The 54,500-nt window shown below is 40.3% G+C and carries 76 protein-coding genes and 2 pseudogenes (2 of these 78 running past the window's edge); 66 read left to right on the top strand and 12 right to left on the bottom strand.

Annotated features, from left to right (window positions below; all coding sequences use genetic code 11):
* From ACUUHJ_RS21380 to ACUUHJ_RS21270, 23 genes are all read left to right on the top strand, one after another.
* A protein-coding gene (locus ACUUHJ_RS21380; RefSeq protein ID WP_472299860.1) for a phage baseplate protein crosses the window boundary here: on the top strand, positions 1-2 show a 2-nt sliver of it. It extends 574 nt beyond the left edge of the window; just 2 of its 576 coding nucleotides fall inside the window; its start codon lies beyond the left edge, outside the window; only part of the stop codon is in view: it crosses the left edge, with 2 bases visible at positions 1-2.
* A gap of 3 nt (positions 3-5) precedes the next feature.
* Positions 6-347 carry a phage baseplate plug family protein gene (locus ACUUHJ_RS21375; protein WP_376897135.1) on the top strand — a complete coding sequence of 114 codons (342 nt, stop codon included), beginning with the start codon at positions 6-8 and terminating at the stop codon, positions 345-347.
* A 112-nt stretch (positions 348-459) separates the two neighbouring features.
* Complete coding sequence (locus ACUUHJ_RS21370) at positions 460-1,125, top strand: hypothetical protein (RefSeq protein WP_472299859.1); 666 nt, start codon at positions 460-462, stop codon at positions 1,123-1,125.
* A complete protein-coding gene (locus tag ACUUHJ_RS21365; RefSeq protein ID WP_472299858.1) occupies positions 1,085-2,674 on the top strand; it encodes a phage protein in 1,590 nt (529 codons plus the stop codon). Before ACUUHJ_RS21370 ends, ACUUHJ_RS21365 begins: the two co-directional genes overlap by 41 nt.
* A gap of 1 nt (position 2,675) precedes the next feature.
* On the top strand, positions 2,676-3,284 hold the full coding sequence (locus ACUUHJ_RS21360) for a Gp138 family membrane-puncturing spike protein (RefSeq protein ID WP_472299857.1): 609 nt from the start codon (positions 2,676-2,678) through the stop codon (positions 3,282-3,284).
* Complete coding sequence (locus ACUUHJ_RS21355; protein ID WP_472299856.1) at positions 3,281-3,628, top strand: contractile injection system sheath initiator; 348 nt, start codon at positions 3,281-3,283, stop codon at positions 3,626-3,628. Before ACUUHJ_RS21360 ends, ACUUHJ_RS21355 begins: the two co-directional genes overlap by 4 nt.
* 16 nt (positions 3,629-3,644) lie before the next feature.
* Entirely contained in the window at positions 3,645-4,820 is a 1,176-nt protein-coding gene (locus tag ACUUHJ_RS21350; protein WP_472299855.1) for a baseplate J/gp47 family protein, read from the top strand.
* A 13-nt stretch (positions 4,821-4,833) separates the two neighbouring features.
* Positions 4,834-5,406, top strand: a complete 573-nt coding sequence (locus ACUUHJ_RS21345) for a baseplate wedge 1 family protein (protein WP_472299854.1) — start codon at positions 4,834-4,836, stop codon at positions 5,404-5,406.
* 18 nt (positions 5,407-5,424) lie between these two features.
* The gene (locus tag ACUUHJ_RS21340; protein WP_472299853.1) at positions 5,425-6,090 is read left to right on the top strand and encodes a hypothetical protein; all 666 of its coding nucleotides are present in this window, start codon (positions 5,425-5,427) and stop codon (positions 6,088-6,090) included.
* A 73-nt stretch (positions 6,091-6,163) separates the two neighbouring features.
* A complete protein-coding gene (locus ACUUHJ_RS21335) occupies positions 6,164-7,855 on the top strand; it encodes a glycine rich domain-containing protein (RefSeq protein ID WP_472299852.1) in 1,692 nt (563 codons plus the stop codon).
* Positions 7,852-8,046 (top strand): hypothetical protein, encoded by a 195-nt coding sequence (locus tag ACUUHJ_RS21330; RefSeq protein ID WP_472299851.1) that lies wholly within the window; start codon positions 7,852-7,854, stop codon positions 8,044-8,046. Before ACUUHJ_RS21335 ends, ACUUHJ_RS21330 begins: the two co-directional genes overlap by 4 nt.
* Positions 8,046-8,162 carry a CD1375 family protein gene (locus ACUUHJ_RS21325; RefSeq protein ID WP_472299850.1) on the top strand — a complete coding sequence of 39 codons (117 nt, stop codon included), beginning with the start codon at positions 8,046-8,048 and terminating at the stop codon, positions 8,160-8,162. The genes ACUUHJ_RS21330 and ACUUHJ_RS21325 overlap by 1 nt, the downstream gene beginning before the upstream one ends.
* Before the next feature lie 40 nt (positions 8,163-8,202).
* Positions 8,203-8,340, top strand: coding sequence for a CD1375 family protein (locus ACUUHJ_RS21320; RefSeq protein ID WP_376897121.1), 138 nt, complete (start codon positions 8,203-8,205; stop codon positions 8,338-8,340).
* A 95-nt stretch (positions 8,341-8,435) separates the two neighbouring features.
* Positions 8,436-8,894 carry a phage holin family protein gene (locus ACUUHJ_RS21315; protein WP_472299849.1) on the top strand — a complete coding sequence of 153 codons (459 nt, stop codon included), beginning with the start codon at positions 8,436-8,438 and terminating at the stop codon, positions 8,892-8,894.
* 2 nt (positions 8,895-8,896) lie between these two features.
* Positions 8,897-9,655, top strand: coding sequence for a peptidoglycan DD-metalloendopeptidase family protein (locus tag ACUUHJ_RS21310; protein WP_472299848.1), 759 nt, complete (start codon positions 8,897-8,899; stop codon positions 9,653-9,655).
* Positions 9,652-9,804 (top strand): hypothetical protein, encoded by a 153-nt coding sequence (locus tag ACUUHJ_RS21305; protein ID WP_472299847.1) that lies wholly within the window; start codon positions 9,652-9,654, stop codon positions 9,802-9,804. Before ACUUHJ_RS21310 ends, ACUUHJ_RS21305 begins: the two co-directional genes overlap by 4 nt.
* A 334-nt stretch (positions 9,805-10,138) precedes the next feature.
* Positions 10,139-10,558: a DUF6941 family protein gene (locus ACUUHJ_RS21300; RefSeq protein WP_472299846.1), complete on the top strand. Its 420-nt coding sequence runs from the start codon at positions 10,139-10,141 to the stop codon at positions 10,556-10,558.
* The gene (locus ACUUHJ_RS21295) at positions 10,555-11,112 is read left to right on the top strand and encodes a hypothetical protein (RefSeq protein ID WP_472299845.1); all 558 of its coding nucleotides are present in this window, start codon (positions 10,555-10,557) and stop codon (positions 11,110-11,112) included. Before ACUUHJ_RS21300 ends, ACUUHJ_RS21295 begins: the two co-directional genes overlap by 4 nt.
* Before the next feature lie 9 nt (positions 11,113-11,121).
* On the top strand, positions 11,122-11,685 hold the full coding sequence (locus tag ACUUHJ_RS21290) for a hypothetical protein (protein WP_472299844.1): 564 nt from the start codon (positions 11,122-11,124) through the stop codon (positions 11,683-11,685).
* Between the two features lie 435 nt (positions 11,686-12,120).
* The gene (locus ACUUHJ_RS21285) at positions 12,121-12,384 is read left to right on the top strand and encodes a hypothetical protein (protein ID WP_472299843.1); all 264 of its coding nucleotides are present in this window, start codon (positions 12,121-12,123) and stop codon (positions 12,382-12,384) included.
* Between the two features lie 75 nt (positions 12,385-12,459).
* Complete coding sequence (locus ACUUHJ_RS21280; protein WP_472299842.1) at positions 12,460-12,702, top strand: hypothetical protein; 243 nt, start codon at positions 12,460-12,462, stop codon at positions 12,700-12,702.
* Positions 12,703-12,716: 14 nt separating this feature from the next.
* Complete coding sequence (locus ACUUHJ_RS21275) at positions 12,717-13,028, top strand: YolD-like family protein (protein WP_472299841.1); 312 nt, start codon at positions 12,717-12,719, stop codon at positions 13,026-13,028.
* A gap of 10 nt (positions 13,029-13,038) precedes the next feature.
* Positions 13,039-13,284, top strand: coding sequence for a YolD-like family protein (locus ACUUHJ_RS21270; protein WP_472299840.1), 246 nt, complete (start codon positions 13,039-13,041; stop codon positions 13,282-13,284).
* A gap of 44 nt (positions 13,285-13,328) precedes the next feature.
* Here ACUUHJ_RS21270 and ACUUHJ_RS21265 read toward each other — a convergent pair whose 3' ends face one another.
* Genes ACUUHJ_RS21265 through ACUUHJ_RS21255 form a run of 3 tightly spaced genes read right to left on the bottom strand, consistent with a single transcriptional unit; the run spans position 13,329 to position 15,630 of the window.
* The gene (locus ACUUHJ_RS21265) at positions 13,329-13,751 is read right to left on the bottom strand and encodes a hypothetical protein (RefSeq protein WP_376897104.1); all 423 of its coding nucleotides are present in this window, start codon (positions 13,749-13,751) and stop codon (positions 13,329-13,331) included.
* A 12-nt stretch (positions 13,752-13,763) separates the two neighbouring features.
* A complete protein-coding gene (locus ACUUHJ_RS21260) occupies positions 13,764-14,372 on the bottom strand; it encodes a replication-relaxation family protein (RefSeq protein ID WP_472301226.1) in 609 nt (202 codons plus the stop codon).
* A complete protein-coding gene (locus ACUUHJ_RS21255) occupies positions 14,293-15,630 on the bottom strand; it encodes an FtsK/SpoIIIE domain-containing protein (RefSeq protein ID WP_472299839.1) in 1,338 nt (445 codons plus the stop codon). Before ACUUHJ_RS21255 ends, ACUUHJ_RS21260 begins: the two co-directional genes overlap by 80 nt.
* A gap of 287 nt (positions 15,631-15,917) precedes the next feature.
* On the opposite strand from ACUUHJ_RS21255, the gene ACUUHJ_RS21250 reads away from it, so the two are divergent.
* On the top strand, positions 15,918-16,145 hold the full coding sequence (locus ACUUHJ_RS21250; protein WP_472299838.1) for a transcriptional regulator: 228 nt from the start codon (positions 15,918-15,920) through the stop codon (positions 16,143-16,145).
* 32 nt (positions 16,146-16,177) lie between these two features.
* On the opposite strand, the gene ACUUHJ_RS21245 is transcribed toward ACUUHJ_RS21250, so the two are convergent.
* Entirely contained in the window at positions 16,178-16,690 is a 513-nt protein-coding gene (locus tag ACUUHJ_RS21245) for a hypothetical protein (protein WP_472299837.1), read from the bottom strand.
* A 131-nt stretch (positions 16,691-16,821) separates the two neighbouring features.
* Between ACUUHJ_RS21245 and ACUUHJ_RS21240 the strand changes: the two genes are divergently transcribed.
* From ACUUHJ_RS21240 to ACUUHJ_RS21230, 3 genes are all read left to right on the top strand, one after another.
* Positions 16,822-17,055, top strand: a complete 234-nt coding sequence (locus ACUUHJ_RS21240; protein ID WP_472299836.1) for a helix-turn-helix domain-containing protein — start codon at positions 16,822-16,824, stop codon at positions 17,053-17,055.
* A gap of 19 nt (positions 17,056-17,074) precedes the next feature.
* A complete protein-coding gene (locus tag ACUUHJ_RS21235) occupies positions 17,075-18,421 on the top strand; it encodes a tetratricopeptide repeat protein (protein ID WP_472299835.1) in 1,347 nt (448 codons plus the stop codon).
* 794 nt (positions 18,422-19,215) lie between these two features.
* Positions 19,216-19,392, top strand: coding sequence for an excisionase family DNA-binding protein (locus ACUUHJ_RS21230; protein ID WP_472299834.1), 177 nt, complete (start codon positions 19,216-19,218; stop codon positions 19,390-19,392).
* A gap of 328 nt (positions 19,393-19,720) precedes the next feature.
* Here the strand turns inward: ACUUHJ_RS21230 and ACUUHJ_RS21225 are convergent, their stop codons facing one another.
* The 3 genes from ACUUHJ_RS21225 to ACUUHJ_RS21215 form a co-directional block, all read right to left on the bottom strand.
* Complete coding sequence (locus tag ACUUHJ_RS21225) at positions 19,721-20,863, bottom strand: site-specific integrase (RefSeq protein WP_472299833.1); 1,143 nt, start codon at positions 20,861-20,863, stop codon at positions 19,721-19,723.
* 137 nt (positions 20,864-21,000) lie between these two features.
* Positions 21,001-21,726, bottom strand: a complete 726-nt coding sequence (locus ACUUHJ_RS21220) for a hypothetical protein (RefSeq protein WP_472299832.1) — start codon at positions 21,724-21,726, stop codon at positions 21,001-21,003.
* A 226-nt stretch (positions 21,727-21,952) separates the two neighbouring features.
* Positions 21,953-22,951, bottom strand: a complete 999-nt coding sequence (locus tag ACUUHJ_RS21215; protein WP_472299831.1) for a helix-turn-helix domain-containing protein — start codon at positions 22,949-22,951, stop codon at positions 21,953-21,955.
* A gap of 149 nt (positions 22,952-23,100) precedes the next feature.
* On the opposite strand from ACUUHJ_RS21215, the gene ACUUHJ_RS21210 reads away from it, so the two are divergent.
* From ACUUHJ_RS21210 to ACUUHJ_RS21145, 14 genes are all read left to right on the top strand, one after another.
* Positions 23,101-23,331, top strand: a complete 231-nt coding sequence (locus ACUUHJ_RS21210) for a helix-turn-helix domain-containing protein (protein WP_137027965.1) — start codon at positions 23,101-23,103, stop codon at positions 23,329-23,331.
* Between the two features lie 161 nt (positions 23,332-23,492).
* Positions 23,493-23,747: a hypothetical protein gene (locus ACUUHJ_RS21205; protein ID WP_162309029.1), complete on the top strand. Its 255-nt coding sequence runs from the start codon at positions 23,493-23,495 to the stop codon at positions 23,745-23,747.
* Positions 23,748-24,041: 294 nt separating this feature from the next.
* A complete protein-coding gene (locus tag ACUUHJ_RS21200; protein ID WP_472299830.1) occupies positions 24,042-24,476 on the top strand; it encodes a hypothetical protein in 435 nt (144 codons plus the stop codon).
* Positions 24,477-24,595: 119 nt separating this feature from the next.
* On the top strand, positions 24,596-24,955 hold the full coding sequence (locus ACUUHJ_RS21195) for a helix-turn-helix domain-containing protein (RefSeq protein ID WP_472299829.1): 360 nt from the start codon (positions 24,596-24,598) through the stop codon (positions 24,953-24,955).
* 269 nt (positions 24,956-25,224) lie between these two features.
* On the top strand, positions 25,225-26,121 hold the full coding sequence (locus tag ACUUHJ_RS21190) for a hypothetical protein (protein ID WP_472299828.1): 897 nt from the start codon (positions 25,225-25,227) through the stop codon (positions 26,119-26,121).
* Positions 26,122-26,136: 15 nt separating this feature from the next.
* Entirely contained in the window at positions 26,137-26,541 is a 405-nt protein-coding gene (locus tag ACUUHJ_RS21185; RefSeq protein ID WP_376900031.1) for an ArpU family phage packaging/lysis transcriptional regulator, read from the top strand.
* A complete protein-coding gene (locus ACUUHJ_RS21180) occupies positions 26,528-26,908 on the top strand; it encodes a hypothetical protein (protein WP_472299827.1) in 381 nt (126 codons plus the stop codon). Before ACUUHJ_RS21185 ends, ACUUHJ_RS21180 begins: the two co-directional genes overlap by 14 nt.
* A gap of 23 nt (positions 26,909-26,931) precedes the next feature.
* Positions 26,932-27,411, top strand: coding sequence for a hypothetical protein (locus ACUUHJ_RS21175; protein ID WP_472299826.1), 480 nt, complete (start codon positions 26,932-26,934; stop codon positions 27,409-27,411).
* Complete coding sequence (locus ACUUHJ_RS21170) at positions 27,408-27,650, top strand: hypothetical protein (protein WP_376900033.1); 243 nt, start codon at positions 27,408-27,410, stop codon at positions 27,648-27,650. Before ACUUHJ_RS21175 ends, ACUUHJ_RS21170 begins: the two co-directional genes overlap by 4 nt.
* Positions 27,628-27,795 carry a hypothetical protein gene (locus tag ACUUHJ_RS21165; protein ID WP_376900034.1) on the top strand — a complete coding sequence of 56 codons (168 nt, stop codon included), beginning with the start codon at positions 27,628-27,630 and terminating at the stop codon, positions 27,793-27,795. Before ACUUHJ_RS21170 ends, ACUUHJ_RS21165 begins: the two co-directional genes overlap by 23 nt.
* Positions 27,796-27,900: 105 nt before the next feature.
* Positions 27,901-28,572, top strand: a complete 672-nt coding sequence (locus ACUUHJ_RS21160; RefSeq protein WP_472299825.1) for a hypothetical protein — start codon at positions 27,901-27,903, stop codon at positions 28,570-28,572.
* Positions 28,569-28,769 carry a hypothetical protein gene (locus tag ACUUHJ_RS21155; protein WP_472299824.1) on the top strand — a complete coding sequence of 67 codons (201 nt, stop codon included), beginning with the start codon at positions 28,569-28,571 and terminating at the stop codon, positions 28,767-28,769. Before ACUUHJ_RS21160 ends, ACUUHJ_RS21155 begins: the two co-directional genes overlap by 4 nt.
* A 669-nt stretch (positions 28,770-29,438) precedes the next feature.
* Positions 29,439-30,083 carry a hypothetical protein gene (locus ACUUHJ_RS21150; protein ID WP_472299823.1) on the top strand — a complete coding sequence of 215 codons (645 nt, stop codon included), beginning with the start codon at positions 29,439-29,441 and terminating at the stop codon, positions 30,081-30,083.
* Between the two features lie 243 nt (positions 30,084-30,326).
* Entirely contained in the window at positions 30,327-30,917 is a 591-nt protein-coding gene (locus ACUUHJ_RS21145) for an NYN domain-containing protein (RefSeq protein ID WP_472299822.1), read from the top strand.
* A 50-nt stretch (positions 30,918-30,967) separates the two neighbouring features.
* Here the strand turns inward: ACUUHJ_RS21145 and ACUUHJ_RS21140 are convergent, their stop codons facing one another.
* Positions 30,968-31,126: a hypothetical protein gene (locus ACUUHJ_RS21140; RefSeq protein WP_472299821.1), complete on the bottom strand. Its 159-nt coding sequence runs from the start codon at positions 31,124-31,126 to the stop codon at positions 30,968-30,970.
* A gap of 108 nt (positions 31,127-31,234) precedes the next feature.
* Between ACUUHJ_RS21140 and ACUUHJ_RS21135 the strand changes: the two genes are divergently transcribed.
* The 12 genes from ACUUHJ_RS21135 (at position 31,235) to ACUUHJ_RS21080 (ending at position 44,034) form a co-directional block, all read left to right on the top strand.
* Positions 31,235-31,786, top strand: coding sequence for a hypothetical protein (locus ACUUHJ_RS21135; protein WP_472299820.1), 552 nt, complete (start codon positions 31,235-31,237; stop codon positions 31,784-31,786).
* A gap of 277 nt (positions 31,787-32,063) precedes the next feature.
* Positions 32,064-33,566 carry an IS21 family transposase gene (gene istA / locus ACUUHJ_RS21130; RefSeq protein ID WP_472298126.1) on the top strand — a complete coding sequence of 501 codons (1,503 nt, stop codon included), beginning with the start codon at positions 32,064-32,066 and terminating at the stop codon, positions 33,564-33,566.
* Positions 33,563-34,282, top strand: coding sequence for an IS21-like element helper ATPase IstB (istB, locus tag ACUUHJ_RS21125; RefSeq protein WP_092272886.1), 720 nt, complete (start codon positions 33,563-33,565; stop codon positions 34,280-34,282). The genes istA (ACUUHJ_RS21130) and istB (ACUUHJ_RS21125) overlap by 4 nt, the downstream gene beginning before the upstream one ends.
* A gap of 229 nt (positions 34,283-34,511) precedes the next feature.
* Complete coding sequence (locus ACUUHJ_RS21120; protein WP_472299819.1) at positions 34,512-35,084, top strand: hypothetical protein; 573 nt, start codon at positions 34,512-34,514, stop codon at positions 35,082-35,084.
* 1,366 nt (positions 35,085-36,450) lie between these two features.
* Positions 36,451-36,915 (top strand): NUDIX hydrolase, encoded by a 465-nt coding sequence (locus ACUUHJ_RS21115; RefSeq protein WP_472299818.1) that lies wholly within the window; start codon positions 36,451-36,453, stop codon positions 36,913-36,915.
* Positions 36,916-37,013: 98 nt separating this feature from the next.
* Entirely contained in the window at positions 37,014-37,367 is a 354-nt protein-coding gene (locus tag ACUUHJ_RS21110) for a hypothetical protein (protein ID WP_472299817.1), read from the top strand.
* On the top strand, positions 37,364-38,710 hold the full coding sequence (locus ACUUHJ_RS21105; protein ID WP_472299816.1) for a nucleoside 2-deoxyribosyltransferase: 1,347 nt from the start codon (positions 37,364-37,366) through the stop codon (positions 38,708-38,710). The genes ACUUHJ_RS21110 and ACUUHJ_RS21105 overlap by 4 nt, the downstream gene beginning before the upstream one ends.
* Positions 38,697-39,317 carry a 7-cyano-7-deazaguanine synthase gene (locus tag ACUUHJ_RS21100; protein ID WP_472299815.1) on the top strand — a complete coding sequence of 207 codons (621 nt, stop codon included), beginning with the start codon at positions 38,697-38,699 and terminating at the stop codon, positions 39,315-39,317. Before ACUUHJ_RS21105 ends, ACUUHJ_RS21100 begins: the two co-directional genes overlap by 14 nt.
* A 392-nt stretch (positions 39,318-39,709) precedes the next feature.
* Complete coding sequence (locus ACUUHJ_RS21095; RefSeq protein WP_472299814.1) at positions 39,710-40,417, top strand: hypothetical protein; 708 nt, start codon at positions 39,710-39,712, stop codon at positions 40,415-40,417.
* 748 nt (positions 40,418-41,165) lie between these two features.
* A complete protein-coding gene (locus ACUUHJ_RS21090; protein ID WP_472299813.1) occupies positions 41,166-41,603 on the top strand; it encodes a hypothetical protein in 438 nt (145 codons plus the stop codon).
* A gap of 69 nt (positions 41,604-41,672) precedes the next feature.
* Positions 41,673-42,062, top strand: a complete 390-nt coding sequence (locus ACUUHJ_RS21085; protein ID WP_341870806.1) for a helix-turn-helix domain-containing protein — start codon at positions 41,673-41,675, stop codon at positions 42,060-42,062.
* Between the two features lie 829 nt (positions 42,063-42,891).
* Entirely contained in the window at positions 42,892-44,034 is a 1,143-nt protein-coding gene (locus ACUUHJ_RS21080) for a PepSY-associated TM helix domain-containing protein (protein WP_472299812.1), read from the top strand.
* A gap of 165 nt (positions 44,035-44,199) precedes the next feature.
* Here ACUUHJ_RS21080 and ACUUHJ_RS21075 read toward each other — a convergent pair.
* Positions 44,200-44,460, bottom strand: a pseudogene (locus ACUUHJ_RS21075) (tyrosine-type recombinase/integrase); the annotation flags it as partial.
* Between the two features lie 260 nt (positions 44,461-44,720).
* On the opposite strand from ACUUHJ_RS21075, the gene ACUUHJ_RS21070 reads away from it, so the two are divergent.
* Entirely contained in the window at positions 44,721-45,935 is a 1,215-nt protein-coding gene (locus tag ACUUHJ_RS21070; RefSeq protein ID WP_289673754.1) for an IS256 family transposase, read from the top strand.
* A gap of 237 nt (positions 45,936-46,172) precedes the next feature.
* On the opposite strand, the gene ACUUHJ_RS21065 is transcribed toward ACUUHJ_RS21070, so the two are convergent.
* The 3 genes and pseudogenes from ACUUHJ_RS21065 to ACUUHJ_RS21055 all read right to left on the bottom strand — a co-directional run bounded on the left by ACUUHJ_RS21065 (position 46,173) and on the right by ACUUHJ_RS21055 (position 46,624).
* On the bottom strand, positions 46,173-46,370 hold the full coding sequence (locus ACUUHJ_RS21065) for a hypothetical protein (RefSeq protein WP_289673765.1): 198 nt from the start codon (positions 46,368-46,370) through the stop codon (positions 46,173-46,175).
* A 48-nt stretch (positions 46,371-46,418) separates the two neighbouring features.
* Positions 46,419-46,487, bottom strand: a pseudogene (locus ACUUHJ_RS21060) (hypothetical protein); the annotation flags it as partial.
* Entirely contained in the window at positions 46,478-46,624 is a 147-nt protein-coding gene (locus ACUUHJ_RS21055; protein ID WP_289673764.1) for an Arm DNA-binding domain-containing protein, read from the bottom strand. The pseudogene ACUUHJ_RS21060 and the gene ACUUHJ_RS21055, both read right to left, overlap by 10 nt.
* 526 nt (positions 46,625-47,150) lie before the next feature.
* On the opposite strand from ACUUHJ_RS21055, the gene ACUUHJ_RS21050 reads away from it, so the two are divergent.
* The 12 genes from ACUUHJ_RS21050 to istB (ACUUHJ_RS20995) all read left to right on the top strand — a co-directional run.
* The gene (locus ACUUHJ_RS21050) at positions 47,151-47,396 is read left to right on the top strand and encodes a hypothetical protein (protein ID WP_472299811.1); all 246 of its coding nucleotides are present in this window, start codon (positions 47,151-47,153) and stop codon (positions 47,394-47,396) included.
* A 31-nt stretch (positions 47,397-47,427) separates the two neighbouring features.
* Positions 47,428-48,042, top strand: coding sequence for a BUD32 family EKC/KEOPS complex subunit (locus ACUUHJ_RS21045; protein WP_289673763.1), 615 nt, complete (start codon positions 47,428-47,430; stop codon positions 48,040-48,042).
* A gap of 57 nt (positions 48,043-48,099) precedes the next feature.
* The gene (locus ACUUHJ_RS21040) at positions 48,100-48,327 is read left to right on the top strand and encodes a hypothetical protein (protein ID WP_289673762.1); all 228 of its coding nucleotides are present in this window, start codon (positions 48,100-48,102) and stop codon (positions 48,325-48,327) included.
* Positions 48,328-48,634: 307 nt separating this feature from the next.
* Positions 48,635-48,868 carry a hypothetical protein gene (locus tag ACUUHJ_RS21035; protein ID WP_472299810.1) on the top strand — a complete coding sequence of 78 codons (234 nt, stop codon included), beginning with the start codon at positions 48,635-48,637 and terminating at the stop codon, positions 48,866-48,868.
* A gap of 31 nt (positions 48,869-48,899) precedes the next feature.
* Entirely contained in the window at positions 48,900-49,322 is a 423-nt protein-coding gene (locus ACUUHJ_RS21030) for an HD domain-containing protein (protein ID WP_472299809.1), read from the top strand.
* A 156-nt stretch (positions 49,323-49,478) separates the two neighbouring features.
* Positions 49,479-49,760, top strand: a complete 282-nt coding sequence (locus tag ACUUHJ_RS21025) for a hypothetical protein (protein WP_472299808.1) — start codon at positions 49,479-49,481, stop codon at positions 49,758-49,760.
* Between the two features lie 34 nt (positions 49,761-49,794).
* Complete coding sequence (locus ACUUHJ_RS21020) at positions 49,795-49,998, top strand: hypothetical protein (RefSeq protein ID WP_472299807.1); 204 nt, start codon at positions 49,795-49,797, stop codon at positions 49,996-49,998.
* A gap of 619 nt (positions 49,999-50,617) precedes the next feature.
* Positions 50,618-51,019: a hypothetical protein gene (locus ACUUHJ_RS21015; protein WP_289673758.1), complete on the top strand. Its 402-nt coding sequence runs from the start codon at positions 50,618-50,620 to the stop codon at positions 51,017-51,019.
* A 327-nt stretch (positions 51,020-51,346) separates the two neighbouring features.
* Positions 51,347-51,757, top strand: coding sequence for a DUF1877 family protein (locus ACUUHJ_RS21010; RefSeq protein ID WP_289673757.1), 411 nt, complete (start codon positions 51,347-51,349; stop codon positions 51,755-51,757).
* 72 nt (positions 51,758-51,829) lie between these two features.
* Positions 51,830-52,165, top strand: coding sequence for a hypothetical protein (locus ACUUHJ_RS21005; RefSeq protein WP_289673756.1), 336 nt, complete (start codon positions 51,830-51,832; stop codon positions 52,163-52,165).
* A 153-nt stretch (positions 52,166-52,318) separates the two neighbouring features.
* On the top strand, positions 52,319-53,827 hold the full coding sequence (gene istA / locus ACUUHJ_RS21000) for an IS21 family transposase (RefSeq protein ID WP_472298428.1): 1,509 nt from the start codon (positions 52,319-52,321) through the stop codon (positions 53,825-53,827).
* Positions 53,824-54,500, top strand: partial view of an IS21-like element helper ATPase IstB gene (istB, locus tag ACUUHJ_RS20995; protein WP_087349016.1) — the 5' portion only. The gene runs 67 nt beyond the window's last position; the window shows 677 of its 744 coding nt (coding positions 1-677); it begins with the start codon at positions 53,824-53,826; its stop codon lies beyond the right edge, outside the window. The genes istA (ACUUHJ_RS21000) and istB (ACUUHJ_RS20995) overlap by 4 nt, the downstream gene beginning before the upstream one ends.

Genomic DNA, 54,500 nt, shown 5'->3' with positions numbered 1-54,500 from the left:
GAGTAATGTCTACATCCATTTTGCCAATTACACCCAGCACGAACCAAACATTCACTTGCACATTGCCGGTTGACAATAAGAATATTACGTTGGACTTCTCACTAACATACAATGCTCCAGGTGGATATTGGTTTATGTCTATCACTGATCATGGTAGTGGAGAATTGCTAATTGATGCACTACCTATCGTGACTGGTGATTATCCATCAGCTAACCTGTTGAATCAATATAGTTATCTGGGGATTGGTAGCGCGATTCTTATCTCTGTTACGGGCGATAATTCTATGCCGACATTTGAATCTCTTGGAAAAGATCATTTGTTGGTGTGGAGCAACAATATAACTTAATAATTTTTTGGAATTCTACAAATTTCGACAAATCCGAACAAGAGAAATATGCTAGCATACAGGTATCGATAAAGTGCCGGGGTAATAATTTGGAAGGGTGGGTGTTTTCAAATTGGTAAAGAAATTTTATCTTAGTACAATTGCCGTCTTGGTTATTTGTGTTTCGATTATAGCGATTCCTGTGCATGCTGCTATAAGCGGACCGATGTCAGATCAAGCTCAGGCCGATATTTTGAGAAATGTAAAAAACTTGAATCAGCTTGTTGATTATGCGGACAGAAAGGGATATGCCAAAATAAGCAACATGCAAGATTTTCGTTATTTTTTTGAGTATAATAAGCCGTTGATTATGGAGTACAAACCATCTGCGATTGACTACGGATTTACTATTAGTCAATTTGCAGAAGTTAATAGAGATATCGAAGATTATGGGAATGTTGAACTGCGCGCGGCTCATGGGCGAAAAGAAATGCAATTTTGGGGAGTACCTGTAATCGTTAGTAATATAAGTGATAATCCTGTCAATATTTCGAAAGAGAACTTTATGTTAGTACCTAGAAAAATACCAGAAGGTCAAGAACTTTACACGATCGGCATAGATGCGGATGCGTTTTCGGTTCCAGGAAGCCCCGTTTATCTTCCAGAGCTAAAGCTTGATCCATATAAGGAGATAAGTTTGATTGTATATTTTTATACACCTGTTACCTCCCAGGCCGAAAACATGAGCTTACGAATATATGATGGAAAAGACCATGTGGATATCCATATTACAAAATAGTTTTATTTCAAAGACGCTCCTTTTAGGGGCGTTTTTCTTTTCGTCAAGTCTTGGGGGTGGTTATGTGGGAGATATCCGGAACATCGCTATATATGAAGCTCAAGTACAAGGTGTTGACCTTCCAATTGTTCTAGCTACACTGGAGGCCGAGACCAATTTTACCAACAAAACAGGGGACAACGGAAACGCATTAGGTCCTGGTCAAGTATGGCCAAAATGGCACACCGAATCATTCAAAGCAATCGCATCTCGAATGCATTTAACGTGGCCATCTACTTTACAACAACAAACAGCATTAGTTTTGAGTAATGACCAATTTGCTACAGCGGTAGCTGTAAAAGTTATTGGACGGGCTTGGAAAGCATCTAAACAGAATTTCCGTGAGTTTTCTCTTCAATATGTTGGTCCAAAGATACCAGATCGAGATTATCAGCGAAGATTAAACATTTACCTAAAGTATGTGAATGGAGAAGCTGCAAACGCTGCTAAGTCCGCCTATACTCCTGGGATGAATGTGGGTGCGGATACGATCGGGCAGACAGGAAACGCCCAAGCGGGCTTAGGTCCCATCAACGATGCATTCATTCCAGCGTCAAATTATGGTGTGGTTGCAAACAGTCAGAGGAATGGGAATGTTTTATACGGACGTCGTTATCGTGTGCTTGTTGCTAATTCAAAAGGAACCGCTCTGGACGTCTCTGAACTTAGATGCACCTTTGAAGTTTACAAAACGATGTTTCAACCTCAGTTTTCTAATGTGACAATCTACAACTTAAATGTTGAAACCGAGAATCAACTCATCAACGAAGGGGACACAATCTATATTGAATCCGGATATGAAGGAGAACAATATGGGTTGATTTTTATGGGGGATGTTGTTCAGGCCATTCGAGGCAAAGAGGATGGTGTGACATATAAACTGACGCTTAATTCTCTCGATAGCGACAGAGCATTGAATCTCGGGCCGTTTGTTGCTTTTTCTACAGCTAAGGGGTTAACGGCAAGGGATATTATAGAAAATGTAGCAAGTAAAGCAAAAATACCTATGCAGCTTGGGACTATCTCGGAAGGATTGTCCGAGGCTAAATTGACGCGAGGTAAAGTGTTTTTCGGTAAATCGCCAGACTATCTACAACAAGTAGCGAAATCTAATGCTGCAACATTTTATACAGATGACGGCAAGGTGAACATCATCAAGGCGACTGACTATCCTAAGAACGAGATTGTTGATTTATCCCCCGAATCTGGACTGATTGGAACCCCGATGCAAAGTGATTACGGCGTTACTTTCAAATGCTTGCTAAATCCGCGTTTGAGATTGAATTCGCTGGTTCGTATCAATAATCAATTGATTCAAGCCCACACTTTTCAATTTGGGCAAATTCCTCGATCGCTTGATACAGCAGGTATTTACCGAATAGTGGAACTTCATCACAGTGGAGATACACGAGGTGACAACTGGTACACAGAGTGTACAACCGTCTCGCAAGCTGGCGGGTTTATTCCGGGTTTGCTTGTATCGCCAAATGGAGATCCGTGGAGGAGTTAATATGCCAGTACCAATAAATGAACGTCTCAAAAACAATGAGATGGAGTTTTACAATGTGTTAATGGATCGTGTCTTTAATCAACTACGCGTTAGTGTTCCGGGAACCATCCAAGAGTTTGATCCAGTTACTCAAACAGCCACTGTTCAAGTTGCTCTGCGTGAGCGTGTACGACAAGAAAGCCTCGAATATCAATGGATTGAGTTGCCGCCGCTGTTAGATGTTCCTGTCGTTTTTCCGCGGGGCGGTGGATATACATTGACTTTCCCAATCAAACAAGGTGATGAGTGCTTAATTGTCTTTTCGGACATGTGCATTGATGCTTGGTTTTCCAATGGTGGCGTACAAAATCAGATTGAGCAGCGCCGCCATGATCTTTCAGACGCAATCGCCATTCCTGGATTATGGAGCCAACCAAGGAAATTGGAGCAATATTCAACAAAGCATGTTGAATTGCGAAATGATAAACGCACAAAGTTCATTCGGATCACTGATGAAGAAGAGGATGCAATTGATATTGTCGCTCCAGTGATCCGCATAAACGGTAAAAACATCACGAATCAAACCGACTATACCAACTGGATAAATGGAGGGGGTCAAGTTGACCAATGAGATATCGACCACTTGAAAATGGCGATTACACAATGGGCAAGCCATGGTTGATTGATGCCGCAGCAGTCGGACAAGCGATAAAAACCAGACTTTTGCTGTTGCAAGGGGAATGGTGGGGACAACAAGACGATGGACTACCACTCTTTCAAAATATCTTAGGCACCCGTGGAGATCAGAGGGAATTGCAGCAAGTAGATTTGTTGGTTCAAGAAAGAATCCTAGGGACACCAAATGTCGCAAATATTGTAGAGTTTCAAAGTTCATACGCAAACCGGACCTATTCATTTCGAGGGGAAGCTGAAACAACATTTGGTGTGACAATCCCAATAGGTTATACATTCTGACGAAAGGAGGATAAACATGGCTTACTTCGCCCCTTATATAGACGAGAGTGGTTACCATATGCCGACATATCAGGATATTCGAGATGATTTGATTGCCCAAGCAAAACAAATTTTTGGACAAGACATTTATCTTGGAAACGATAGCCAAGATTATCAGTTGATTTCTGTATTTGCGAATAAAATTTATGATAGTCACCTTGCTGCACAAGCTGCCTATAACAGTCGAGGTCCATCTACTGCCGTAGGAACAGGATTGGATGTAGTCGTTGGTATAAATGGTATCAAGCGCACTGGACAAACTGCATCAACGGCACCAGTAGTTTTAAGCGGCACTCCTGGCACTGTCATTACACAAGGGATAGCAAGAGATGAAAACGGGATGAAGTGGAATCTTCTATCACCGGTTACTATCGGGTCGAATGGCACTATATCTACCGTTGCAACATGCCAAACGTTGGGGGCTATTTATGCACCTGCATATACGATCAAGTATATCGAAACCCCAACTTTAGGATGGACGAGTATTACAAATCCGATTGATTCAACACCGGGAACCGATGTGGAAAGTGACCCTAAATTGCGAACGAAACAAGCGGTAAGCACTGCAAATCCGAGTCGTGCTGTTCTGGAAGGTATTAAAGGGGCTATAGCGAACGTAGGTGGCGTTACACGGTTTGAAGTATACGAAAACGATACAGGGCAGACCAATGCAATGGGGCATCCAGAGCACTCTATCACAGCTGTTGTAGAAGGTGGAACTGACCAAGATATCGCACAGGCTATCGCTACACGTAAAACTCCTGGTGGCTATACAAACGGAACGACAGAGGTAGACGTAACGGATCGCTATGATCAAATTACACCAATACGATTTTATCGACCTACCTATGTGGATATTGATGTTGTCGTTAATGTCAAGAAACTGCCAGGTTATACAAACCAAACAACGGAAGACATGAAAAGCTATATTGCTGATTACATCAATAGTTTATTCCTCGGCAATAACTTGACCCTATCCAGCTTATGGGGTGCTGCATTACAGGCAAACCGAATTCCGACAAGTCCGTACTTTTCGATTACTGGCTTAACTGCAGCTAAATCCGGACAGCCGCAAGGAACAGCAGACATCGTGTTGCTATTTAACGAGGCTGCAAGAGGATCGGCAACAAACGTAACTGTAAACGTCACATAAGGAAGGTGATTACGTGGCGATTCAACCATATTTAGACCTAATTACTTCAGAACATTACAACCGCCCAAAATTCATGTCATGGCTATCAGCGCTCCTGCAAAAAGCTGATGACGCAGAAACGATTTCCAATATTATCCCGAGTGCTTTTGATGTTGAAAATGCAGTCGGTGTACAACTGGATACACTCGGTGAGTTAATCGGCAGGACAAGGTTCCTGCCTTTTCAATTGGCTGACGGATCATCACCTGTCCTAGATGATCACAATTACCGAATTGCTCTTAAAGCAAAAATTGCACAAAACCAATGGGATGGTACTGTTCCAGAGATTTATGACATGTGGGACAGTCTTTTTCCAGACGCACAATTGATGATTACCGACAATCAGGATATGACCATGAAAGGCACGATACGTGGCGATCTTGGCTTGCAGAGTGTGGAACTAATCACAGTCGGTTACATCATTCCAAAACCATCTACAGTGCGGTTAAATGTGGCGTGGCAAACTGAGTTAACGCGGAAGGATTATCTCGGGATGATTGTCACTATGAGAGATACAACCCAACTTACTTTTCCAAGTCCGGAATAATGAAAGGAGGCCTAACCATTGGCACAGTACAGTACGATGATCATTACGGAGTTAGGTAAAGTCTTGTATGCCAAATCACAGACTGGAAAACCACTTGTCTATACAAAAATGGGGATTGGTTCAGGGCAAGTCAGTGGCGATCCAAGCAATTTGACTCAACTTGTACAACCAATCGGATATTTTCCAATCAGCTCGTTTTCGATCAATGGGGACACAGCGCAAATCAAAGCCGTTTTCGAAAACACCAATATCAACCAAATCACATATTCCTGTGAACTTGGCATTTTTGCCAATGATCCTGATTACGGAGAAATTCTGTATGCTTACGCAAATGCAGGATCAAACGGCGATTATATCCCACCAATTGCAGCTGGTCCATATTCGCGTGAATTTCAAATAAATGTCGCTGTAGGCAATACGACATCTGTTACAGCGAACATTCTGCCTTCAGCTTATGTGACTATCTCTGACTTCAATGCTCATGTAAACAACACAAATATCCATATTCCGCGATCAGAATTTGAATCTGCAATCAACAATCTGCAAAACCAAATCGATACAATCAAAGCAACGTTCCCCGATAGTTTTATCCACAACTTATTTGATAATGGTCTAGAAACGATTGACGACATCGCGCTGACGAATGGTTACTACAATGCAGTGTATTCACGTTTGGAGGTATGAGTATGAGTATGAGTATGAGTATGAGTATGATCACTACCGATAACGGCCATTTGCGGAAGGAAGGAGGATGCGTGTGGCACCAGTAATAGGAACGGACGTGCTTGGGAGGAGAACTTACACTTTTCTATATACGGGAACAGCAGAAGCTTGGACGGTTCCTGATGGAGTAAAAAAAATCAAGATTGAAGCATGGGGGGCACAAGGTCCGTCAGTTTTAGCAGGCGCGACTGCTGGCGGTAAAGGCGGTTATGCTGTTGGTGAGTATGTACCATCTGCTGGACAAGTGTTAAATATTTTTGTTGGTGGGACGCTTACTGGTTTCAATGGCGGTGGAGGAAAAAGGTCTGGTACTAGCAGCAATACTAACGGCGGCGGCGCCAGTGACGTGCGAGTTGGAGGATCAGCCCTTGCTAATCGAATTATTGTGGCAGGTGGAGGTGGCGGTGGGTATGGTAATGCTGAACCTTGGGGAAAAGGCGGTGATGGTGGAGGACTGACAGGTGGAGATGGGGCTTTTAACTACATCAAAGCAACTGGCGGAACACAGTCGTCTGGAGGACAAGGAGGATCAAACGCTAACGGTACAGGTAGCGAAGGTTTGCCTGGTACGCTCGGAACTGGAGGAGCATCTGGCACCCAGGGCGGCGGAGGCGGAGGCGGTTACTATGGTGGTGGTGGAGGAAATGTTGGTGGCGGAGGCGGAGGTTCATCTTATGTTGGAACACTTACTAATGCCTCGACAACACCTGGTCTACGTAGTGGTGACGGTCTTGTTGTTATCACGTTGTTTAACACTCCGCCAACTCTCACGCTCACGTCACCTGCCAACAATCAAACCTTGACGGAGGGAACGACGTATTCCATTTCTGGTTCTGTAATGGATTCAGATGCAGGGAATGTTGTAAGTGCTTGGTACAAAATCAATAACGGAACCGCTATGGCGATTAATTCTGGAGTTTCTAACGGAAGTACGCCGATTTCTTTTGCCAAGGATCTAACCTACCGCAATAAACGTCTATGGGATGGATCTACGGATGTTGTAGGGTACGATCTTGCTGAAGGTACTGACCATACGTTATATGTTTGGGCACAGGACGATCAATCTGGTACGTCACCAAATCAAACGAGAGCCTTTAAGGTTGTATGGAATCGGCCTCCAGTTATTTCAGGCACAGATAAAAACTTAGGGAAAATCAGCACACCTCCATCCGAAAGTTTTAGTGTCACCGATCCGGAAGGGAATCCATTTACCATCGAATATTACCTAGACAATGTATTGTTTAATTCATTCCCGGGTGTTAGCGGACAAAACTACACGGTAACGATTACAAATGACAAATGGCTACGCACATCGCTAGCTCAGCACCAATTGAAAATTAGGGCGATCGACAATCAAGGGGCTTATTCGGATCGAATCTTTACTTTTGTTCGTACAGATGACCGCATCGAATTTAAACTCAATTATTCGAACCCTGATGTGAAAAGCTTCTTTACCACCAATCAAAAGGCAAACAGAATTCTGGTCACAATGGATGGTGTGATTCCCACAGGAGCTACATTGCTTGTAGAAGCTTGTAACAATGCATATGACACACAGCCGCAGTGGGAAAACGTTACGAGTCAAGTGCAAGCAAAACGTGGGTATCAATTCGCGAATACAACATCTACGTCAGGCAAATGGGGAATCAACATTCATTTCAAAATCACAAAAGGTACTGCAACTGAAACAGTGATTTTAAATGGATTTGGGGGTGCTTTCGATTGATGCAATATCGAAATCCGAAGCCAATTACAGAAATCAATGACAACAATGCCAAAGACCCAAGGATAAGAATCGCTCAACTGGAATCTGAACTTGTGGTAGAAAAAGAAGACAAACTCATGATCATGGAGGCAACTGCTCAAATATATGAGGAACTTCTTGCCCTTAAATCTCAGAGTGGAGGAACTAAATAATGGCAGATATTTACTATAACTTGGTAAAGTCCGGAAGACGAACTATAGAACAAGTACCAGTTCATTTTCAAAAGGAAGTGCAGGAAATGATTAATGCTAACAAACCTTCTTTATAAACTGGGCATTTGGCTAATTTCTTTGAAAGGAGGTGGAGTAATGGTAGCGATCTATGTAGCTCTTATTATTGCTGGACGACGCACATTTGAAAGTGTGCCTCTGAACCTACAGCCAGCAGTTAAAAGTGATCTAGAGGCGCTTGGACTGGGGACAGACGGCATGCCTTTAGAAACATAAAGCTCTTTCCACAAAATGGAGAGAGCTTGTTTTATAGGGAGCTGCTAACGCGGCTCCTTTTACTTTTGCCCCCATGGGGTGAGGAGGATGAACTGATGAGGTTCGCACAGAGCTTAGATAACGTAGCAACACCAGCTAATGGCATTGCAGCAACGGCAGGAGCTTTTCTGACTCCTGTATTTCATTACTTCTATGGGGAAAATCGACAGGACATCCTGATTGTACTCTTTTTGATGATTGCACTCGATTGGATCACAGGCGTAACAGCTTCCAAAAAGGACGAAACATACTCCTCTGATTACGGTTTGAGTCGCATTCCACGGACATTATTTCTCTTTGCATTACCAGCACTGGCAAACCTGCTTGATAAGGTCATGGGCACGCCAGGCTTTTTGTTTTACGGCGTCACCTTTGGTCTAATCTACCACACATGGAACAGCTTAACTGCAAATGCTCACAGAGCCGGATGGCCTGTGCCAAAGTCCATCGTTAACCTTGTCGGATCTGAGATCAAAGCCAAGACCGAGAGAGCGGCGAGAAAGGAGTTCAAGTGATTATGATTCATTTGATGCAAGAGTATCGAGTCACCAGTCCTTATGGTCCACGAAAGAGCCCAATTAATGGAAGACAAGAAATTCACACAGGAATTGACCTAGTAAAGCAAGCATACGCAAACATTCAAGCTTTCATAGCCGGGACGGTTGTTTATGCCAATATGGGGCAAACAGGTACTGGGGTCGGTGGTTTTGGAAACACAGTAATCATCAAAGACAAAGACAATTACCTACATATGTACGCACACCTCACAGATTACTGTGTCTCAGTTGGACAGTTCGTTGATCGTGGTCAGGTGATCGGTCGGCAAGGGAACACTGGAAAATCAGCAGGACAGCACCTACACTATGAGGTTCGGAAAAACGGACCGAGTTTCGGTTTTGGAAACCACATACATCCAGTGAAGTATGTTAATGATTTTTATGCGAAGGAATGTACCCAACCAGAGAAAAAACCTGTTGATAGACCTGTGGATAAGGTATCCATCGAGGTCAACGGAACCTTGCTGCCAGTGCAAGGCTACCTCAAAGATGGCGTCTCGACCCTTCCAGTGCGTGCGGTATCTGAAGCTGCAGGAGTCACGCCAGGATGGTGCCCAGACACGAAATCCGTAACAGTGAATGGCAAGCAGCTGACAGTCACTATCGAAGCAGGAACGTCCTATGCACCAGCCCGGGAAATTGCTGTCGCACTTGGTCTACAAGTGGAGTGGGTACAAGAAACCAAAACCGTAATACTGAAAGGATGTGTGACAGTATGAAAGACTGGCTGAAAAACAACAAGAAGAGCGTGCTGCTGATCCTGACAGGTGCCCTCGGCATCGCCGGAGCTGCCATTGGATTAAGCGAAGACTTGCAACTTCAAATCGTTAGTATCGTTGATCAACTTTTGTTCGCCCCTCGCCCTTAATTGGGTGGGGGGCTTTTTTTATTTCGGCAAGTGGTTAGGTGTGGGTGAGTAACATTACACTTACTTACAGAAGTTTACACTACCAGAGATTTAGCGAGCGTAAGGAAATATTAGGTAAAATAGAAAGTCAAAAGGGGAGCAGCAGAAGGAGGCAAGCTTGAAATTATAAGCAAGGTAGGCTGTCAATAAATAATGAGGAAAACTTCTGCAAGGTTTTGTGGGGAGGTCTTGACATATGCTGTAAAATAAAAGTGTAGACAAGCGTTTTTTATTATCCTCAGCTTCATTGTCAGTTACATCTATGAGCAATGAAGAGAATTGGTGGAGGGTTCATATGCCATTTGTTTCAACTTTCGTTTACTGTGAGGGTACAAATCTGAACATAAATAATCAGGGCCAACAACAAATGACGATTACTGGTCCATTGAATATTTTTAAACCGTTATTTGTACCTGGTTTATTTTCTTTCTCGCTTGTGTTCGGTGTATTTGATCTTGATACATCAAAAGATCAGCAATTCCAGATTCTTTTTGTTGATCCGGATGGTGAGAATGTCATCGATACAGGCACGATGTCACTACCAAGTAATCCAGATACAAAGGATATACCCGAAGAAGTACGTGGGCTTATGCTAAACTTTGATTTCCGTAATGTCGTATTTCGACGTGAAGGAATTTACAGAACGGTTATCATTTTCAATGATAAACAAATTGCAGAATTCCCAATTGCTGTGAAAGGACAAGAGAGCTTATGACACAAGGTGTATTGCAATATAAAATACACAACAATTCTGACGAGCAGCAACAGAATAAGGTGTTATTTCCTACGAATGTAGAAAAAAATGCTTTAGGACCTCTAAAGAGTGTCATAGGGGCAATTACATTAATCTCTTTTTCATATGGGGTATATTCACCAACTGTAGTCAGTCCTATCTCAAACAGTTCAATGATGCAAGCAGCCTTCACTAAAGGTGGAAATCATTACTCTAGAACTGTACTGTCAGGACCTGAAAATGGATATAATGAGGATAATCAGAGCTATTCTGCAACTGCAAATGCTCTATACCTTGTTAATCCTGACCAATTGGAGGAGAGCAAAATGGTTGATAATCGCCTCCCTTACAACTTAAAAGGTCGCATCGTCGAGAGTGTTATTAATCGTGCTGGGTCACTCCCTAAACGGGTGGTTATTACCAGAGAAGAAGAAGGATTTGTAAACATCAAATCAAAGCCCTTTACTTCAGAACGAGTTGTTACCTCTAAGATAATTCGTGCTGGTGTTTTACCACAAAGAAAGCTCAACTCATAGGGGGTAAGCATGAGCAACACTTGGTACCTAACAATAGATGAAACAGAGAAGGTTAGCCAGGGAGATATTTTTTCTGGGTGTCCCATTTTTGTTCCTATCCCAACTCTTGATCCTGAGGCAGAGGATTATGTTGGAAGTGTTGAGACAACTATTTACACTGCAAAAGTTGTAGTATTAACACAAGCGTGCGATCTCGAAAACAATCCAAATGAGCAAGTGGTAATTGCGCCACTTTATGATGTGAGCACTTTAGAAGTAAATGGAGATAGATGGGGCCATGTAAAAATGGTATATCAAGGTCGTATACCTAACCAAGCTATCATTGGGAATTATGATGGTGAGTTTACAGACCTACATATGTCTTACCAAATTGTGGATTTTTCAAAAATATTCACAATTCAATACGATTTTTTAATGAAGTTCCGCGAAGTTCATGGTAAGCGTCTGCGATTGAATACACCTCATCGTGAGTTACTTTCCCAACAGTTTGGTGGATACTTTTCTAGGATTGGTTTGCCAAATCAGGACCATATTAGTGAAGATGCTTTGAAAAAAAGTACCAGATTACAATAATAGACAATATAAAAAAGCCCAAAGTGGGCTTTTTTATATTATTTGGAATGGATTAATTTATACCCTCTAAAGTGGGGGTATCCTCATGATCTAAGAACCCGTTGGGTAAGAGCTTTAAATGGGTTCGTCTTTCTTCATTGTGTAAAAGTAACAAATGGCTCTGTCGATCCGAAGGCTTGCGTTCCTACGTGGGCTACTAATGTAGGTGAGATGGAGCCTTTATTTTGATTAAGAATGAATGTCTTTTATAATATAGATAACCAAAACCATTCCTAACAACGAAGAGAGGGGGTTTTTCAACCCCCATCTATATACCAGGCTACGACTGACCAATGATCCATCAGCAAAAAGAGTCATCCTTCGGAGTAAAATCCGTGGGAGGGCTTTTCTGTTTTTGGCAACAATTGTATGATTGAGAAAAAGCGAGGTGGTAGAATGACCTACAATTTAAGAGATTTTGGTGAACGCGGCACCGCACTGAGTTTTGACCTCGGAGAAAGACCACAAATCCTACTTACTGGACCTGAATGGAAAATGGATGATGGTCCAGGTTGGGACGCAATGCATTTCGAAACTGGTTCTGATTGGGAACTGAGCTTGGACGGTGGTCCTGGTTGGCAACTGTATGGGCCGCCAGACGGTTGGGGAAAAATATTACAATATGGACCAGGTGAAACTAACGCGGTAGTGCTCCAATAAAAAGTGGGGCTTTTCTTTTTTCGTCACTCGTCATAAAATAAGAACAAACGTTCCTATTTAAGGGAGTGATTATATTTGCTGTCTGATATCGAGCGGAAAGTCTTGCGAGTGATCGGAAACTATTCGGCAGGGCGGCGCAGAACACCAACTATTGATGAACTGTGCATCAAGACAGGGAGAGATAGAGGCGGGATCATGACAATACTCGATGCACTCACAAAAGAGGAATACATTGAGTGGCATAGGTCAGATCCTGACAAAATGGAAGTGTTCGAAACATGGGAAAGGAACGGTGTGTTGAGATGGCCTCTAAGATAGAAAATCCTTTTTCAATGCGTTTTGTGTTGCCTGAGCAGCGCGAGTTGTACCTACAGATGAAGGCGGATGATAGACTCATAGTCATGCCTATAATCGAGCAAGATGAACTGGAGTCATTAAACTACATTATCAACGATTCAGCGCGGGCCGATTATGCTATTACAGTAACGTGGTGGAAGCAAGTGAAAGGTAGCCTGGGAACTATATGTACGATGTGGGGAGTAGTAAAGTGGATCGATCAGAACGGCAGGAGAATTAAGCTCGTTACCGATGAAGATAGCCAATGGATATCTATGGATCACATAACGGCTGTAAAAGCGGATTAAGGAGGACTCTATGGCAAAGTCAGCTACACCAAAACGACCGACTCGGGATGAATTTGAATTAGAAGAATTGGGAAACCAGCTCGTTGAAGCAAAAGATGATGGCGACGAGAGAGCGTTGACTGTTTGGGGAATGCCTGAGAAAGTCCGAGGTCGGATCACTGCTCTTGATTCCCGTACAAGGCTAGTTCATGTAGAGGAAAACGAAACAATACGGAAAATACCCTTCCTGGATATTATGAAGGTGAGTTATGAATAATTATCAACGCCCGTTCCAGCATATATGGAGACGGGCGTTAGTTTTTATATACTTTTGCCAATTTGCTCAAGCACCTTAATGAACAGGGGAGAGAGTTGAATCAACAGATATCCCAAACCAGAGTTTTGAATAGTAGACCAAGCTCGTTCAGATTGCCCAAACATAAAGAAGAAGCAACCGCCGATCATGACTACTGAAGCTACTGGCAGAGAGATGGCCACAAGTATTTGTGTTAATGGATCGAGAGCGTGAGCTAGGACCTGTAATGTTGCGCCGGCTACGACTTGTGTAGCGGCAACGGGGATACTTTCGGCTGCACTCGCATGAAAAGCAGGGGCTAAAGCCAGCGGTACCATTGCACCTGTCTTAATCAGCGCATCTGTAAGTTTCTTCAGATCGTGCTTTTTAGGCTTCGACATATTCCCATCCATGAAATCACGGAATTTGATAACTTCTGTTCTCGCCATCTTGACCACTCCTCACATGATGTCGTTTATCTGGCATACCTCAACAGGCAATCCTTCACACAACTCCGTAAATCGCCTGACTCTGCTTTTGCTGACCGTTACGACGTGCAGAATGGGGAAGTATCCAAACTCCTTCTGAAACAAACCTCGATCAAACATTTCCCTGTAACGTTTTAACTTTGCGCTGTTCTCAGCCATGCTTTGTGTGTTATCGACTTCAAGAAAGTTGTGGCGTTTATTTTTGGTAAAAAGCGCATCTGTAACCAGGGTGGTTTTACCGTCTGTCACCTTAATTTCATTCCGCCAATTGACCGGGCATCCCATGTGAAAGAAGTAATCGTTACGCATAAGTGTGTGCTTTGTTTGCAATGTGCGCCGCACGACCTTTTGCGATCCGATCATATGCCGACCAGCACGATTGAGGTAGTACACTGTGCCATATTCCTCTTCGCGGAACGATTGAAGGTAATCTTCCATACACTTGAGGACCTTTTGAGCGTTCCTGTCGCCTCCTAGACGGTGTAGCCGTTGAATGTGCGACCTACTCAAAAAACCGAATCTGTCCAGACTGTGGAGGATTTGTTCCTGTCTCTCTATACGTTTCACGGTGGTTGTCTGCATCATGCTGCTCCTTTCTGGATTTGATGGTGATATGAGGCTGCACAACCTTGCGAATGGTCTGCGGATCGATAAAAGGAGTCTGCACGATTTGTCTCTTATCGGCGGTCTGGAATATGGCGCGGCCCTTTATTTCGGGAAGTGCTTCAGCTCCGGTTTCATCGAGGACTACACGGGAGGCCGTAGCTGACTGCACACGGAAGCATAGCTTGGCGTCACTGTTTTGTTTGCATTGGCGAGGAATGACATCACCAGTAGGGTATTGGGTGGCGAGTATTTGCCTATACCCTAAACCTGCTCCTAATCGCGCTATCTGGCTTAAATATGTTTGGCAGCGTTCCTTGAGAGCGCGGTCCTCTTTGGTTACTGCTTCATCAGGATTCAACTCTCCGACCTCATCGATAATAATGAAGTGTCTGGCCTTCTCTCCGGCTTCCTGAACGTTCCTGTAGCCCATCTGTTTAATAACCGATTGCTTACCTCTCATACCCTCAACAAGCGCTCGCAAAGCCTTCTCGGCCTCTTCAGGCTCCTCAGCATAGTGGATCACCTGCTTTGCATTTCGGTAGTCCGAAAACTCCACGCCGCCTTTCAGATCGATCAGTGTGAATTGTACGTTGTCCGGCTGCTGAGTTAGTAGAGTGGTGATGATCAGATTCAAAAAGTTACTCTTGCCGTATCTTGTTGCGCCGCCAACAACCATGTGGGGAATCTGCTCGAAATCATGATGAACGATCGCATTACCTTCTCTAATCAAGCCGACAGGCACATTCCAATTTCCCGTAGCGAGTACTTCTTCATATTTGACTAGGGAGGGTATCGGTTGTTTGTAAACCTTCACTTTAAGGAGCCCGTCGTACGAAAGCTCAACTTCCTTTTTGGCGGTCTTTTTCTTTGTAAGTAGCATCTTGAGTTGGGGGAGTCTGGGGCTGGTGTGATCGATCGTTTTAAGGTCTGTAAAGGAAAATGACAGCGCGGTTTTGCGATTGTTCAACCCGTCTTGAATGTGAGCGAGTTTAGCCTGGTAATCCTCAAAGCTACGGCCCAACGGAATGCGATAACGGTACTCAGTGCCCCATGAGTGATTTATTTTTTTGACGAGCTGTGCGGTATAGGTTTTGTCTTTGTCTTTTACATTCAATCCGGTCAGCAAAAAAATCTTGTTCAGTTTTTCACTGTCGTTTGCGACTCCAGACTTTTGCAAATGAGCATACAATGCAACACATCCCAGCACAGCAGATGAGATCACTTCCAAAATCACCGATCACCAACTCCTTTCACGCCACCTCGTTGTTGATTCGATAGAAACAGTTGCGATAAAAACGTATAGATCAGAAATTCATAAAACAATGTCATTACTGGGTGCTGTTGTTCGTTTTGCCGTTCCTAAGCGAGGCGCATTAAACGAACTGTGGTGCGAAACCAGCAACGAACTGTTTTGTTGTTACTATCCGATGCGGCAGTGAATGTCCAATATGACGAATTTCTTCACACGTTAACGTATGAAATTATTCGTCCTTGTCCATCATGATTAGTGAGGTGATAAGGATGTTTGGTCTTGGAAAATACAGAACGCCATTCGGTAAATGGTTGGACAACCAAAAGAAAACGTCTGTAGAGTTTGCAAAAGAAAGTGGAGTGCATCGTCAAACTATAGATAGCATGGCAGGAGAGAAAGGATACGCGCCACGACAAACAACCATTAATAAGGTGTTGATAGCTGCAAAGAAAATTGATCCAAAAGCAACGTATGAGAAGTTGTTTCCACCAATGTAAAGAAAAAACCAGACCTTAAAGGTCTGGATTAATCACCATCGATACTTATTTGATAAATTAATAATTTCAGGATGACTATATCCGTACTTTTCTAATTTATCTTCTGCTTCTCTGGCAAGTTTTAAGTTGTAAAGTGACTCGATCAATAAATTCGTGGCATCTTGGAACTTAAGTTGTTTTATCTCTAGATCATGACTTACTTTAGAGATTAACTCAATTGCATTTTCTCTGTTCTCTGACAATTTTAATATATGCCGCATAATTTCAACCGCAATCTTTAAACTAATATCTAACGAATGATCTTCAATATAAAGGGTCTGATTTGAATAAGACATTTCCCCATCAATTCCATGTTCTTCCCAGCCACTACTAATAGAATTTTTGTCAGTAAAAATCCATTTATCAATTATGTAATCATACTCTGTCAAAATATGGTAAGCTAGATCCAATATACTTTCTCCTTGTTTCTCAACGACTATCGTTTGAACTATGGGGGAGTCAATCCCATTTCTTTCCTCCCATTGAGACATAAGTTTAATACTCATATATCCCATCCTCTTCCTTAATACCTAATACTTTTATCTTATCACATATAATAAAATGGAAAAGCTGTTGACACATGTAAGTAGCCTGTAGTAGTATTTATTCAAACAGAGAAACAAAGGTGGTCAATTTAATGATTGATAATAAGGAAAAATTGACTAAATACGTAGTTGATAATGTAATGACATCCGGAGAAGTTTTAGATTACCTAGGAATCGAACGACAAACTTTGCATTCGCTTGTTAAAAGAGGAAAGTTAGTTCCTCTTAAAAAAGCAAAAGAAACAAGTTTATTCCTACGTCAAGATATAGAGGATCGTAAAACGTCAGCAGAGGAATTAAAAGAGAAGTTCAGACCATACGAGTAATGCTAGGTAGGTGGTAACCTTGGCTTATAGCGAAGAAGAATTAAATGTTATCAAACATGAATTAAGACAAGCTATTCAAAGACAAATGTGGTCAAGGGGCTGGTCAAAATCTGATCTAGTCCGCGAAGTCAATAATAATAAAGACCAAGAAGATCAGCATAAGCTACACTTAAGTGATTTTAGTTCATACATGGATATTAAGGGTAAGAGGACATTTCCTATTTCGGTTATTGATGATATAAGCAAGGTGTTTGAATTAGCGGAAGGGGAATTGTACCATCTTTACTTCGGAGAATGCTATAAAGATGGCAAACTAATCGGATACAGAAGTGAGGATTTTATCTTTAGATGTATTGTCGTAGACAAACTTGATATTTCAAATAAATTAATTGGTGCCCTAATTAATAAAAGCTTAACCAATTTGAACATTGTTTATGAAGTTGTTAAACGACTCTATTTTGAAAATAAACTAAAATTAGGAGAGCATTTAATAGAGTTGATCTTTGAGAAAGATAATAATCGATTTTCCAAGCGATTGGCAGCCTGCTACTTCTTTAGGTTTTTCATTTTAAGAGATCGAAGTATGGAAGACGGGAACAAGGCGCTTGTACGGATGTTAGAATACCTAAAATGCATGCCAGATGATATTAGAATGGAAGCATATTTGAGAATAGTACGCTTTTACAATGCTCAAGATGATTGGATCAACACATACCAATATGCAAAGGAACTAGAAGCTCTCGCCACTGATGAAAATTTTCGTGGAGAAGCCTTAATATATCAAGGCTTTGTATTGAGAGATCAAGAAAATTATACTGATGCTATTAAAGTTATGGAACGGTATTCTGCTATAAACGATTATTTTAAAAACATAGCATTAAAAAACATTTATTTAACACAAATTCTTAGTGGAGAATTTCAATATGTTGATAAGTATCTTGGGATGTTTAATAACAAAAATGAATCGATGGGATTTCCATACATTTTGGATGCTTATGTGAAATACAGTAAATTGAACGAAGCGGTAAGCCTATTGAATGATTTTGGAAGCGTAATCACTAATCTTGAAAAACATTCAACTCCTTTTCACAAAAAAATATTGTTGCATATTATGTCAACAAAAGCAATGTTGCACATGAAAAATGGTAACATCGAGTTAGGGATATCTGAAGCTATAAGGGCGGCGGAATTGGCTGATCAACTAGGAAATACAAAAAGATTCAAACAAGCCGTTTCACTTATCTGGAAGTACAAACATTTAGCAAATGATGTACAAGATGCAGATTTCCTGAATATCTTAACAAGGGGTGTAACAGGAAATGAAGAAGTTCAAAAAAGTGGCTTTGACAATGTTAGCTGCTCTTAGTATCGTAACAGGATCGGTAGGGGCAGCAACAGATGAGGGAACTATTAAGACAATGCATGATGGAGGCGGATGGTAAATCTAAGAACGGGAAACCGTTCTTTTTTTATTTGCATTGGAGTTTTTTGGTTATTGTGTCGAAATTTGAAGAAAGTTTTATGTATTTCATGTCATCAGAAATATTCGGTACGTAGTATATATTATAAGTGATATTAAGGGGAGGGGGTGTAAATATGCTAATTAATCCGAGTATGAGTACAAAAAATAAGAACGTTCTTCTGCCGGGAAGCTTTCAGAACGTCCTTATTCTAATCGTGCCAGCTAGACACATTACAACTATATCACATTGTATTGACCGTTGACTATTGTCAAAGGACTAGACATACACCATTTGAGAACCTATAGGTTCCTGAAAAACTCGCAGGAGAGAGAAATAATTTCTCTTCCGCCTACTACACCTTTTCTTTGATCCAATCATACAGTTGGCTCATTTCAAACTCAGGAATATAATTCCTTAACTCTAGACTGATGGTATACATAGCTTCAGGAGACATCTTTTTACCATTACCTTTTCCGTCAAACTGCGCGAAATGAGAAATCATCCTGGTAGAATATCCGGTTCGTTTGCTGAGCTCTGCCTGAGTAAGCTTATTAATTGAATCAAGGATTGGTTGCAGTAGGCATCTCCCGCGGGAGTATGCCATATAATCTCCTTTCAACAACAGCGATTTTGGCGAATTATACCATCTAACAATGTACATGTAAATATACTGAGGAACTTCAGGAGGTTAAAATTAATGAATTCATTTTTGGATAAAAGTGAAGCTGCTAATCTACTTGGAGTAAAAGTTCAAGAGATAGATAAGATGATAATAAGTAAAGAAATCCCACATCTACGCATAGGGAGACACATTAGGTTTAGATTAAGCACAATTCAAAAATGGTCTAAAGAAAACAAAAAGAACCCGGCATAAAAACCAGGTTCTTTTTGTTTTGACGTGGGGACAGCTTGGGGACGAACTGGGGACGAATTGTAGTGTAGGAAGGCAGAAATGGAATTGTATTATCGATTTCTATTTTCGCGGAAGCTTGATATATTAGGCGTTAACCGACATTGACCAATATTAAACAACATCAATATCTACTTTGACAGGGTGGGGGTCGCTGGTTCGAACCCAGTCCGGATCACCATAGAATAACTGCTGAAACCCTTGGTAATCAAGGGTTTTTCTTATTTTAACGCGACCCCGCTTGTTCCCCTTTTTTACGAACAAATGAAAATTGGTGCCGAAATGGTGCCCTTTATTCCACTAAAGATTTCTTGGTGCCATTTGGTGCCGAAAAGAACATTTCCCCGAAAGCATCGGCCGTTTCCTTTTGCATGTGTGGTGTAATGTGCGAATAGCGATCCAGCATCTTCACACTTGACCATCCCATACGCTCCGCTATGCGTTTATTGTTCTCTCTCATTTTCAAGAGCATAACAACATGAGTATGGCGTAGATCGTGAAATCGAATTCTTTTCAGTCCTGCTTTTTCAGTAAGGCGATAGAATGTGCGATTAATATTTCGCGGTGAAACAGGTGTACCTAGCTGTGTGCATATTACCAGGTCGTTATCCTCATAAATATCTCGATTTGCCATCTTTTCCTCTTTGGTTCGGTGCCGCAGTTTCTCCAGCTCAATTGCTGTTACCTTATCAATACCGATGGAGCGGATACCTGATGCTGTTTTTGCTCCAGGCTCCAGAGTTTTTCCGTCATGGTTAAGAATCTGTCTTACGGATAATGTCCGGTTCTTCAAATCAAGATCCTGCCACCTTAAGCCTAGTATTTCCCCTTGCCTCATTCCGGTTGTTACTGCCATCAACAGAGCACAGTAATAGCGATCGTCTTTGGCAACTCCAAGAAGACGGTGCGCCTCTTCATCTGTCCAATACATCATTTCTTTAGTTTCGGCTTTGGGACGATCGACAACAGCAGCAGGATTTTTAATAATCATATCCCAGCTCGCAGCTTTATTTAGCGACTCGTTGATAATGGTGTGGACTTTTTGAATGTTCTCTCCAGAAAGTCTGCCTGTCTCTTGAAGCTTATTATATAAATTTTGGATGTGCCGAGGAGTGATGTCTGCGAGGGCCAAGTTTCCTAAGGCCGGCAGAATGTGGTTATTCACCAAGCTACTATACGTTTCAAGGGTGCGCGACTTCACTTTTGTTTTTTTGTCCTGAAGCCAGTCAGTCATAAAGTCACGATATAGACCTTTTGAAGCTTCGAGATTTAAACCTTGTCCAAGTTCGTTTAATAGGTCGCGTTGGGCGGCTTCAGCTTCTTTTTTCGTCTTGAATCCTCTGCGTTTGATCCTTTTCCGTTTTCCATTCTCGTTAATTTCTATAGTGAAGTACCAGGGGTTCTTTTGAACGTTCTTGTCTTTAGTTACTGCCATCTTCCATTCCTCCTTCTTTGATAAAGACGTTTTAAAATAACATGGATAAGTTAATTCGTCAGTAGTACTTTGAACTCTTCTTACTAGGGTAGGCAGCCAGACTTTATTGATACCTTTGTTAATCTGTATTCTTCGCTTTACAACGAGTTTGAATAAAGTGTATCTTTCCTTTTTGCTAGCATTGCTAATGCTTCGTCAAAGTTACCAAAAGGATCTTTACTAGAAACTAAATTGAACATAGTTTCTTTTGACAGAAAATAGGTATCCCTAGCAAAAGGACTAGATAAAGAAGCGTATTTATCAATCAGAAAATCCTTGTCTTTTAAGTGTTCAAAATTCTTTGTATAGTTTCTTTTAAATTCAATAATTATAGGTAACATGTATTCATAAAGGGAAGTAGCATAATGCTTGGTTTCTTCGAACTTAGGAATATAGCCTTTGTGAATTACATCATTCCGAAAGGTAACCCATTTTTGAGCAATCTTGGGAGGAGTTTGTTTATAGTGTAATAACCATATAAAGTAAAATGCACCGAGTTGTCTTTCAGATTGTACAGTAACCATTTTCCAAGTTTCATTCATAGCTGAATAATTAATTCCATGAACACTTAGCAAAACTCTTATACAAAATTCGTGAAATCGTTCAAGAGAAGATGCATAACTAGACACCGCTTCCCGAGTGTAACCGTCTAATAACGCAAGTGATCCGAGTTCAAATAATGTTTCGAACTGAGCTTCGTTCAAAATTTGTACAGTTTTATGCCCTTTGTCACAATCTATCTCGTATATTGCGGTATCCTGAATCTCTATAGGGTAAAGTTTTGAAACATCATGGCAAGGAAAACAATTCAGTAGAATTTTCAATGTAATACCTCCTTAATATTTCCATAGTGTTGTATATCGGTTAAATTAAGAAGTGCTATCTTTACGAAGAATTTCACACCCACTGTCCTCTAATTAGCTGACACTCGCGACTGTCCTCTAATCCGAGGACAGTCAAACTTTTTCCTTCATTAGAGCGCGAAGCCTAAAGAAAATATTAAAGAAATATACTCGCGACATGTCACTCGTATTTAAGAGTGGCATTTTTTTATTTCTCTGAAGAGATACGATCGCGAAACAGAGCATCGAGGTATGCGGTGAAGAGCTGCTTGTCCTGATCGGTGACCGTGTGGCCGTGGTAAGTGATGCTCACGTTTTCTATAACTTCGGTTAGCTCCATTGATCGGGGGTGTTTTGCTCCAACTTCGTATGCGGGATTGAACCGTTTGTGAAATTCGTGCGCAATGTCCTGCAGCTCTTGAAGCACATCCCATTTGAACTGAGCATTATCGATATCATTTATCATATTTGCGAATTGGTCAGGTATATCGTCTCTAATTCCGTTTTTGTCGCTAATAGTCACTTCTTTATTTGATTTCACATTGTGATTTTTGAATAACGCTCCGATTCTTTCGCTAATTTCTCCTTCTATTCTTCCAAGAAACGGATGCTCGCGATCGCCGATTAACAAATGAATGAATGATCTAATATGTTCATCAAAAACTCTCGATGTTGCCGAAGGCGAGTTTGGGCTATTTTCGTTAACAACTCCGTGTTTCTTTGCTGTTTCCAGTACCTCCATATATAAATCACCCATGTCTGAAGCGTCTCCTTTTTCATACATCAAATCAATTAAAGCCTCTGGGGTATACTCAAAGTTCTCATCGACATAGTTTTCAATGGAATTAACTAGGTCTTGTTTTACTTCCTCAGTGAATTTTCCACTAGGGGCCATTTTTTTAATCAACTCTCTAAATTCTTCTGTAAATTCAATGCGAAAATCATAGTGAGACATCATTTGAACTCTTTTTTCGTCCGTCAACCCTTCAAAATGTCCACTTTTTTCAAGCATTTCACCATATGAGGTAGAAGTTAAATACTTAGAAAGGATTCGAAGTGTCTCTATTGTTGCTTTTTGTGTCCCCGCTTCAATTCTTGCTATTGTGCCGTTGCTAACTCCACTTACTGAAGCTAGTTTACGTTGGCTTTTATAGCCGCTTCTTATTCTCTGCTCTTTAAAAAACTCCCCGAACGCTACTTGGTTCATCTATATGTCCTCCGTAGATTGTTTTTTATATTTTAGCACAAGTGTTTCGTTGCCGAAACAAAATTGAATTTATTCTGCATTGAAACTGTTGCGTTAACTACACACTCATGATATATTATGTGTAGTCGGGTACACAAAGGAGGGGTAACATGAAAATTCGGCTTAAGGATCAAGGCTACTTTGAAGAGCTGCTTATTCGCAAGGGCCATTCGAAGCGATCATTTGCGGAAGCAGCAAACATCGGGCAAGTAACGGCTCTACAGATTGCCAACGGCGACCGTAACCCTAGCCCGCGAATCGCAAAGCGGATTACGGAAGCTTTAGAAGTGGAGTTTGACGAGATTTTTGTAATTGAAAAGCCCGCATGCTCAAAGGCGTGACGAATAAGTGGAGTCTTCCACACATCGCTTCGTTCGGATTGTAGGGAACGGATGGAGGTCGGTATATGCGAATCAAATGCGGAACCTGGCAGCGCCTGTTACTTGGAACTAAGCTGCAACTATTGAAAGCAGTAGCTCGAGGAAAGCGAGGCTGAAAACCGATGATGTTCCTATCAGATCACATGAAAGAGACAGCCGACGTAATGGCTGGGTTTATAACAGGCAGGCTGTTCGTTGAAAGCGGAACAGTTGGCATCCAGCAAGCTAATGGAGAAGAAATCTACCTGGGTGAACGGGATCACATCGAGGTTCGTAACGGTGACGTTTATCAGCGCATCACAATAGTGGAAGCATTGACCGCTAAGACTACAGAAGGTTGGCCTTTGTATGCCGGACTATATGCGAGGGTGAGGTAAAGGGAGAAAGAAACGATGGTTGTCATAGAAGTTTCGGACAGCGTGACTAATTAATCTTTGGAGTCTATTTCAGCAGAGAACGGGCAGAGCAAGAAGTGGCGAAGTCAGATAAAAGCTGGTGGGTGGGCGGACCAGTGTACAAAGAGTTTAACGGCGTGTCTTGCGATATCTAAAACGTTTGAACACATGCGAGGGTAGTAAAAGGCTGCATATTTACCCAGCTACCATCAGCTTACTAGTAAAACGTGTGTGAACCGTCATGAAATTCACGACAGAAAAGAGGTGGTCATTCTCTTGAAGACGAGAAAAGACATTCTCCGTCCGATCCGAAAGTTGGCTCGCTCTCAATGTGCATCATTCAGCCCTGATAGTAACGGCCATTCCAACTGCTGCTATTTAAGTTCGAACACTCAGCCTCAATGTGTTTTCTATCGAGATGATGAGCAGTATCCAGAACAAATAAAGGCAGGAAAGGTTCGATGCCAATATTTTGAGATGCATGTTCTGCCTGTTGATCCGGCACTGGAATTAGCGTATTGGGGAAAACATCCAGCTGGCGAACAAGGTCAGTCCATCGGAAGGTGTGCGACTTGCGGGAATTCTTTTACTAAACGCTCGAACAGACAAGAATTTTGCTTGAAATGTCGTGAACTGCAAACCCGAAAAGTTAACCGCGCACGACAACGCAAAAAATATTGGGAAGACAAGGGTAAAATCCTCACGATTTAGACCATTAAAAAGCCTGTAACGGCGCGGGTTTGCAAAGTCGGTTTATCGGTGGTGAGTATGTTTACACCTAAAACCTGATTTTTGACCTCTAAAGCGTGAGAAAACAAGGGGGATAACCAATGCGTACTTCAACGCGCAGGAAAACAAATCGCTCTATTAGCCCAGCGGTGATTGTACATACAGCTCAGCCAATTGAACAGCGACCAGATCCAAACCAGCTCGTTCAGCAGTTGGCCCAGCAGATGGCACAAGCATTATTCCAACAGCAGCATGTACAGCCTGTGCAAAATAGACGAAACACGCTCACGGTGAAAGAAGCCCTTGAGGAAGTCTTTGAAAACTCGATTTCAGAGTACAAGCTCTACGCAATGTTGAGGGCTGGGGAAATACCACATGTAAAGATTGGGGCCAAGTATCTGCTACGGCGAGAATCTTTGGAAGCGTGGATGAGGCAGCAGGAGCAGGGGGCTGGCTCATGATTCAAGACAATTGGGAGGGCGTTTGGAAATTGCAGCTAGATTCTCTCAACTTGGTATCACAGAAGAAAGAGAAATGACAGCGTATATTGCCCGAAACACTAAGGTGAGAGGCAATAAAAGACCGACATTGAGAGATTTACAAGCCCTACTCCTCAACATGGACTCGCAAATGGAAGCGAAACAGTTTAAAAAATTGCGGCAGGGACCGGACTATGACTATCAGAGGGTATGTATGTAATCCGCAGTGATCATGAAAGAGAGGTGGTGATGTGAGAGGTTGGATAAAGTTGCACCGTAGTATTATGGAAAGTTCGACATTTCAAAAACTTACAGCAATACAAAAGCTAATTGCTATTTACATTGTGTTGAATGCAAATCACAAAGACGGCGTCTGGATCGATTACTATCGAGGAGCTGAGGTTGAGGTTAAGCGCGGTCAATTAATAACATCTCGGCAAAAAATTATCGATGAGTGGTTCAACAATGACAAAGATGTAACCAACCAAAAAATCCGTACTTGTTTAACGAAATTAGAGAAACTCGGATTTTTAACCATCCAATCAACCAACTGGTATACGCTCATAACCGTTGTTAATTACGACATTTATCAAGGTAGTGATGAAGAATATAACCAGCACTCTAACCAAGACATAACCAAAACTCAACCAACACATAACCAGCAGGATAACCATAAACAAGAAGTATTTAAGAATGATCAAGAATGTAAAAAGAAATCTTCTTCCTCTCGAAACAGGTCAAAGACCTATTCCGAGGACAGTGATTATTTCAAAATGGCTCAATACTTTTATGAAAAGGTAAAAGCAGTAGCAGAGGAAGAAGAGCTCCAACATTTGATCATTAAGGCTGATCATCAAAAGTGGGCAGACGAATTTCGGAAGCTTGTTGAGCTAGATAAGGTCCATGACAAGCATTTAATTCGAGATGTTATTGACTGGGTAACATCGGACCCGTTTTGGAAAGTGAATGTCCTTTCCGCCAAGAAGTTCCGGGATAAGTTCGGAGAGTTGGCCTTGAAAATGAGGTCAGCTACAAAACCAAAGCAACAACAAAAGCTCAAGGCAGACTCACGCGACAAGGAAATTGCTTTCCAGCGATGGGTGCAGGAGGGGAACAACCCCGAGAGCTTCAATTGGGGAGATTCTTAGAGGGGAGGATGTGATGTGAGGGTACAAGTAGATAAATCGACCTTCAAAACCGTTGAAGAAATGCTTAAGCAGGCACAGTTTTTAAAATACATCAATCTAGTTGGTGTTACAGAGGACAAGCAGCTAGTTGATGACATCGTCCAGCATCGTAAGAAATTTGTTGAACGGATCGAAAAAGCAGTTGCACTTCTTGCTCCAAAAGAAATTCGGTTGATAACCGAGCGGTACCTTTCACAGGATGGGAACTATGTCAAAGATTATGAAGTGTATGAGGCTATGCAGATCAGCGAGTTCACGTACTACAAATATAAAAATAGAGCAATGGAAAAGCTAGCTGAGATTCTAGGCATTAGCTCGGAAGGTCCAGATTCTCATTGGTGCCCACTTTGCAATCGAGGTGTTACCAGTGAAAGGGGCTGATGCGTTACATAAGGGTGAACGAAAAGCAATACTTCAATCTGTTGAATCCCTTCTTGAGAAGTACAGGCTTTGTAAATACCTAATTCCAGAAGACGGCCAATCCATTAGATCAAATCATGATATCGAATCACTGGAAAAGCATCGTACATTCTGTAGAAAGATTGAACAGGATGTCAGTCAGCTACCGGATCGTGAACAATTTTTGATCAAAGAAAGGTATCTAGGTGTCAATACCGATTATATCACCGACTATCGAGTATATCGCGATCGTTTCGATCCGCCGATCAGCGAGGGCACTTATACCAAGATCAGGTGGAGAGCTATGTACAGTTTGTCAGTCCTGCTAGGACTTACAGAGTACCAATAAAACTATGAAAAGGATGATTGAACATGGAAAAAGCTAATCTGATAGATATGGTTACAGGGATCACTTGCGAAGGTGAAAACATCTCGTTTGATGATTTCCTGATTCAAATGTCAGGCAGCGGCGAGATTTATGAAGGGTACATTGGCGAACTAATAAGTGTTGCAACTACTGGGGATGTTGAATGGCACGAGGTCTGCGATTATTTTGTGCCGATTGTAAGGGAAGTCCTTCTAGAAGCCATTCAAGAGGACGACAAAGCTATTTTTATTGGGTTAGCAGAGTCTATCATATTTGCTTGGAACCGGCTGAAGGCGAAACAGAATGCGTTAAAGGAGGCAGATCGGGAGTTTATCTTCAACGAGGAAACACCAGATTTGGCACACGTTGTGGAAAATTTGTTCCACTATCTTAAGGAAGGATGGGAAATCAAAGAAACAGTCTTTTGCGCTGCTGGAGATACCCATGTTGTGATTAGCAAGAAGGACAAGGGTATGGGCTCATGAACCACAGCAAGCGTGCAATTTGGTTAGCCGTTAATTCCGAACATGGCGATCGCCTGGTACAAATCACACAAGAACATACCAAACTTGCCCGAGAATTACTCATAGATCGCTATCGATTGTCGGATGAGGAGGTGGAGATTTACAAGGCACGTATCGAACAGCTACGCCGGGAGCGCGAAAGCATACTGAAACTGTTTCAGGAGGGTGGGGACGAGGATGGACAACAGAAAAACAGTTGACATAGGGAAACTGATCACCGTCATAAAAGACCGGGGCATAGATGCAAGTAAGGTTGAGGCGCTAATAGAAGAAATAAGGGCGGGAAGAAATAATAACCCCACTACCGCGAATAGTGAGGTTATCAAAAACACTAACATAGCATGAATCTAGGCTATGTCTCACGGAACAAATTTTATAACACTACAGACTATGAGTGCTATATAAATTTCAATCATGTGTCAATCAAATCAAAACAAAGGAGAGATACAGATGTTTGGAAACAAAACGTTACAGCAACATGTTGATGAGTTTTTGGAAAAAGTGAGGGAGAGGGAGGGAAAGATCCAATCAAAAATTGAGGAACTGGAATCTCAACGGGAGTCTCTCATGGCTAAAGTTAAAGAGCAGACTTCAGCCATGGTTGAATTAGAAATTGCGGATGATGATACGGGTGCTGCAAAGATTCTAAAAAGTAATCGGCAGATGCAATTACAAATTGAAGAAATTAAGTATCGTATTCAAGAATATCTGGCCCAGTTTGAAAAAACCCAACAATATGAAAAGAGCTTGGACAAAGTGAAGGATGCTGCAATTCAAGCTAAGAAGGCGCTGTCTGAGAAGATGACCATGTACAAGAAACAAGAAGAGGAATTGGAACAGCAAATGGAGGAACTAAAGAAAAAAAAAGAACAAGTCATTTTGGATTGGCGGGTAGCTCATCACAGCGATATTGAAGGAGGTTTGATTAACCTTGCGCCTTATATTGACAGGAGGGCAAGAAAAATATCATATCCTGAAAATAAGGAATTTATACGTAGCTGGCTAGATGGCGAGTCTATAGAAAAGTACTTCAGTAAACCGATGGAAAAGCAATACACAGGGCCTAACATAGCAGTGAGCAACACCGAATCGACAATGAGATATGGGAGTGAAAAAATATGAATAGATGGGTAGAAAATCAAAAGAGAGTCAAAGAGTTAGAAAGGCTTGGAGTTCCACTGAACCACATTGTCAAAGCTGCTATTAAAGAATTAAGAAATGCTGAATATATTGACGTAGATCGTGTTAGATGTGAGTACCACCTTACTGAAGGGGATGCACTTGCTGCAGAGATAGTAGCTTCTCTCAAAAGAAAGTGAGTAACTAGGTTGGAAACATGTTTACTGCCCCACACTTTTTGTTGGTAACAACAAGGTAAACAATTCTTATTTACAGGAGGCTTAATCGCCGGAATTCAATCAGAGGGCTAAAAGAATGGGTATTGTTTTTGACGCCGCATACTTTTCCCCCTCAATGTATGGTTACAAATGCCCCTGCTCGACTTTTATGAGTGGTTAAAAATTACACCTGATTTAACAAAAAAGTTTGAAACATAAATTTGACCGCCTACGGGCGGTTTTTTCTTGACATGAATTTTAGCCTTTCGTATATTCATAAAAACGAAGGGAGATGTAATATTTTGGATGACTACTCTTTCTGGGTGACTTCAGAGATTCTAAAGTACATGCTACTTATTTTCAAAATGATATCATCCACTGTTCCGTCTTGGGTGTGGTGGATGGCAGTGATGGTAGGAGTTGTAGGGGTTCTTCAATGGAGAGTGCAAAGAAGGTAGTGCAGCGCTGTGATGGCGCTGTTTTTCTTTTAACAGTAAGATAGACTGAAGATTATTCTAATAACTTGTGAATGAACCAAAGGAGTGGCACGGCGTCTGCCTCAAGATGGGGCATGTGAGATAGAAAAATTGGAAAATCGTGACTCTTTGATTTATTATGTAGAGTAATACGCATAAACGGAGAGGGAGCACTATGAATTACACACTGCTTGATAATGGCGCTGATTCATTCAGGGCGGCATACAATTGTTTGCAAAAGCTCGAGAATTTGCAGGAGGGTTTAGAGCATAATTTAAAAGATGCAGTGATTTTTCTAAATCACGGGGTTGAAATACTGCTCAAACTGGTACTGAAAAATCATAGCGCAGCGCTTATGTTCACAGATATTAAAGCATATCAAAAGGCACGGGAGGAAATGAAAAAAAGCGGCAAGGCTGATGTATTTGAAGTAGATCAACATCTGAAAACGGTCACGTTGGAGGAGGCAGTGAAGAGGGTCGAATATTTATGTGACATCGAAATCCCTGACCAATTGAAAGCGGCCATATTGTATATTAATAAAATTAGAAATAAGCTTATGCACTATGGAATCACTTTGGATGATGCTGAATTGGAGACTTTGACACGACGATTAAAAGCATGCTACGAAGAATCCGTCCAATTTCTCCAAGCTCACATTGAAGACTTGGAGGAAAAGATTAGGGGCTCTAGGTTTGAAATGACCGCTGAAGAATATTATGAATATCAACTAGAGAATATGGCCGAGATGCGGTATGAAGAAGATCGTATAATGGCATTAGAAGATGCTTACGAAGATCTCGGTGAAGGAAAATGGTAGATTGATATTAAAGCACCCAAACGGTGCTTTTTCTTTTTAATCCATTCCTGGTTGCTGCTGGAGGGCCATTCACCGCGCTCATACCCGAACACTCCCGGGCAACCTCGACCACAGGGGCTAAAGGTTTGGATCGTGGCGGCCGCCTCACGCCGAAGGAAGTAGGAAGTAAATATCTATAAGTAAAATCATTACAGGACAAATGCTATTATTTGTAGAACTCTTTACGACGAGAGGAGACGATTTATGGGGAAAGTTCATATTTTTTGGGATAACAGTAATATTCATTTTGTTGGTCTACGACAAGTTATGAAAACAAAAGAGCCAGATAAACAGCCAGAATTGTTTAGGACTTATTTTAAAGGGTTATTTGAATTAGCTAGGCGCAATAGAGAAGTAGGAAAAGCCTATCTAGCAGGTAGTGTGCCACCCAAAAGCGATAGTTTATGGGAGCATATACGCTCTAATGGTATTCAGGTTGAATTATTGAAGAGAACCGCTGAGAATAAAGAGAATGCAAATGATGTATCAATTCAAGCTGCAATGCTTAGAACTGCTGTAGATCACATTGGAGCAGATGATACGTTCGTAGTCTTGACGGGTGACGGCGCTGGCAAAATGTTAGGAACAGGGTTTTTGTCTGATCTAGAAAGAGTACATGAAAAAATGGGATTCGGTATTGAAGTGATTTCTTGGGATGCAGGATGCAATAGGTATCTAAGAAAGTTTGCGGAACAAAGGGGTAGTTTTATTGCCTTGGAAGATTGGTACGAATATGTAACCTTCATCAAAGGTGAACGAAGGGCAAAAGAAACGGACTTGAATTTTGTGTTTTAGCACCCACGTGGTGCTATTTCTTTTGGCAAAAAAACCACCGGAAACAGTGGCTACTCGTATTGTCCATTCTTTGCTGCCTCAAGAGCTGCTTCTTGTGTTGGATAAGTGGTTGCAGAAATCTTACCAGCTGGTGGGACTAGCGAAGATGACATGCAAACTCTCCAGTCATTTGGAGAAATTTCTTGAACATAAACTCCTGGTTCAATCATGGTTAATCACCTCCTTCGAATCAATGAATGACAAAAAAGAAGGTCAGCTTGTGGGCTGATCTCTTGTTATATGTTATTTTAAAAATATATTCAAAAGGGAGGTAATTTATGAAGATATCAGTATTTTTAAGTTATCCAAAACCATTTTTGAAAAAGCAGCAAGATTTTATTGAATATATATGTAATTATCTAGATGAAAGGGGATTTCAGCCAAGAACTCTTGGAGTTACAGATTATGATATGGATGCTCCTCTTACTGCAATTCGTCGGCTCATGTTAGAATCCAATGGTTTAATAACAATTGCTTTTAGAAGAGCCAAAATTGAGAAGGGGGTAGGGAAACCCGATTCAGATATGCCAGATGTAAAATCATATGATTTAACAGATAAATGGATCACAAGCCCTTATTGTCATATTGAACCTGCAATGGCGTTTCAAATAGGATTACCAATATTAATTTTCAGAGAGAAAGGCGTAATTGATGATGGGATGCTAGAGAGAGGGGGCACTGGACTTTATATGCCTGAATTTGATTTAGAAAACCAAAATTCAGTTAACGATTATTTTTCCAATCAGGAGTGGAAGCAAATAATCGCTAGGTGGGAAGGAAAAGTAAGGATGGTTGTTGAAAACAAAGGATGCCCGCCAAGACTTTATTAATACGGTGTACACCTCAGACATTCTCTTGAACTGAAGGCACATTTTCTTGATAAGCTAATCAAAGATGGGGATTTACTCGAAACGATACTCCTCATGGTCGAAAAAAGCACCCGGGTGGTGCTTTTTCTTTTAACCACCGATAAGTAGTGTGTTTGGCAAAATAAAAGTACACACTTTGGCAACCGAAAAGTGCAGACCATTTCCGAACATGAAAAAAGCCTTGCCAGCTAACTAAACAACCCCCTACTCTTCTATTTGCGGAACAGATAGGAGAGGGATGAAAGGAATGCTGGCAATGGCTCAACAATACTATATCAAATACTTGCGGGACGTAAAAGATCAATCGATCTCCCAGATAGCAGAACAAACTGGTGTTAACTGGAGAACAGCAAAGAAATATGCAGATTGTTCGGACTGGAACAAAGAAGAGTGTCCTCTTCGAGGAAAATTCCCTATTATGGAAGCTTATCGTGAGCAAGTGGATACTTGGCTTATGGAAGATCAAACCCGCCCCAAAAAGCAGAGGCACACGGCAAAACGTATCTATGATCGCCTTGTTTCCGAATTTGGCTTTGCAGGATCAGATCGTACCGTACGGTACTATGTTGCCAAGCGGAAGTTAGAACTGCAAATCGAAAAATCGGAACCTTATATTCGTTTAAAACATCCAGGTGGAGAAGCTCAGGCGGACTTTGGAACATTTCAAGCAATTATTGGCGGTGAACTGGTAGAGCGGAAAATGTTGATCCTCTCCTACCCTTACAGCAACGCGGCATTTGTTTTTGTTACTCCGAAGGAGAACACCGAGTGTTTCTTGGAAGGGTTACGGCGGTTATTTGAGATGAGCGGCGGAGTGCCTAATCGAATCTGGTTTGACAATCTTTCAGCGGCAGTTGTATCTGTAGGAACCGATGGAAAGAGAAAGCTTACAGACGAATTTCAACGATTTGCTCTTCACTATCGCTTCCAGCCTGTATTTTGTAATCCAGCTCAGGGAAACGAAAAAGGACATGTTGAGAATAAAGTTGGTTATGCACGAAGAAATTGGTGTGTTCCATTACCTGTAGCCAATGATTTGGAACAACTACAGTATGTTATCAATCAGCAAGCCTTTGAGGATTTGAAAAGACTCCATTATGCGAAGGGAGTCTTACAGCAAGAGCTTTGGGAGCGAGAGAAAATCAAGCTTTTGGAACTTCCTCTCGTACCTTACGAGGCTTTCCGTTTAGAATCCGTAAAAGCCAATGGATACGGTGAAGTTCTCGTTGATCAAAAAACGTTAAAGGTTCCATCTATCCGTTCTCACGAACGAGTATGGCTGAAGTATTGGTGGAACAAAGTAGACGTACTAAATGACAGCTATGAAGTCCTCATTTCACTACCAAGGGGATATATAGACGAGCCGATCCCAATTGATCTGCAAACGCTGTTGGAGCCACTTTATAATAGGCCGAAGGCTCTCGATTACAGTTCTGTCCTTGCTTTGCTTCCCAGCCAAACAAAAGCTTTTCTTCAATCTGTGGAAGGAAAAAGTCGCAAAGCAAGAATCGGCTGGATCATTCGAATGCTAAGAACATACCAAATTGAGGAGATCGAAAGATGCCTTACGCAAGAAAAGCAGGATGATGTGAGTCGATTGGAGCATGTTCTGTACCGTTTACGTCATCCAGAGATAATCCCAACACCTATGAAAGACAATCGAACACCGTCTGTTTTCGTTGGGTATCAGCCAGATCTTTCGAGATATGATCAACTTCAACGGACGGAGGTACGAAAATGAGAGAAGAATTACGTCAACTATGCAAGCAGATGAGATTAGCACATGTCATGAATATCTATGATCAAGTACCGTTTGAACACCCAACTCAGTTTCTTCATGCGGTTCTATCAGCGGAACGAAGTTCCCGTGAGCAGGGAAAAATCCGACGATTGTTACAGAAAGCAAGATTTACGCAAATAAAGACTTTTGAAGGGTACTCTTTCGAGTCGGTTTCGCTACCTGAGAGTGTAACGATTGAGGAATTGAAGAGAGGCTCGTTTGTAGAACGAAAGGAAAATGTTATTTTGCTGGGTGCCGTAGGCACAGGAAAGACGCATCTGGCCACGGCAATTGGTGTAGAGGCGTGTAAACAGGGGAAAAATGTGAGGTTTTATCGGGTTGCAGAGTTGGTTTCCATTTTGCAAACCAAGTTTCATGCTGGCAATCTACCGAGATTTCAGAAGGAATTAATGGATGCTGATTTACTAATCTTAGATGAGTTAGGATTTGTTCCGTTTCACAAGGATGGTGCTGACCTACTTTTCCATCTAATCTCAGAATGTTATGAGCGAATCAGTGTCATTGTTACCTCGAATTTGGAATTCAGCCAATGGAATACGGTTTTCGGAGATAACCGTTTAACCGCTGCCTTGATTGACCGTCTTGTGCATCATGCTCACATCGTAGCTTTCACAGGAGAGAGTTATCGCCTTCGGCATGCTCTTTCCCACCGTTAATAATAAAAATTTAGCCTGGCAAGGCTATGCACAAAATGGCTGCCGAACTCTGCACTTTTTACTTGCCAAATACAATAAGTAGGGGGGATTGTTCTGCACTACCTCCTATAAAGCCTCAGACCACATCGTTTAAGGTTTTAATCGTGGAGGATGCCTCACAATGAAGAAAGTGTTTTTTTGTAGACAATCTCTTTAAACTTCCTCAATATGTTAGTGTGGAGGTGTGTTGGTGAGAAAGAAGGATTTAAGATATATGTCAGAAAAAGAAGTTAGGATTTACTTTTGGATACTGTTAGGTATTACTAGCTTTTCGATTTTTTATTACTTATTGTCGTTCATCAAAGATTCGGCGTTTACCACGGATGTTATATTAAGCATTATTCCAGGGGCGATTACTGGATGGTTGGTAAGTCGTTATTTTCGCGAGAAGGATAGAAAACAACGAATTGCCTATTCAATCTATGGTCTTCAAAAATACTTGCTACAAATTCGACATCGCTTGGATGATTTAATTACGGCAAGTAAGCATCCAGGTGATGCAAATTGGGGAGTTTTGCTGGATAAATTAAGAGATACTCTCTTGAACGAACCTTATTCCATTTTTCTTGATCTAGACGACAATGAGATAGACGATGAAGAGACAAGAATGGCTAGGATCGAGGCATGTACGATTGTCAGTAGGCTTGAAAAAATTGTTCTTCAAGATAGAGAGTGCCCAACCTATTTACAATCGATCGCGTTTAGTAGGGATATTTTAAGAGCACGTCGTAAGTTACTTAATTGTAAGAACAAATATAAGTAAGATACGACATATTCCTGACCGTACTCTAATTAGAGAACAGTCAGAGCTATAAACCCATATGTATCAAGGCTTCACCGCCCACTGTCCTCTAATTTGCTGACACTCGCGACTGTCCTCTAATCCGAGGACAGTCAAACTTTTTCCTTCATTAGAGCGCGAAGCCTAAAGAAAATCTTTAAAGAAAATATTAAAGAAATATACTCGCGACATGTCACTCGTACTTAGAGTGGCATTTTTTTATTACAGAGAAAGGAGGGAGAAAGTCGTGTTTTAATAGAGAGCCGATTGGTAGGTAATAGCTATTAGATCGCTTAGAAATTAAGATCAGTTTTTTGGATGAGTACAAATACCCTAGAGGGATGAACAAAGAGCTAAAACGTGATTATCTAATTGCGAAACTCAGCTCAAAATCGATGCTAGGAATATTTACGGGTCCTTCTGGAAGTCTGGACAACTGCGGGTGAAGCGAGCCCCGAAATCCCGCTAGATTTTATTTTTGAAAATTACTTTCGCTTTTGCTTAACCCGACCCCCAGAGGCGACATTTTTAAAATTTGGCTTCATCTGATGACCTGAAAATCAGTACCACTACAATACGACTTTAAAACGAAAGTGAGGTGGGAAAATTGGCGAAACCAAAAGCGAAAACGAATCAGCTGCAACATCGAGAAATTTCCATGTCAGAATTGGCTTTAATAGTGGGTAAATCAACGCAGTGGCTTCGCCAATTGACGAGGGAAAATGTTCTTGTTCAGGTAGGACGGCAGAAATACGCTCTGAGGGAGCTGTTCGTTTCTCAACGTGATTTGATATCTGGGAGAAGATGTTAAGCAAGGGGTGTCTATTGATTGGTCTGCAGATCCCAAAAGCGTCGAACCGAATGAAATGCTCAGAAGCGATTGACCGGATGCTTACACCTCTTGGAATCTGGCTGGCGACCTCTTCGCTCGGACAGCCGTTTATTGAAAACAAGAGTAAAAATCTCTGGGTGGGGTTATTTCTGTCTGCAAAGAGAAGGAGCCATTTGACTTCTACGAGTTTTATCGGCGCTGAGAAGAAATGGGCTTGCCATAGTCGGTGGGAGGGGAGTGGGGGTGGGCGTGGCTGGTCACTAGAATGTACCGAATTCCTGTGAGAGAGGACATTCCGACCAAGACGAGACGGTGTTAAAACGGGAAATGGTCCTACGGTGAGATCCGGAGATGGCTTTATTTTTAAAGAAGATTTGGCAAGATAGCTGTAGAAATCATGTTATTTTGTATTAGAACATTTTTACAATCATACGTTCTATCTTGACTGCACTACTATACTCATTGATACTTTAAATTGTTAACAGCAGGATGCAGAAAAGAAAGGGGATGGAATAAATGTCAAGTTTATTCACGTTATGTGTTGTACGAGAAGATGACAAGATTCTTGTGCAAAAACGAGAAAAAGCCCCTTTTAGGGGATATTGGAATGCTCCTGGAGGAAAGGTAGAGAGAGCCGAGACGCCGATCGAAGCATGCTTTCGTGAGGTCAGAGAAGAAACGGGATTACATCTTAACGAGATAAAATTTAGAGGTGTCATTACTGTAAGCACAAGCAGAAAATCTCAATCTACATCTGCCCTTATGATTTTTGAATCTGACAATTTTTACGGTGATTTATTAAGTTCAAGTGAAGGTGAAATTGAATGGGTGGAAATAGATAGAATTTATCAAAGTACTAATGTGCCAGACAGTTTTAGCTATCTATTACCATATATTATTGAGAATCAAGGTGTCATAACAGGAAAATTAGTTTACGAAAAAGACAGGCTTGAGGTATTTGATGTATCTCTGCATGCTTAATAATTCAATTAACCACCATTAATAGGTGGTTTTTTTATTGACCGTAATTTCAATTATTTGTAGAATGTAGTCAAATCAACTGGTTAGGGGTGGGAATTATGGGAAGTAGTGGAGTTGGTCAGTTTGGTAATCTGAAACCCGGGAAAGATGAAGATAAATGTTTATTAGCAATAAAGGAGGTATCTTTGGAAGAGGTTGCTCGATCTGAGTATAGTCAAAGTATTGGCGGAGTGCCTTCAATAATGCAATCAGTGAGGGTAAGAGAGATTCTCCATAACAACCGTATAGCTGTAGAAAGTATTGAAACACGACTCGTAGTTGGGTATCTTCCTAGTAAATATAGTTACCTCTTGAGCTGTATGAAGAAAGGGATTACTTATGAAGGTAGAATAACTTATAGTGCTGCTTTACCATTTGAAAAAGTCATAGTTGATTTGGATGTTATTCAATGACAAAATTACTTATCATTGGAGAGGTTTTTACAGACGTACATGAGCATCAAATGGAAGATGGGCATCTAGTAAGATTAGGTGGTGTTTTTCACAGTGCCCGGTCACTACATGCTTTAAAGCAGACGTATTCTCTTGCAATCTTTACTCCTTCTTATTTAAAGAAGTCAATAGAAGAGTATGCTGGTAGGCTTGGATCATCTTCATACTACCTCATTGGCGATATCCAAAACTGTCCTAATATTATTACGATAACTGATTCAACTGAGGCTGGTCACCAGGGATATCAAGATTTACTTAAGGACCAAGCTGAAATATCCTTTGATAGAGAGAGATTGGCAACTGCTATAAAAGAGTTTGAACCAACAGACATTCTAATTTACCCTGGGAAGTTCGAAATGTCAGACTTATTTGAAGTGTTGATTGATTTTAAAGGAAGGATGCATGTTGATTTCCAGTATGGAACCGATCATGTGCAGGTTTTTAAAGATAATAATATTAAACTTGAAACGGTGATACTTTCTACTTCTGCAGAAATTTTTAAAACCGTATGTAACGGCTCTTTTGAAAAACTAATCAGATTCTTAAATATTGAGTTCACGAATGGAATTTTACTTAAGGAAAATCGAGGAGGTTCAAGATTTTATAACTGCAAAACAATGGAATTGACCACAGCACCTGCATTTCCAACTGAAACGATGCATTCGGTTGGAGTAGGCGACTGTTTCAACTCGCTCTTTATTACTTGGAGAGATAAGGAATTCGATGTAAGCAAAATACTGCGAACAGCCTCCTATGTTTCATCATTTTACGCTAGTACCTTTTGTCATGACATTTTTGTGGATTACCTTAGACAGCTTTGTGACTTAGAAAATACTATTCCATATTTGAGTGGCACTGAATTACACTGGGAAGACAGGGAAAATATTCATGTCTATATAGCTGGTCCTGATTTTGATTATGTTAATACCCGATGGATAGATTGTGTGGAAGAGTGTCTACGGTATCATAACTTTTCTTCACATAGGCCGGTGAAAGAAAACGGCCAGATAATAGGAAACGAGACTGAAGCGCAACAACAGGAAATTTACAATAAAGATTTATTATTACTTGATAAGTGCTCAATTTTAATCGCAGTTTTAATATATGATGACCCTGGTACATTCGTAGAATTAGGCTGGATGGCTCATCAAAGGAAACCTACCATTCTGTTTGACCCTGATAGAAAAGCTACTAACCTTTTTTTAAGAAAAACAGCTACAGTGGTGTGTCATACAATTGGAGAGGTCATTGATAATGTGTTTAGTTTAATGGGACAAAAGGGGATTTACAATGATAAAATATGATGCCTTGTTGATGGCTTCTGGTGGAATGGATTCCACTGTTATGGCTTTTTGGCTTCAAAAGCAAGGTAAAAAGGTTCTTCCTCTTTTTATCGATTATGGTCAACACTTTAAAGATACAGAACTGAATACTTTGCAGAATGTTTTGCCTGAAGGAATGCAGAAAGAAATTGAAATTATTTATATTGGTGACATCTATCGACATTCTATTTCTAGAATGATTATTGAACCTAATTTGTGGGAAGATGATGTGGAAGCAGATGACTTGTACCTACCGTATCGTAATTTGCTATTCTTGTCTGCTGCGGCATCATACGCACAATCTCTTGGAATAAAGGAAGTATATTCGGCCTTTATTAATTCAAACCACGCCAAAGAGATCGATTGTTCAAAAGATTTTTTTGATCGATTAGGTGGTCTACTCGAAAATTTTGGAACAGTACAAATAAAGATGCCGTTTCGTGATTTCTCTAAACAAGAAGTAGCGTTACTTGGTTTAGAACTAGGTGTTCCGATTGCGATCACATATTCTTGTCAGGCTCACAGTAATACTCATTGTGGAGTGTGTCCAAACTGTGTAGACCGGCTTAGCGCTCTAAATAATGTGTGATACATTTAGGTCAAGGTAGTAACCTTGGCTTTTTCTTTATGTGTGTTCATGTTGTTAACATGTTGTACAACAAACATTCTTAATAGGGATCTTTTAAATGGAAGAAATGGGTTTGTCAATTGAATTGGCATCAGGTAAAAAAATCATAAAATCTAAGCAATTCGGTGTACGTGTAGTTATTACTTATCAGAACAAGTTACAGAAAGTAAATGGGACTGATAAAAAAATTGAGTGGGAAAGAAAGGAGAAGACTAACAAGTAATTTAAAGGTATCCCTCTATGGGCAAGTTTAGAATCTGCCGTATTTAAAATGATCACATAAAGCATAATGTTAAAAATAGTAAATTCATTGTATAATGACAGATAAAACTTCTTCACTTGCGGGTGACATTATGGATTATATGTTAAGCACAATTAGTTCAATTGCTTCAATTATTGGAATACCATTGGCAATTTATCTTTATTTTAAGCAACAAGAAGCAAAGCTATCGAAACTAAGGCAAGAAATCGTGAAAATTTTATCAAATCATATAGGTACTGGAGAGGCATTGTCTCAGTTTGAGCTAAAGGCTGTTATAGCTTCAAAAATACGAGAAAATAAAGAAAAACATAACGTAGTTACAGTTCAAGAAGTTATTGAGGATTTGATTACCGAAATTATTTCGAATCGTTTGTTACCAAGTGAGCGTAAAAACATTATTATTAAACAACTTAGGTTAGTTTATCAAGAAATATCAATGATTCAAAGTGTCAAGAAAAGCGATACTGAAGAAATTGAATCAGGGAAGAGAATGGACGTTGCTAAAACCGAAACATCAATATCAGAGAAGCAACAACCAGATGCTCTTTTTCAAATCTCACAGAGAAAAATACTAAGTAGTAAACTACCTTTGGTACTTGGAGGTCTTAAATCAAGGTTGTTCATGTTTTTGACGATGATAATTTTTATAGTAGTATATTTTGGTGTTACCTATGTCGTACTTAAACAAACAAATCCAGAAATGTTGAATTTTGCGATTGAAATATTATCAAATATGAGCCCAGGTATGTTAATCTCTATAGTTGCTTTAATACTATTAAACATACTAACAAGGAAATAGACACTTATTAACGTATTAACACGATGCAAAGAGCGGGTCTGAATCGTAGTTTCTCTTAATAAGAGGAGAGGATATTACAAGATTCCCTTTAAGGAATACACAAAGATGGTAGAAGTTTAAAAGTAGTTTAATGCAAGCACAAAGAACTGGCCATTATTAGTTTTATTTCAACTGCCGATATATGTCACATAAGCGTTTATATAGAACCATAGGTGTCGAGAAACCGTTAACTGATTTTTACTTCTAGAATTTTAAAATAACAAAAAACTTTCTACTATTAGTAATACGAGCTTTTTTGTTAATTTGTTATTAGAATTGAGTGCGGAGCCAGTAGTTGATAAGATATTTACATACCTCTATCTTTCAGCGGATACCCTTGCATTTTCAGTAAAGGTACTTGTTGTTGCAACAAATCTTCCTACACAATTTGTTTGATCATTTGAGAGTGTTTGATTACGAATGGCTCGAAAATCGTTAGAAAGTGGGGGCCGTGGGGTCCGCTCATGCATCAATGTGAAACAAGGTCTATGTGTCCGTGATCAACCTATCACCTAGCAATCGAACGGGTTTTCACGTTTTGGTTACTGAACGACAGATTCCGTTAAGTGAGGAGATTCTATAGGCCGTCACTGGGCTGCTTTATCTTGAAGTATGGTATTAGGTGAAGTTCCTACTGATTTATTTTGATAATTGAAATCTAGTATGCGAGGATATCTGAAAAGATAGAATTAAGAAGGGGACAAGTAAAATGGACAATACAATTTCTATTAATCTCCAAAGTACTAATGAGAAAAACCCTCCTAAATGGGCAATAGGGAAACAAGAGATTCGTTTTTGGTATTATGAAAATGAACATGGGGAGCAGTGGGTAGCTAAACTTGATAAAGATACTCTAAGAGTATCAGGTTTAGATATAGGCTGGAAAGAGATAGAACTCTCACTTGAACAGGCGGAAGCTGAAAGAGAGAGGATCACTGAAATATTATTACTACTTTCTATTTCAAAAGTTCCTAACATTGGGGAAACATTTGCCCGTTCTTACATGGAGACAGCCACAACTCGTCAAACACCTGTTCAAAAACTTCCTCTTTCTGAATGGATTCTTAATAACGGAGAAATGCTTTGGATTGCCTCAGTTTTAACTGCCGCTATTCCATATATGAAATGGGAGAAAGAAAAAAATTAGTATCAGATTGTTAGCACCTACGTGGTGTATTTTTTTTATTTAATAACTTAAACTAGCAGGTGAGAAGGAATGGATCACAACTTCCTATCAGACAAACAGATTTCAGAGATCGAGGAAAGGTACAAGAGTCTGCAGCAGCTCATGATGATGGATGTAGATGCGCTGATTAAAGAGGTACGTGCATATCGGGAGCTACTGAAGAATACGGAGAAAGAAAAGCTTAAATCAATGGGGACAGCACGATTGGATCAACTACGATTGGATCAACTACGAGTGGATGAAGAGATGCTGAAGGATTATCATGATGTTCTAACTCCTAAGGATATTCAAAAGATACTTGGGATTAGCGTCAATCACGCTTACGAATTAGTAAACTCTGGTCAATTTCATGTGGTTCGGATTGGACGATTATTCAGAATATCAAAAACGGTTTTTCTCCGCTGGTTAAAGGGACAATGACGGCTAGAAAAGTGGTGCCGAATCTGGTGCCGAAACGTAAAAATGGGCACCAATAAGAGCTAATGCCTAATAAACATATCAACCAACAGAATGCTGTAATATCAAGGTTTATTCAACTTCAACAAAACATAACAAAACTGGTCTGGCGTCTTGACAGGGTGGGGGTCGCTGGTTCGAACCCAGTCCGGATCACCATAATATGAAAACTCAAACCCCTTGGTAGACAAGGGGTTTTTCTTATTTTGTATGTTTATAGACTTGTCCATTTTTGATACGAATATCAGTTGCTCTGCGATTTATTGAAAATCTTACCGAAAAAAGTGGGGCATTTCTTTTTTCGTCATCCGTCATAAAACAGGAACGAATGTTCTTGGTGAAAAGGGTGATTAGATTTGATGTCTGACATTGAGCGGAAGGTATGAAGCGTGATCGGAAACTATTCGGCAGGTCGGCGTAGAACATCAACAGTAGATGAATTGTGTATCAAGACAGGTCGTGATAGAGGTGGCATCATACAATACTAGAAGTGCTTTTAAAAGAGGACTACATGGAGTGGCATAAGTCAGAGCCAGATAAGATGGACGTTTTCGAAACGTGGGAACGAAAGGGACGGTTTTGTGACTAAGCATATCAAACCTAACGAAATACACATACTGATACTAATTTACTAATTTTCTATTTTAATATTTAGTTATTGAAATATTTATAACTATTAAATGTAAATAAAGATGAATATAATGGCATATTTTTAATAGTTATAAATATTTCAATTGACAATGATAATCATTCTTTCTTATTATTTATTACGTTCATAATTTCATACTACTTTTTGAAAGAAGGAATTTATATTACAACACGTAGAATCATCTCAAAAATTCATTTATGGCTTAGTATGTTAGCAGGGGTTTTTATAGTACTCATTGGCTTAACGGGAAGTTTGCTTGTGTTTGAACCGGAAATAAACAGCATGCTGCATCCTAATTTCTATAAAGTAACGGAAGGTGAAAAAGTTACGTATCAGCAAGCCTTGCAGGGTGTATCAGAAGCACATCCGAAAGGTCAAATTGATCGTGTATACACTCCAAATGAACCTAACGCTCGAGGAGTTTATTTATTCCGCCTTAAAGAAGGAAAGGAACAACTAAACATATTTGTAGATCCAGGAACAGGATACATAAATGGAACATTAGGGGATAAAGGATTATTCAAGCTAATAACGGAGTTTCATGAAAAGTTGCTGTTAAAAGACTTCAATGGTGAGAAAATCATCGGTATGATTGGATTTATTTTCTTGTTCATTACATTATCAGGATTATATTTATGGTGGCCAGGGATAAAAAAATGGGCACGTGGGTTTATTTTAAGACGTAATGCCAACCCTTATGTACGGCAATATGATCTACATAAAGTCATTGGTGGAGTTTCCATTCCGTTTTTATTGGTTGTTTCGTTAACAGGAGCACTTTTCGCGTATGATGACATGATTTTTGGTTGGTTTGGTGCAAAAGCAAAGGTGATGCCTCCAGAAGAGCAGCTTATCTCAAAAGCCCTTCCCAGTGGTAAGCTTCCACTTGATGAATTGTTCAGTAGGGCTGAAAAAGAAGTACCTCATGGAACACTTATGCAAGTTAGAATGCCCAAAAAGGTGGAAAGAGGAAACCCAGAAGGAGCAGTGGAATTTCGTATCAGCAATTCATTTGATCCAGGCAATGGAAATGTAAAAGTGTGGATAGATCAGTATAGCGGAAAAGTAGTGGGCAAGCTAGATCCACATGTTAATAGTGGGCTTATGTATCAAACATGGCACCTTCCATTACATACAGGTAGTTTTGGTGGATTATTTACTAAAATTTTGTATGCTATCGGTGGTCTTACTCCATCTATACTGATGTTCACTGGAGTCTATATGTGGTGGTATAAGAAAAAGAACAAGAACAAACGGAAACAGAAAATCGACACAGCCGAAGTATAAACACATGGCGACGATGTGAAATCCGTGGGGGTCGCTGGTTCGAACCCAGTCCGGATCACCATATAACGAAGGCTGAAACCCTTGGTACTCAAGGGTTTTTCTTATTTCTTGCTTTGATTAGCCACAGTCACTAACCTCCATATTCTACGATTTGGGTGGCAAATACTATTCATTAACTGTTGACTTGAAAAAACTCCTTCCAAGCTCTTCCGCAACATCTTTTTGCAAACTCGGTAAAACATACGTGTAAGTATCAAGTGTAATTTTAATGGTGGCATGACCCAGTCGTCCGCTTGCTACTTTGGGATTTACACCTTGTACAAGTAGAAGTGTTGCATGGGTATGACGTAAGTCGTGAAATCGAATTTTGGGAACATCCACTGTTTTAAGTAGGCGCTGATAGGTTCTATTCAAATTTCTGGGTGATTGTGGCGTGCCTAGTGTTTAATCGTTAAATACTTCAGCTGGAATTGTTATAGATCTTCTGCCTGCTGCCGGTTTAGGTAATGGGGAGAATTTATGCCCATCGTGAGATAATGTTTGCTTCACATAAAGAATCCCTTTTTCTAGGTCAACATCCTTCCATATTAACCCCAAAATTTCCCCTTGATTGAGTCTGTAAAATATTTTGTGTAAACTCTCAACCTCTAAACTACAATTAGGAGTAGAAAGGTTGGGAGATTTTTATGATGTCAAAAGAGCAGATCAAGCAGTGGATCAAAGAGAAAAACATGAAGTCAGTGGACGACGTGCAGTCAGCGTTAAAGGATCTATTCGCAGACACGATCCAAGAAATGCTGGAAGCTGAAATCGAGTCCTCTCTTGGATACGCCAAGCATGACATGAAAAACAAGCGGACAACCAACAGCCGCAATGGGTATAGCAAGAAAACCGTCCGTTCTGAGTACGGGGATGTTGACATCCAAGTCCCTCGAGATCGAGAGGGTGATTTTGAGCCGAACATTGTAAAGAAACATCAATCCAATGTGACAGGGATCGAAGATCAAATTCTCGCCCTCTATGCCAAAGGCGTATCCACACGCGATATCCAAGACCATCTGCAACAGCTCTATGGCATCGAAGTCTCACCAACGCTCATATCCAATGTAACGAATAAGATTGTACCGATGATCAAAGAGTGGCAAAATCGCCCCTTACAAGCGGTTTATGCTGTTGTTTTCCTTGACGCCATTCACTTTAAGGTAAAACAGGACGGAGCTATCGTCAATAAAGCCGCCTATATGGTCATTGGTATTGACCTTGACGGTCATAAAGATGTGCTCGGGATCTGGATTGGGGAGAATGAATCAGCAAAATTCTGGCTGCATGTACTCAATGAACTGAGAAATCGTGGAGTGCAGGATATTCTCATTACGAGCGTCGATAACCTTCGAGGCTTTACAGAAGCCATTTCAGCATGTTATCCGAAGACGGAGATTCAGAAATGTGTCATCCATCAAATCCGAAACTCCATCAAGTATGTTTCCTATAAGGATCTAAAAAAGATTACGTCCGAACTGAAACCCATCTATAAGGCTCCAACGGAGCAAGCTGCATTGGAAGAACTCGAGCAATTTGAACAAGCCTGGGGCAGTAAATATCCCTTGATGGTTCGTTCCTGGCGAAATAACTGGGATGAGATTGCGACTTTCTTTAAATATCCCCCAGAGATTCGAAAGCTGATCTATACAACCAACGTCATCGAGAGTTATCATCGACAGCTCCGAAAAGTGACAAAGGGAAAAGCCATGTTTCCCACAGACGATGCCCTTCTGAAGATGCTATATCTCGTGACCATGGATGTTCTGCGAAAGTGGACGGGACGCGTCCAGAACTGGGGACAGATTCTCTTGCAGCTATCCGTTTTCTTTGAAGATCGAGTACAGCCGTACATTCGGTAACAAATGAAAGGCTTCATCCCCGAAGGGATTATCTTTCTCTCCACCAATGCGTCAAGGGTTCGCTTCGCCTTACGCCCTTGACTCTATTGGCTTCGAAAAAGAGGTCCCAATTAGGGGGATGAAACCTTTTCATATATCGGTTGATTGAGTTTACACAAAAATCTTGACAGACCCCCTTGATTCATTCCAGTTGTAAGAGCTAACAAAAAAGGCAACTTAGAGTCTAGCGGTTTGTGCTTACTTCGGAAACGTTAATGACTGTTCGTTGTCCCGCACTTGCATTTCTTCTTTAACAGCTTTTGGTCTATCAACTAGATCAACTACATTTTTTGATACCATTTGCCAGCGTTCAGCTTTATTAAATGAATCCTTAATGATGGTGTATATTTTTTGCATAGTGGAACCAGCGTAATTGTTCTTACTTAATTCAAGCATGAATTTCTCAACACGTTGAGAAGTAATCTTTGAAATCTCTAGATCACCTAATGCGGGAATTATATGCAGACATACCCAGTCACTGTAACTTTTCCATGTACTTTCTCTTACACTGATCTTTTTTGAGTTGAGCCACTCAGTACTATAGATGGTTCAAAGTAATCACCTTTATTCGCAGCGCTTAATAAATCTGCTAATGCTTGTTGAGCCTCTTTCTTGGTTTCAAAGCGCTTTTTTTCGAATCCTCTTTCCATTCTCATCTACTCCTAGTGTTGCTTCGTAGTACCAAGAATCCCTTTGTTTGTCTTTTTAACAAAACCAGTCGCCAATAATATCACTCTTTTAAAGTTAGTAAGTATCGGGGTCTTACATAGGGAAATATAGCATTAAATCAATTGATCACCTATCTGATATTGCCAATTCTGACTGTCTTTCCATCTTTGTTCATTCAAGTATAGAGATGCTCATGCTATGTGTAATATTTGGTATAATTTACATATGACTATAAATTCGATTTTAGGGTTATGAAGATATTCTGTTCAGAATTAAACTGTGATGGTACTAGTGGCAATTATAAATGTTCAACCTACAAACCGAAGCTTGTCAAAAGCATAAACAATTCTTTAAGTCTATCAAAGGAAAAAGATGTCACTATAAATGGAGATTGTGTATTTATTGTAAGAAATTCCAAAAGTAAAGAAGGCGTCATAGATGAATTGAATATGAAAATGAAATTGTAGAAATAAATGTCTAAATTTAACGGGAAAGAAGGAGTTATTTATGAACTATCGCTTTGAATTAATGGAGGTCAATTTGCTCCCCGATTATAAGGAAGTATCCTTAAAGTACATCGCAGATGACGAAGGAGTAGTGATGCTAGTGGACACTGCAAAATTCAAAGTATTTAGTGATGGCTTAATTGAACATGATAGAAATCACTTTAAAAAGTTTAGAGATGCAAGAGAAGCAAATGAAGTCATGGGCAAATGTATTGAACATCTCAGTTCTCAGCGTCATTCGCTATAAAATCAAAGATTTTAATTAGGGAGAGTGTTGCATGAATTACCCTTTAGTTGTTGCAGTTATAAAAGAGCCTTATTATCAGATACCTGATTGGTTGAATACAGATGTGGCTTATACTGAATATGTCAAGTTAACAGGTCAAACTACTAGTCATGAAGTTGATTTGTTTATTGCGATGCTTTTGGGATACAACAATATAGACATTAAGGGTACACCTCATGAAGTGTTAAAGCGATTATTTGATGAATCAGATGTAGTAATTGGAGGAGGAATCTATTTCGAAAGCAATGATAGGATAATTCCTCCGAGTTGTTGTTCTGGTCTAGAAGCTTGGAGAGATGTGCTAGATAGTGTTATTAACAGGAAAAGCCCTTGGATGGGTCATAATCCAACACCAAGAATGGAATTCGCTGATAATAAAGTGCGTGTTTGGTCGGATGATTGTAATGAAGAAGATGTAGACGAGAATGAACTGTACTATATTGATTTTGACTATGTGGAGTTTATTGCAAAGCTAGAAATGGTTGAATCGGACTTAATGGAATTTGCAAGAGTGCCTCTCTTCAATAGATTTTTAGAGTTTGACCTTGAGTTAGCCAATGATGTGGTGAAAAGGTTTGAAAGTTGGTTTATCTTCAAAGGTGACTAAGAGGGGCAGTAAAGGAGTGAATAAAACGGTAATTTAATTAGGAGGCTTGTTGTAAAAATGGATTATTTAAACTATGAAGATCAGTTTAAAGAAATTTTAAACCAAGAGGAAATAAATCGTATTCAAAATCTTCAACTTAGAGAAATCAGAATGAAGTATTGGAGATTAAGACACGAAGCATTTATTGATGAACGAAATATATCTGATAGGGATTCAAAGAAAATATGGACTGAATTGATTCGTCAGGAGCAAGAAGAATTGCAGCGCTTTAAAAACAATAAATGAAAACAAGATTTGATAAGAAAAAGGTGACGCAATGCACACTTTTATCAAACATGTAAATGGATACACGATCAGACATTGGACTCTGGGTGATGTGTTTTACATTCAAGAAGGTGAGGAATGGATTATTACCTATTTGTTTCACACAGGAAGCGATTTACTCAAGCCTCTAAATCAAGAAACTGAAGTAGAAGTTTACAGTAACTCATATAGTGCGATCAACATTTTTAATAAAATCGGCGTCAGAGTAGAGGAAAAGAATAGGTATCTTGATTAAATTGGCATTTCATCAAGAATGGATGAATAGAAAATGGAAGCTTATACCAAAATCGAAATGCTAGAACTTATTAAAGCAATGGCAAATAGTCAGCTACTGACTCTGATATATGAAACGGATTCAGATGAAGATTTCGATCCAAAGACATTGTGGAGCACAACAGGCATAACTTACTTACAGTGGCTGGATGCATTATGTGATGAAGGCGTTAGGCGAGGACTATTGCTTACTGAACCAAGTAAGGATATTCGAGATGATTCCTTTTAAATTGGGGAATTCATGAGGAAGGAGAATGCAAATGAGTACATTAGAAAAAGCAATTGTGATTGCAACACAAGCTCATGCTGGACAAGTCGATAAGGGTGGCAACCCATACATACTCCACCCTTTGCGAATCATGTTAAAGATGTCGACTGTAGAAACTATGATATCAGCTGTTTTACACGATGTGCTTGAGGATACAGATGTTACAGTGGGAGAACTTCGAAATGAAGGGTTCTCTGAGGAAATCATTGCGGCAGTTATTGCTTTGACCAGAAATGATGACGAAACATATATGGAATTCGTTAGAAGAGCAAAGCAAAATCCAATCGCAAGGTTGGTGAAGTTGGGTGACTTAGAGGACAATAGCGATTTGTCAAGGATTCCAGAGCCAACTGAGAAAGACCATGAGCGACTGCTACGCTATAAGAGAGCCATTAAAGAACTGCTTTCAACATAGAACGAGAAAGGGAAGCACAATGCTCCGATTTGGAAAGGACTGCTTGAAGTAAATGATGATTTTACCTTAATTAAATACACTATACTTCTATTAGAACATATGTGGTATTAAAGAAGTCATATGAAATGTTAATTTGAACGGGAAAGAGTGAAAGAGATGGATAAAGAAGAGATTATTACTTTTGAGCACTTTATGGCAATGTATTACTGCAATAATAATGAGAAGCCAACGCAAGGTATACTTGAAAAATACAGTAGCTTTTATCGATCAATGGAAGATCAAGAAGTGGTAGATGAACTTCTGAGAGATTTGGCTTTGATCAAGACCGAAATATTTGACAATGAATTAAACGATATTTTAAAACGATATGGTTTTGGAATTTCAATAAACGAATTTCGCCTATTAATCGATCCATTGATTAGCGTGTTAAAACAATAAAATGAAATCAGGGATTTATTAGATGTTGCTACCCATGACAAAGATTCCAAAATCAATTCAAGGATGCATCAGCAAAGCAGCTAAATACAACGAAAAAGCAAGAGAACAACACGATATTTTTGAAACATGGATAACAGTGAATTTTGGTGCAGACTTGATAGAAAACGATAGTATTAGAGATATGATAGTTGATGGGATTGAACAGACAAATCTCGAATGTATTGGATCGGAACAATAATTATTATGGCAGATACTATTCCTATATGGATGATCAAGATGTGGCTGAAAGTAAAGAGCAATCCTCTGACTATAGAAAAGTGTACGATGGAAATTGGTATAAGTAATTGTTTGATTCGGAAACCTGTTGCTTAAATGTAACAGGTTTTCTAAATATAAAGGGATTAAGATCTGAATAGCGAAGAGAACCTAAATAAGATTATTGAATTACTAACGTCTCAGAAACTTCCTGTACTTATTTACGAGAAGAGTTTTATTGCTCTCGATGTGATGCCACTGTCATTAGAAATGATTGAAGAAGATAGTATCTAGTTGAACTTGATTATGTACTGGACGATGTTCTGGCGATAGAGAGAGGTTAATAATACAAAATTAAGTGGAAGGTTTTATACATATGTGTTTGATGGATGGTTCATATATGAATGTCAGAAGGCTGCCGATTGCAGTCTTTTCTTTTTATAAACCGAATCCCAGTTTGTTTTATTTCGTACTAAGAAACTGTAATGAAAATGTAATAAACAGAATTATTTACAATATATGGTAATTAATGTATATTGAAATTGCCCAAATCAAACTTCGAAAATGATTTCGGGCACAAAGAAAAAGTGGGAGTGGTAAGAATGAAGAAGTTAATCACTGGTATTGCAGCATTGGCAATTATGACTTCAGCAGTTCCTGCATTTGCAAAAGAAGCACAGCAAGCTCCAACGAACACAGTCTCTACAAAAATTTCTGCATCTAACAAAGCTCTGGCATCCTATGTGAGAATGTATGTAGATTGGAATGATGTCCCCAACGCAGAAACTTACGAAGTATCTGTTACAAATCTTACTGATAGTTACGTGTATGAAAGAAATAGACGTGCAACTAGTGATTTTACCACTGGGGATCTTTATGTAGGAAAGAATTTCATTATTTCCGTTGTTGCGTATGATAAAAACAGCAATACCATAGCTTCAGGAAATACAGGCGTATTTCAAGCAAAAGAGAACGTGACCTCCACATATATTTGGATTAGATAGGATAGCAGATTCAAGGAGAATCAACAGACTGTTGCCCCATGACAGTCTGTTGATCTTATATTAAATAAAAAAATACAAACACTGATTCGAAAGGTAATGATTGGGATAAAATAGAAGATTCGGAGAGATACACATGAAAAATCAAATGTGTATGTGTAGACAAAAAGTGGAATTTCATTTTATTAACATGGATACAGACGATGATTAATACCATGGCGATGGAATACTTTACTCAACATTAAAGAGATGACTGCAGAAACGTATGCTGTGACTGTGGACTATGTGGAATCTAGTAGGAACATTTACTATAAAAGAAAAGAAATGTAAGTGTGGGACGGATTGTATTATCTGCTAACAGGGACCTCTCCCTCACAGCCGAATGAGGACAACCCATTAAGCGAGGCCATTGACGGAGTCCGCGTGCTGGATACTGAGGAATTTGTAAGCGTCATTGGCTCTGATGATCTTCCTCGCATTTTAGATGCTCTTCATTCTATGGATAGGGCCGTCTTGCAGCAACAATACAAGCCAGCCGATTTTAGAGCGAAACAGATTTATCCGGATATTTGGTTGGACGATGAAGCTGAGGAACGTTTCGCAGAACTTATAACGGAACTCAACCAGTTAACTTATTTTTATGAACAAAGCCTTGCCCAGGGTTATGGCCTGCTTTCGCGAAACGATTCCCACGAATTTTTAGCTAATCAATTAAAAATTCCTTTACAACCGAATAGTTAGAATTGAAAATACATAACGCATATATTGTGATTTTACTTAATTTACAATAAATCCCACGTGAGGTGTTAGTTAATGAAACGATTCACAACTGTATTACATGCAGCTCTCATAACTTCTGTACTATTTAGCTCGCAGGGAGTTAGCCTGGCACAGGAAAAGAATGGTGAAGCTATGGTACAAGAGCAGGAGATCGAGCTCATCGAAATCGGCATAGCCCAAGTGATTTACTTGGAAACGTACCCAGGCTACTCGTATGCATTAAAAGAGGGAAAGTATGTCTGGCTTGATTATGATAAAGGCACCTTTGAGTATAAATTGGTGGCAGGATTGTCTAGGGGAACGGATTATCTGTATCAATATGACCAGTACGGAGTTTATCTCAAAACCATCAAAGTAATTGTCAAATAAGCAGAGTGTTTCCATCAAAAGCTTTAGCCTGTGAATGCTAATCTAATTATTGACCACTTTGCAGTATAACGCTCAAAAAAAAATTGACCACCTGAGCACCTCTTTCCTATATCTTGAAGTTGCTGAGACTAACAAGATATAGGAGGAAAGGAAATGCTTCAGATGGCTAATTATGAGTTTATCAGGAAACAGCACTTCGTGCTAGGCAAACCGATTCGTCAAATTTCCAGAGAGACAGGATATTCTCGGCAAGTCATACGTAAAGCCTTAACAACAACAGAAATTCCTGTATACAAGCTTTCTAAACCGAAGCCGAAACCAGTCATTGAATCCGTTAAACCAATCATCTTGGAATGGCTGCGTCAAGATGAACATGCTCCTCCAAAGCAGCGACATACTGCCAAACGCATCTATCAAAGACTCGTAGAAGAATATGGCTTCATAGGCGGCGAATCAACCGTTCGTGGCTATGTTAGACAATTACGAGTTTCTCCGCCAAAAGCGTACGTTCCTCTTGAATTCCCACCAGGGAAGTTTGCTCAATTCGACTGGGGAGAGGTGGATATCCTACTGTTTGGAAAGCAAGTTACCGTCCAGGTATTCTGTTTGCGCTGCACGTATAGCCGGAAAATATTTATCCAAACATTCTTTCATCAAAAGCAGGAAGCACTTTTACAAGGTCATGTAAATGCTTTCGAGTTTCTTGGAGCCGTACCTCAAACCATTGTCTACGACAATTTAAAGACAGCTGTGAAAAAAATTCTGGAGGGGAAAAATCGAGAAGAACAGGAACGGTTTACCCAATTACGAGCACACTATTTGTTCGAAAGTTACTTTTGCGAGCCCGCAAAAGGGAATCAAAAAGGACAGGTCGAGAACCTTGTGAAAATGGTCAAACAGCAGTTTTTTACGCCAATGCCCTCCGTATCCTCTTTAGATGAACTAAATCGTTGGCTATTGGAAAAATGCGTGTCTTATGAAAAGACTAAGGTTCCGCGATCAACCATTACAGTGGCGGATGCTTTTATTGAAGATAAGGAGCGTATGTTGCCACTTCCGCCTCAGCCTTTAGATTGCTGTCGAATGGTAACCGTCAAGAGCAATTCGCTCTCCTTGATTACCTTTGAGCAAAACGCGTACTCTGTACCTGTTTCATATGCATCAAAGGAGTTAGTATGCCGAGTTTACGCTGATGATCTTGCGATCTATCATAATGGAGAGCTAATCGCTACCCATAAACGCTGTTTTGAAAAAGGAAAAGAGATTTTCGATTATGACCATTACCTCGATCTCATGTTGATCCGTCCTGGATCTGTTCTTTACGCTCGGCCCTTGCAGAAGGCCAAATTCCCTGATGTTTATCACCAGTTTCTAGATCGGTGCAAACATCGGTCTGGAGGAATGAAAGACTTTATTCGTATTCTCTTATTGCATCGGGAGTTCGAGCCCACCTTAGTGGAGAATACATTGCGCGAATCAGCCCAAAAAGGGATTTTCCAGTACGATGCCGTAAGGCAACTTCTTCTCCAACGAACAATACCAGAGCATCGGGTTCCGTCTCTTGCTTTTGAGACTGACAGCCATGTCCCTGTTATCCGAGTAAAGTCCCCTAATCTTACTCAGTACAATGACTTGTTGCGAAAAAGGAGTGTGGTTCATTGAGTACATCATTTTTACTTGAAGCCTATGCAAAACGTCTACGGTTGCCCGCAATCAAGAAATCCTATAAGGAAATGGCTCATGATGCCATGGAGCGTCAAATCCCTTATGAAGATTTTCTCTTGGCTCTTTTGGAGCAAGAGGTTTTGCAACGAGATGCGAATCAAATTGCATCCCGCACCAAACAAGCAAAGTTCCCTACAATTAAAACCATAGACCAATATGATTTTTCAGTCATGCCAGCTCTAAATAAACCGAAGGTTCTCCAGCTTTCTCGTTGCGAGTACATCGAGAAGGCTGAGAATGTAATCTTTATCGGAAATTCAGGCACCGGGAAAACACATTTATCGATTTCCCTTGGGATGGAGGCTTGCCGTCACGGTTACACTGTTCAATTCTGGACAGCAGCCAAACTGTGTAATGAGCTGATGGAGGCGCAATCAGAGAGGCGCTTGCTTCAATTGGAGAAACAATGGTTAAAAGTCGATCTAGCCATTCTTGATGAGGTAGGCTTTGTTCCTTTAAGTAAAACAGGTGCTGAGCTACTATTTCAATTTTGTGCTGCTCGTTATGAAAAAGGAAGCATGATCCTTACTAGCAATTTGGACTTCGCTAACTGGACTCAAGTGTTCAAAGATGAACAAATGACGGCCGCTTTAGTGGATCGACTTACACA

Source organism: Brevibacillus schisleri, from assembly GCF_055685845.1.
The sequence above is the reverse complement of the archived record's forward strand: the minus strand, read 5'-3'. Positions and strand labels throughout refer to the sequence as shown.

Excerpts from the sequence above, each read along its gene's own strand:
- ACUUHJ_RS21375 (WP_376897135.1), top strand. The coding sequence starts at position 6 with ATGTCTACATCCATTTTGCCAATTACACCCAGCACGAACCAAACATTC.
- ACUUHJ_RS21365 (WP_472299858.1), top strand. The coding sequence starts at position 1,085 with ATGATGGAAAAGACCATGTGGATATCCATATTACAAAATAGTTTTATT.
- ACUUHJ_RS21360 (WP_472299857.1), top strand. The coding sequence starts at position 2,676 with ATGCCAGTACCAATAAATGAACGTCTCAAAAACAATGAGATGGAGTTT.
- ACUUHJ_RS21355 (WP_472299856.1), top strand. The coding sequence starts at position 3,281 with ATGAGATATCGACCACTTGAAAATGGCGATTACACAATGGGCAAGCCA.
- ACUUHJ_RS21350 (WP_472299855.1), top strand. The coding sequence starts at position 3,645 with ATGGCTTACTTCGCCCCTTATATAGACGAGAGTGGTTACCATATGCCG.
- ACUUHJ_RS21325 (WP_472299850.1), top strand. The coding sequence starts at position 8,046 with ATGGCAGATATTTACTATAACTTGGTAAAGTCCGGAAGACGAACTATA.
- ACUUHJ_RS21320 (WP_376897121.1), top strand. The coding sequence starts at position 8,203 with ATGGTAGCGATCTATGTAGCTCTTATTATTGCTGGACGACGCACATTT.
- ACUUHJ_RS21315 (WP_472299849.1), top strand. The coding sequence starts at position 8,436 with ATGAGGTTCGCACAGAGCTTAGATAACGTAGCAACACCAGCTAATGGC.
- ACUUHJ_RS21310 (WP_472299848.1), top strand. The coding sequence starts at position 8,897 with ATGATTCATTTGATGCAAGAGTATCGAGTCACCAGTCCTTATGGTCCA.
- ACUUHJ_RS21305 (WP_472299847.1), top strand. The coding sequence starts at position 9,652 with ATGAAAGACTGGCTGAAAAACAACAAGAAGAGCGTGCTGCTGATCCTG.
- ACUUHJ_RS21300 (WP_472299846.1), top strand. The coding sequence starts at position 10,139 with ATGCCATTTGTTTCAACTTTCGTTTACTGTGAGGGTACAAATCTGAAC.
- ACUUHJ_RS21295 (WP_472299845.1), top strand. The coding sequence starts at position 10,555 with ATGACACAAGGTGTATTGCAATATAAAATACACAACAATTCTGACGAG.
- ACUUHJ_RS21290 (WP_472299844.1), top strand. The coding sequence starts at position 11,122 with ATGAGCAACACTTGGTACCTAACAATAGATGAAACAGAGAAGGTTAGC.
- ACUUHJ_RS21285 (WP_472299843.1), top strand. The coding sequence starts at position 12,121 with ATGACCTACAATTTAAGAGATTTTGGTGAACGCGGCACCGCACTGAGT.
- ACUUHJ_RS21275 (WP_472299841.1), top strand. The coding sequence starts at position 12,717 with ATGCGTTTTGTGTTGCCTGAGCAGCGCGAGTTGTACCTACAGATGAAG.
- ACUUHJ_RS21270 (WP_472299840.1), top strand. The coding sequence starts at position 13,039 with ATGGCAAAGTCAGCTACACCAAAACGACCGACTCGGGATGAATTTGAA.
- ACUUHJ_RS21265 (WP_376897104.1), bottom strand. The coding sequence starts at position 13,751 with ATGGCGAGAACAGAAGTTATCAAATTCCGTGATTTCATGGATGGGAAT.
- ACUUHJ_RS21260 (WP_472301226.1), bottom strand. The coding sequence starts at position 14,372 with ATGCAGACAACCACCGTGAAACGTATAGAGAGACAGGAACAAATCCTC.
- ACUUHJ_RS21250 (WP_472299838.1), top strand. The coding sequence starts at position 15,918 with ATGTTTGGTCTTGGAAAATACAGAACGCCATTCGGTAAATGGTTGGAC.
- ACUUHJ_RS21245 (WP_472299837.1), bottom strand. The coding sequence starts at position 16,690 with ATGAGTATTAAACTTATGTCTCAATGGGAGGAAAGAAATGGGATTGAC.
- ACUUHJ_RS21240 (WP_472299836.1), top strand. The coding sequence starts at position 16,822 with ATGATTGATAATAAGGAAAAATTGACTAAATACGTAGTTGATAATGTA.
- ACUUHJ_RS21230 (WP_472299834.1), top strand. The coding sequence starts at position 19,216 with ATGAATTCATTTTTGGATAAAAGTGAAGCTGCTAATCTACTTGGAGTA.
- ACUUHJ_RS21225 (WP_472299833.1), bottom strand. The coding sequence starts at position 20,863 with ATGGCAGTAACTAAAGACAAGAACGTTCAAAAGAACCCCTGGTACTTC.
- ACUUHJ_RS21215 (WP_472299831.1), bottom strand. The coding sequence starts at position 22,951 with ATGAACCAAGTAGCGTTCGGGGAGTTTTTTAAAGAGCAGAGAATAAGA.
- ACUUHJ_RS21210 (WP_137027965.1), top strand. The coding sequence starts at position 23,101 with ATGAAAATTCGGCTTAAGGATCAAGGCTACTTTGAAGAGCTGCTTATT.
- ACUUHJ_RS21205 (WP_162309029.1), top strand. The coding sequence starts at position 23,493 with ATGATGTTCCTATCAGATCACATGAAAGAGACAGCCGACGTAATGGCT.
- ACUUHJ_RS21195 (WP_472299829.1), top strand. The coding sequence starts at position 24,596 with ATGCGTACTTCAACGCGCAGGAAAACAAATCGCTCTATTAGCCCAGCG.
- ACUUHJ_RS21175 (WP_472299826.1), top strand. The coding sequence starts at position 26,932 with ATGGAAAAAGCTAATCTGATAGATATGGTTACAGGGATCACTTGCGAA.
- ACUUHJ_RS21170 (WP_376900033.1), top strand. The coding sequence starts at position 27,408 with ATGAACCACAGCAAGCGTGCAATTTGGTTAGCCGTTAATTCCGAACAT.
- ACUUHJ_RS21165 (WP_376900034.1), top strand. The coding sequence starts at position 27,628 with ATGGACAACAGAAAAACAGTTGACATAGGGAAACTGATCACCGTCATA.
- ACUUHJ_RS21160 (WP_472299825.1), top strand. The coding sequence starts at position 27,901 with ATGTTTGGAAACAAAACGTTACAGCAACATGTTGATGAGTTTTTGGAA.
- ACUUHJ_RS21155 (WP_472299824.1), top strand. The coding sequence starts at position 28,569 with ATGAATAGATGGGTAGAAAATCAAAAGAGAGTCAAAGAGTTAGAAAGG.
- ACUUHJ_RS21150 (WP_472299823.1), top strand. The coding sequence starts at position 29,439 with ATGAATTACACACTGCTTGATAATGGCGCTGATTCATTCAGGGCGGCA.
- ACUUHJ_RS21145 (WP_472299822.1), top strand. The coding sequence starts at position 30,327 with ATGGGGAAAGTTCATATTTTTTGGGATAACAGTAATATTCATTTTGTT.
- ACUUHJ_RS21140 (WP_472299821.1), bottom strand. The coding sequence starts at position 31,126 with ATGATTGAACCAGGAGTTTATGTTCAAGAAATTTCTCCAAATGACTGG.
- ACUUHJ_RS21135 (WP_472299820.1), top strand. The coding sequence starts at position 31,235 with ATGAAGATATCAGTATTTTTAAGTTATCCAAAACCATTTTTGAAAAAG.
- istA (WP_472298126.1), top strand. The coding sequence starts at position 32,064 with ATGAAAGGAATGCTGGCAATGGCTCAACAATACTATATCAAATACTTG.
- istB (WP_092272886.1), top strand. The coding sequence starts at position 33,563 with ATGAGAGAAGAATTACGTCAACTATGCAAGCAGATGAGATTAGCACAT.
- ACUUHJ_RS21115 (WP_472299818.1), top strand. The coding sequence starts at position 36,451 with ATGTCAAGTTTATTCACGTTATGTGTTGTACGAGAAGATGACAAGATT.
- ACUUHJ_RS21110 (WP_472299817.1), top strand. The coding sequence starts at position 37,014 with ATGGGAAGTAGTGGAGTTGGTCAGTTTGGTAATCTGAAACCCGGGAAA.
- ACUUHJ_RS21105 (WP_472299816.1), top strand. The coding sequence starts at position 37,364 with ATGACAAAATTACTTATCATTGGAGAGGTTTTTACAGACGTACATGAG.
- ACUUHJ_RS21100 (WP_472299815.1), top strand. The coding sequence starts at position 38,697 with ATGATAAAATATGATGCCTTGTTGATGGCTTCTGGTGGAATGGATTCC.
- ACUUHJ_RS21095 (WP_472299814.1), top strand. The coding sequence starts at position 39,710 with ATGGATTATATGTTAAGCACAATTAGTTCAATTGCTTCAATTATTGGA.
- ACUUHJ_RS21090 (WP_472299813.1), top strand. The coding sequence starts at position 41,166 with ATGGACAATACAATTTCTATTAATCTCCAAAGTACTAATGAGAAAAAC.
- ACUUHJ_RS21085 (WP_341870806.1), top strand. The coding sequence starts at position 41,673 with ATGGATCACAACTTCCTATCAGACAAACAGATTTCAGAGATCGAGGAA.
- ACUUHJ_RS21070 (WP_289673754.1), top strand. The coding sequence starts at position 44,721 with ATGATGTCAAAAGAGCAGATCAAGCAGTGGATCAAAGAGAAAAACATG.
- ACUUHJ_RS21065 (WP_289673765.1), bottom strand. The coding sequence starts at position 46,370 with ATGCTTGAATTAAGTAAGAACAATTACGCTGGTTCCACTATGCAAAAA.
- ACUUHJ_RS21055 (WP_289673764.1), bottom strand. The coding sequence starts at position 46,624 with ATGGAAAGAGGATTCGAAAAAAAGCGCTTTGAAACCAAGAAAGAGGCT.
- ACUUHJ_RS21050 (WP_472299811.1), top strand. The coding sequence starts at position 47,151 with ATGAACTATCGCTTTGAATTAATGGAGGTCAATTTGCTCCCCGATTAT.
- ACUUHJ_RS21045 (WP_289673763.1), top strand. The coding sequence starts at position 47,428 with ATGAATTACCCTTTAGTTGTTGCAGTTATAAAAGAGCCTTATTATCAG.
- ACUUHJ_RS21040 (WP_289673762.1), top strand. The coding sequence starts at position 48,100 with ATGGATTATTTAAACTATGAAGATCAGTTTAAAGAAATTTTAAACCAA.
- ACUUHJ_RS21035 (WP_472299810.1), top strand. The coding sequence starts at position 48,635 with ATGGAAGCTTATACCAAAATCGAAATGCTAGAACTTATTAAAGCAATG.
- ACUUHJ_RS21030 (WP_472299809.1), top strand. The coding sequence starts at position 48,900 with ATGAGTACATTAGAAAAAGCAATTGTGATTGCAACACAAGCTCATGCT.
- ACUUHJ_RS21025 (WP_472299808.1), top strand. The coding sequence starts at position 49,479 with ATGGATAAAGAAGAGATTATTACTTTTGAGCACTTTATGGCAATGTAT.
- ACUUHJ_RS21020 (WP_472299807.1), top strand. The coding sequence starts at position 49,795 with ATGACAAAGATTCCAAAATCAATTCAAGGATGCATCAGCAAAGCAGCT.
- ACUUHJ_RS21015 (WP_289673758.1), top strand. The coding sequence starts at position 50,618 with ATGAAGAAGTTAATCACTGGTATTGCAGCATTGGCAATTATGACTTCA.
- ACUUHJ_RS21005 (WP_289673756.1), top strand. The coding sequence starts at position 51,830 with ATGAAACGATTCACAACTGTATTACATGCAGCTCTCATAACTTCTGTA.
- istA (WP_472298428.1), top strand. The coding sequence starts at position 52,319 with ATGCTTCAGATGGCTAATTATGAGTTTATCAGGAAACAGCACTTCGTG.